This is a genomic window from Frankia sp. AiPa1, from assembly GCF_023243075.1.
Classification (GTDB): Bacteria; Actinomycetota; Actinomycetes; order Frankiales; family Frankiaceae; genus Frankia.
Map to the genome: position 1 here is coordinate 1 of NZ_JALKFZ020000191.1, position 43,151 is coordinate 43,151.

A 43,151-nucleotide genomic window follows, 5' to 3' on the forward strand; every position below is an offset into this window, starting at 1 on the left:
CCCCCCCCCCCCCCCCCCCCCCCCCCCCCCCCCCCCCCCCCCCCCCCCCCCCCCCCCCCCCCCCCCCCCCCCGGGCCGCTGTGCTCCTCGGATTCGATTCGGAAAGGGACTGAGGATTCGGTGCGCGGAGACGGTGTCGGGTTTCGGCCGGTTGAGGGTGCGCTGCTGCGCGCCAGTGTGGGCATCGATGCCGGTGCCGTTCCGCGTTGGCCGGACAGCGGCGATCAAGGCGATGCGGCGGCCTGGCGGATGTGGGTCAGCCGGATCTGGATGATCGACGGCGTGGCCGACGCGGTGGCGGCGGCAAGCCCGGCGCTGGCAGCCCGGGTGGCGGCGGTCCAGGCTGGCGAAGTTCGGAAGATCGCCCGGATGCGCCGGGTGGCCGTGTCGCTGGCGGGCTATATGGCGCGGTTGCAGGGGCGAGCGACGCCGTTCGGGTTGTTCGCCGGGATCGCGCCGCTGCATTTCGGCGCTCGCGCCGTGAGCGTCGGCGTCGGTCTGGATGTACGGCATCAGGCGGTGGTCCGTGCCGACGCGGCTTGGGTGGAGGCCGTGATCGCTCGGTTGGAGGCCTGCCCGAGCCTGTTTGATCGCCTCCTGGTGACGGCCAATGATCTCGCCGAAGTGCACGGTGGCCGTCTGGTCATGACCGGCTCAGTGCACACGAGCGGACCAGCGTCGGAAACGACGCCCACAGCATCATCCCGGCAGACCGCACCCATGGGGCGGACGGTGTCACTGCGAAATACCGCGCCGGTCCGATACGCGCTGCGGGCTGCCCGCTTCCCGCTCGCGGTCGGCCTCCTGGTCGACCAGCTCGCCGCGCGGTTCCCGCAGGTGGACGGTACGGCCGTCCGCGAACTGATCAGAAACCTGGTGGAGACAGGTGCGCTGATCACCAGCCTGCGTCCGCCGCTGACGGTCTTCGACGCTCTTGACCATCTGATGGCGGAGCTGGCCGCTTTGGACGCCGCAGAAGCGCCGGGCAGCGGGCCGATCGTCTCCGAGTTGGCCAAGGTCCAAGCCGCGCTGGCCGTCCAGTCCCAGCCGGAATCTGGTCAGGCGTCCTCATCGGCTCTCAGCGCGCGCATGCGCGCGCTGACTGACACGGGCGACACGCCGCCTATGGCGGTTGATCTCCGCTTGGGCGATGAGCTCGCCCTGCCCTCAACTGTTGCGGCGGAGGCTGCGGCAGCGGCGGGGGCGCTGGTGCGGCTCAGTCCGTACCCTGACGGTGCGCCGATGATGGGCGAGTATCATCGACGGTTCCTCGATCGATTCGGGCCGGGAGCAGTGGTCCCGGTCGCCCGGCTCGTCTCGAGCGTCGGCGGTCTGGGCTATCCCCAGTATGGACTCGGGGAGTCTCGGGGACGGCGGATCCCGCCTGGCGGACGGGACGAGCAACTCTTGGCGCTGGCGCAGCAGGCCGCCCTGGACGACGTCCACGAGGTCGTCCTGGACGATCCTCTGGTCAGCAGGTTGGGCTCGGCGGCGGGCAGTCAGGCTGATCGCCGCACCGGCAGCCCCAAGCCCCTGCGGATACCGCCGCATGTCGATCTGTGTGTCGAGGTGCTGGCGGAGTCGGAAGGGGCGCTGGACACCGGGGACTACCGGCTCGCGGTGTGCGGGATCGGGCAGTCTGCGATCGCGACCAGCGGCCGATTCCTCTCGCTGCTGTCGCGCGCCGAGCAACACCGGTTTGTCCGCTCTTACGCGGCGCTTCCGGTGGCGGTCGAGGGCGCGTTGGCGGCGCAGGTGTCGTTCGCGCCACTGCGGACCCGGGCGCGCAACGTCTTCGCCGTCCCGCAGGTCCTGCCTGCGGCCATCGGCCTCGGCGAGCACCGGAGACAGGCTCGGGACCAGGACCGGGCACCAGCCGATCTGGACCTGCGGGACCTGGCCGTGACTGCTGGCCTGGATCGGATGTACGTGGTGTCGCTGTCGTGCCGACGCGTCGTGGAGCCGGTGCTGGTGTGCGCCGCCGCACGGCATGCGGTGCCGCCGCTGGCAATGTTCCTCGTCGACGTTGCCCGCGCCATGTCGGCGACGGTGGCGCTGTTCGACTGGGGCGCCGCGGCCGGGCTGCCGTTCCTGCCGCGCCTGCGGTACCGGCGCGTGGTCCTCGCGCCGGCGCGGTGGCGCGTTCCGCGCGGCGCGCTGCCCGGCGCGGATGCGTCTCTGTCCAGCTGGATGGAAACGATCGCCGCGCTACGTGAGCGGCTGGGTCTACCGGAGCGGATCTCCGTCGGCGTCGCCGACCGGGAGTTCCGCCTGAGGCTGGATGATCCGATGCACGTCGAGCTATTCCGTGACCATCTGCGCCGTCTCCCCGCGCCGACACCCGAAACGAGATCGACGGTGACGCTGACCGAGGCGCCCTCGGAAGCCGACCTCGGCTGGTGCCAGGGCCGCGCACACGAGGTTCTGATCCCGATGGCGAGCACCGCTACCCCGGCTCCCGCACCTCGGATCCTGGCCCGTCCTGGTCCGTTGCCGCTGATCGACCCGTCGGACGAGGTGCTGCCGGGCGGAGAGATGTTGTTCGCCAAGGTGTTCGGCGACCCGGACGGGTTCACCACACTGCTGGTAGAGCGTCTCCCTGGCCTGCTAGTGGGCTGGGACACCGCGCCGTACTGCTGGTTCGTCCGCTACGACGGCCCGGCCCCTCACCTGCGCATCCGTCTACGCACCACCGACTATGGCCAGGCCGCCACCCGCGTCGGCGCATGGGTGGCTGGGCTACGCCGGCACGGCCTCGCCGACGCCCTCCTTCTCGACACCTACCAGCCCGAGCCCGCCCGATACGGCCGTGGACCGGTTCTGGCTGTTGCTGAACGATTGTTCGCCGCCGACTCCGCCGCCGCTCTCGCCGAGCTCACCGCGACTGCCACGGCCGACGATGCTGACCGTCAGGGGCTCACCGCAGCGAGCCTGGTCGACCTGGCCGCTGCCATCCTCGGCAGTCGCACCGCAGGGATGGACTGGCTCCTCGCACGGCGCCACAGCGTGGAAGCCGGACCGGTGGACCGGACAGCGCGACGCCGCGCTCTTCACTTCCACGTCGCCTACATCCACTCCGACGGCCCATCGACTTCGATGCCGTCCACAGCGCCGATCCCGATGGCCACGGCCAGCAACGCAAGGTTTCCCCGCGGCACGAACGCGGCGACAAAGCCGGAGGTCGCAGCAGCGTGGCAGGCACGTCGCGACGCTGCCGACGACTACGCCAGCCTCCTCCGCGGCGGGCGGGCGGGGATGACACCGGAGGAAGTAGTGGAGTCGCTGCTGCATCTGCACCACAACCGGGTCCACGGCCCGGACCCGCACGCCGAGGCCCACGTCTGGCGGCTCGCCCGCGCGATAGCCCTCGCCGAGGCCGCCGGAGCACCGCGATGATCCACGCGACCGCCACCCGTCCCAGGGGCGGTCCTGATGAGGCCGGCGACATCGGGCGGGCGGGCGCGCTCGCCGCCCGCATCGCGGCCGACGTCGCCGACCCGCCACCGCCCGGCCGCCACAACGGTCACGACGACGTCGCCCCGACGAGCTGGCGCTGGCACCGGCAGTCGTTGTCCAAAGGCGCACCCGGGATCGCGCTCCTGCACGCGTGGCACGCCGCGCCCGACGAAAGCGGCGCGCTGGTCCACCGATGGCTTCGCCACGCGACCACGGACGGGCTCAGCGTCGGGCCTGGCGCCGGACTGTGGTTCGGCGCCCCGGCCCTCGCCTACGCCATCGCGACCATCTCCCCCGAACGTTATCGGGACGCCCTGACCAACGTTGACGCAGCCGTCACCACGCTCACCCAGCGGCGGCTGACCACCGCCCGAGCACGGATCCAGGCAGCCAGGCGGCCCCGCCTCGCCGAGTTCGACCTCGTCCGCGGCCTGACCGGACTCGGCGCCTACCTGCTCCGCCGCGACCCCGACCACCCCCTCCTGCGTGATGTCCTGCGCTACTTGGTCGCGCTGACAAGGCCACTTCCCGCCGGCGACGCTGCCGGACCGGACGCCCCTGGTTGGTGGTCCAGCGACCCTCCGCCCAGCCATCCCGCCACCGGCGGCGGTCACGCCAACCTGGGCATGGCCCACGGCATTGCCGGCCCACTCGCGCTGCTGGCGCTCGCGCTCCGCGCTGGCATCATCGTCCCAGGTCACGCCAAGGCCATCGAACGGATCACCGGCTGGCTCGACGCCTGGCGCCAGGATGCTCCGACCGGTCTCTGGTGGCCCGAACACCTCACCGTCACCGACCTGCACACGGGCCGTCCCGCCCAGGCCGGCCCGGCCCGGCCATCGTGGTGTTACGGCACCCCCGGCCTCGCCCGAGCCCAGCAGCTGGCCGCCCTCGCCATCAGCGACCAGCCCCGCCAGGCCGCCGCGGAGCACGCCCTCACCGCCTGCCTGCGCGACCCCGCACAACTCGACCGGCTTACCGATCCGGCTCTCTGCCACGGCTGGGCCGGTGTCGTCCTCTCCACCTGGTGCGCGGCCGCCGACGCCGCCACCCCCGGACCCGCCCAGACACTCCCCAGCCTGACCCGCGCCTTCCTGGCGCACACGGACAGCATCAAGCCGACATCCGGCCTCGCCCACGCCCACCTCGACCGCCCGGACCGCCCCGAGCCGACGTCCGGCCTGGCGACGGCCAGGCACGCCGACAGTCGTCGCGGCCCAACATCCCCGCAGTCTGCGGCCGGGCTCATCGACGGCCGCGCCGGAGTCGCTCTCGTCGCGCACACCCTCGCCACCGCCGACACCCACCCCGCCTGGGCCTCCTGCCTGCTCCTGACCTGATCCAGCGTCTGAACGCCCAGCGATCCGCCCCCGGCCTACGACAGGACAACCCGCCATGACCACTCTCCCGACCAGCGACGGCTGGCGTCAGCTCAACCTCGTCTGCACGGACTGGCAGGCAGCCGAACAGATGGCCGTGGACCACCTGCGGCCCCTGCTCACCGATGCCGAGAACGCAGGCACCGTTCAGGCCTGGTGGTTCGTGCGCAAGGGCGACACCTGGCGACTACGGCTCCGCACCCCCGACGACACGGCCCTCAATGAGCTCGCCAACACCCTCCAGCGCCACGGCGCCCTCCACACCTGGACCGAGTCACGCTACGAACCCGAGACCCACGCCTTCGGCGGCCCGGACGGCATGGATCTCGCCCACGATCTGTTCGCCGCCGACAGCCGACACCTGCTCGACCACCTCGCCACCGCTCGCCCGCACCTGCGCCGCGAACTTCCCGTCATTCTCTCCACCCGACTGCTCCGAACCGCCGGCCTGGAGACCTACGAGCGGGGCGACTGCTGGAACCGCCTCGCCGACCACCGCACCCCACCTGCACCGGCCACCCCACCGGGACGGCAGACCCTCCTCGACATCCAAACCCTGATCACCGCTGACTCCGACACCTCCGGCAGCCCCCTCCACGCCGCTCCCGCCTGGCCCGGCGCCTTCGAACACGCCGGGCGTGGCCTGGCCGCCCTGACCGCCACCGGACAGCTGGCCCGTGGGCTTCGCGGCGTCCTCACCCACCATCTGATCTTCCTGTTCAACCGGCACGGCATCAGCGCCACCGACCAGCGCACTCTGGCCACCGCCGCCCGCACCACCATCTTCGGCCCCATCGACACACCTTGGCCCACCACAACCGGCCCCATCGCCCCGCCCACGATCACGTCCGACATTCCCGACACCAGCGTCCATTCCCACAGAGACATCCGATCAGGTGCCAACGCCAACGGCGACGGCGCTCAGGCTCCCGCAGCCGACGCCCCGGATTCACGCGAACAGCAGGCCACGCGGCTACGCCACGGCCTCGCCGACTACATCAAGGGATGGGGCACCTTCCGCACGCCCCGGATCGAGGCTGCGTTCCGCGCCGTGCCACGGCACCTATTCCTTCCCGGCATCGACCTTGACATCGTCTACGGCACCAAACCGATCGTCACCCGACGCGCCGCCGACGGCACCTCCCACTCCTCCGCGTCCAGCCCCAAACTCGTCGCCACCATGCTCGAACAACTTGATCCGCAACCAGGTCAACGCGTTCTCGAGATCGGCACCGCCACCGGCATCAACGCAGCCCTCCTCGCCGAACTTGTCGGCGACAACGGCGCTGTCACCACCATCGAACTCGACGACGACCTCGCCGCCAGCGCCACCCACCACCTGCACACCGCCGGTTACCAAACTCACGTCATCTGCGGCGATGGCGCACTGGGATACCCCGGGCACGCGCCCTACGACCGGCTGATCGTCACCGCCGAGGCAACCGACATCCCACCCGCCTGGTGGGACCAGCTCGGCCTCGGCGGCCGAGCCGTCATCCCTCTACGGCTACACGGCAGCGGCCTGACCCGCGCCCTCGCCTTCGACCACCACACCTCCGGTCAGATGACCAGCACCTCCGCCGTCGTCTGCGGATTCGTCCCCATGCGCGCCACCACCGGACACGACGAACATGCCAGCGGACACATCCGGCTCGCGGACGACGTCATCCTCAAAATCGATACCACCGAACCCCACGACCCCACCGCGCTCGCCCAGGTCCTGCGCCACTCGCCACGCCAGCGGTGGACCGGCATCCACGTCCGACACGACGAACCCGCCGAACACCTTGACCTCTGGCTCGCCACCAGCACAAACCGCCCCTTCGGACGCCTGTCCGTCGGCCCCACCGCCCGCAACTCCGGCCTCGCCGATCCCGCCCTGCGCTGGGCTGGCGCGGCCCTGTACGAAAACAGCACACTTGCCTACCTCACCGCCCGCGAACCCACCGACGATGCTCTCGAACTCGGCATCACTGCCCACGGCCCCGAAGCCGACAAACTTACAGCCCATCTCGCCGACCTCCTCGACGCCTGGGCACCCAACCGGCCCACGCGGCCCATCATCACCGCCTACCGCAGCTCCGATCCCGTGAACGCCGAAGGGGCCCGAGCCCACATTCAGCGCCCTCACACCCAATTCACCATCACTTGGTGATCCCCATGGTCCCCTCCCACCACAGCACTGCGGCACGCAGAATCACACCTGTCGACAATTCCTCCACGCCGCAGACTGGCCCAGGCACTCAAAAACCCGCGCCCGACACGCGGAGAAACGCCCTACTCGCCATTTTGCCGCGATATTTTCCCCTCGTGCCTCGGCCGAAGCCTGCATGTGGAAGTCTTACCGAACGCCTCGACCGGCTACGTCACAAGGCCGGCCTCGCCCGAAACGGCGAAAACCCGCTTCTACACGCAGCCGAGGCTCTCAACCTCGCCGCCCTCATCGCCAGCGACTGCGCCATGCCACAGCTCGCCCGCGACCTGTGCTGGCGCCAGATCTACCATTTCACCACCGGCCCAGGCCCCTACGACCGCACGACCACCACCCTCGCCCTCCAACCACTGATCAACCTTGCCCGACTCCACACTCGCGACGGTGATGCCACCACCACCTACCACCTGTACCAGGCCCTCCTCCATGCCACCCGCAGCCGAAGCGGGCTCGTCATCGACGGCCACACCGTGCCCCTCAGCGCCCTCGTCGCCGACAGCGATGACCACTCCGCGATCGTCCAATGGGTGTGGACCATCCTCCTCGGCAGCGGTCTACGCGCCCTTAGCCAGACCGGCCGCTGGGCAGACGTCTACCATCACGCTCTCCGCCACAACGGCGTCGGCCGACGCCTCCTCGACGGCCGTCAGATCGCCGTCCTCCACCACGCCACCACCGACCAACCCGCCAAAGCGACCACCCTCGTCGACCGCAGCGACACCTCCGAACCATGGGAGCTCGCAGTCGCGGCATGTCTACGGACCATTACCCGCACCCTGGCCGGCGACACTGATGACAATGAGCCCTCCGCGATGATTGATGCGTACCTCGCGGTTGAATCCGTCCATGCATCGGTGCCCCGGACTTTCCGCCTCCACCTGGGATTGATCGTCGCAGAGCTCCTCCGCATCACCGGGCAGTCCAGCCATGCCGCCATCGTCATCAGCGACCAACTCCTCGATGATGCCCTCCGGGACGCCTACCTCGCCCGCGACGTACTCGCCGCCCCAGCCGGCCTGACGCTCACCAGAAACCGCCAATCCCAGCTACACGCCACCATCCGCCGCTCGAACTTCGGCACACCGCTCACCCCCGGAAACCTCAAAATCCTCCTCAAGGCAACGCACCAGTGCGAGACAGCCCTGGCCACCCAGCTACACCGCCTACAACCCTCCGCCCTCCCACCAGGCGGCCGGCAACGAGGGGACAGCAGCGGGAGCGGGTCCGGTCAGGCGAGGCGGGTGACGGAGACGGTGACGCCCAGGGAGGTGGAGGCGCCGCCGGAGAAGACGCCGCGCATGGGAGGCACGTCGTTGTAGTCACGACCGCGGGCGACGACGACGTGCTGCTCGCCGGCAGGCACGGCGTTGGTCGGGTCGAAGCCCCACCACTCGCCGATCCAGCCCTCCACCCAGGCATGCGACTGGCCGGCGACCGTCTCGCCGACCTCGGCCGTCGCCGACGGGTGCTGATAGCCCGAGACATAGCGGGCGGGCATGCCGGCGGCACGCATCAGGACCAGTGCGAGATGCGCGAAGTCCTGGCAGACGCCCTCGCCCTTCTCCCAGGCCTCGACCGCGGCGGTGTGCACGCCGGTGGTGCCGGGGCAGTAGGTGAGCCGTTCGCGCACCCAGTCGCCGACCGCTGGGATGAAATCGGACGGGCTGTGGCGGGCGGCGAGCTCGCGGGCGGCGTCCACGAGCCGCGGATCGTCACCGGTCGACGCCGACGGGCGCAGGTACTCGACGAACTCGTCGGCGACGGGCTCGGAGGTGAGCCGCGCCCAGGTGGGGGTGTCGACGGGCCGAGCCGCAGCGGTCCCGGTCTGCACGATGGACTGGCCGGTGACGACGAGCTCGGTGTGCGGGGTGTGCAGGTCGAACGCGGTGACCTGGGTGCCCCAGTAGTCCCAGTAACGGTAGGTCTTCGCCACCGGTTCGGTGCGCACCGTCGCCTCGAGGGTGAGCTGCGCGTCGGCGGTCTGCGGGATGATCCGCACCTCGTTGTAGGACGAGTGCACGGGACTCGCGTACCGGTAGCCGGTGGAGTGCTCGATCCGAATCTGCCAGCTCACCGTGCGCTCCCCCGCCTGAACCGGGTCGGGCGGGTGGGGCCCACGGACCACGACGCGCTCACCGGCCGGCCGCGGCGGGACGCCGGGACCACGCGCCGCCGCCAGGCCCCCGCGCCTATCCCGCGCCGGGGTGGGCGGGCGATGCGGGTCGGGCTGGCCGGCCGCGTCAGGCGGTTCGGCCGCGTCGGCCGGTTCATGCCGGTACCTCCATCGCCCATGAGCGGGGCGCCTCTCGGGCGAAGTAGCGGGTGGTCGCCTCGCGGCTGACCGTCGAACACGTGCTCTGCAGGGATGTGAGCAGGTCGGGCATGTCAGCGACCAGATCGTCCACGCTGTGGAACTCGAGTTCGGTGCGGGCCCGGCCGACCAGGCGCCGGGCCGTGTCGTCGACGGTGGAGCGAGGGCTGCCGCGGCTCCGTCCGCCGTCGAGCTCGGCGAGGATCTGCTCGGCGAGCGCCAGCGACCAGTACACCGAGCGGGGAAACAGCCGGTCGAGCAGCAGGAACTCGGCGACCCGGGAGGCGTCGACGGCCCGGCGGTAGGTACGCAGGTAGGCCTCGTGCGCACCGCAGGAGCGCAGCAGGCTGATCCAGCTCTGCGAGTGCGGATGGTCGCTGATGCTCGACGAGAGCAGCCGCGAGGTCATGTCCACCCGCTCCAGGCTGCGGCCGAGCACCAGGAACCGCCAGCCGTCGTCGCGGGCGAGGGTGGCGTCGACGAGGCCGGCGAGCATCGCGGTGCGCTCCCGGACATAGCGGAAGTACACGTGCGGGCCCATCCGGCGGGCCAGCTCCTCGGTATGAGGCAGATCGTTCCAGGTGGCGTTGAGGCATTCCCAGACGTCGCTGGAGACGACCACCCGGGCGCCGCGGGCGTTCTCCCGCGCCGCGGAGATCGCCCCGGTGATGGAGAACGGGCGCGCCGGGTCGTAGGCGAGGATCTCGGTGACCTGCCGCGAGTCGACCGGCTGGCCGAACTCGGCCGGCCGCCCCATCGCGGCGAGCAGTTCCCGTCCGGCGCTGGCCTCGTCGAGCCACGGGTCCTCGAGTACCCGGTGCACGTGGACGTCGAGGATCCGGGCGGTCGACTCGGCGCGTTCGACATAGCGGCCGATCCAGAACAGCGACTCGGCGATCCGGCTCAGCATGCCGCGCGCTCACCTTCCCGGCCGGCGGGCGTGCGGCCGGCCTGGTTCTGTTGCTGCTGTTGCTGCTGGTCGGAGGAGACCGGGCCGAGATCGGGTCCGGACGCGGGGCGGGCGGCCGCGCCGAGCGCGCCGCCCGGGACACGCCCGGGCAGGTATGGTGGTTCGCCTCCCCCGGGTTCGGCGGCGAGCACCCAGGTGTCCTTCGACCCGCCGCCCTGACTGGAGTTCACCACCAGGCTGCCCCGCGGCAGCGCGACCCGGGTAAGCCCGCCGGGCAGGACCCAGATTCGGTTGCCGTCGTTGACGGCGAAGGGCCGCAGGTCGACATGGCGGGGGCCGAGCCGGTCGTCGGCGAGCGTCGGCGAGGTCGACAGGCGCACCACCCGCTGGGCGATCCATCCCCGCGGGTCCTCGCTCACCCGTTCCCGCAGCGCGGCGAGTTCGGCGTCGCTGGCCTGCGGGCCGATGACGATGCCCTTGCCGCCCGACCCGTCGACCGGCTTCACGACCAGGGAGTCCAGACGTTCGAGGACATACGCCCGCTGGTCGGGGTCCTCGAGCCGGTAGGTGTCGACGTTGGCGAGGATCGGCTCCTCACCCAGGTAGTAGCGGATCAGCTCGGGGACATAGGTGTACATGAGCTTGTCGTCGGCGACCCCGTTGCCGACGGCGTTGGCGATCGTCACATGCCCGGCGCGGGCGGCGTTGAGCAGGCCGGCGCAGCCCACCGTCGACTCGGGGCGAAAGTGCACCGGGTCCAGCCAGTCGTCGTCCACCCGCCGGTAGACGACGTGCACCGGATGCTCCCCCTCGGTGGTGCGCATCGTCACCTTGTTGTCGCGCACCGACAGGTCGCGGCCCTCGACGAGCTCCACCCCCATCTGCCGGGCGAGCAGCGCGTGCTCGAAGTAGGCCGAGTTGTAGACGCCGGGGGTGAGCACGACGACCGTCGGGTCGGCGACCTCCGGGGGCGCGGCGGCGCGCAGCGCGCGCAGCAGGTGGGTGGCGTAGTCGGCGACCGGGCGCACCCGGTGGGTGGCGAACAGCTCTGGGAACACCCGGGTCATCGCCCGCCGGTTCTCGATCACGTAGCTGACCCCGGACGGCACCCGGACGTTGTCCTCGAGCACCCGGAAGCCGCCGGCCTCGTCCCGGATCAGGTCGATGCCGGACACGTGCGCCCGCACCCCGTTCGACGGGTCGATGCCGTGCGCCGCCCGGTGGTAGTGCGCGCTGGTCAGCACGAGGCGCCGCGGCAGGACGCCGTCGGCGAGCACCTCGGCCGAGCCGTAGACATCGGCGAGGAACGCCTCCAGCGCCAGCATCCGCTGCACGACGCCGCGCTCGATCACGGACCACTCGTCACCGGCGAGCAGCCGCGGCACCAGGTCCAGCGGGAACGGCCGCTCCTCGCCGAACAGGTTGAAGGTGATGCCGGCGTCCCGAAAGGCCCGGTCCAGCGCCACCTTGCGGGCCGCGAGGTCCCCGCTGGACAGCGGCTGCAACGCGTCGTACAGCGCGGCGTACACCTCCCGAGGGGTGTTCGACGCGTCGAACACCTCGTCCCAGGCCGCCGTGGCCGCCGCTTCCGCCGGATAACCCTCGAACAGGTCCGCCACGGGGCAGAGCGTAAAGTGCCCGTGTTACCTCCGCATGACGTCACGGCATGACGTCCGGGCGCTCACGCTCCTCTGAAGGTGGCGGCGCCCGCCCACGGAGGTGACGGCACCGGCCCCACGGAGGTGGCAGCGCCGGCGGCCCGGCGGGTGCGACGAGGATGGACGACTCGCGGCGGGTGCGCCGATACCGCCCGCCCCGGGCGCGAGACGATGGACCCCCCGCCTGCGTGCACCGGAGCACGCGCGCTGACCGAAAGGCCGCACGATGTCGACGTTGCTGGTGACCGGAGCCGCTGGGTTCATCGGGTCGAACTTCGTCCGCTACTGGCGGGAGCGGCATCCCGCGGACGCCGTCGTCGCGTTCGACGCCCTGACCTACGCGGGCTGCCGGGAGAACCTCGCCGACGTGGCCGAACGGATCACGTTCGTGCACGGCGACATCCGCGACCGCGAGCTCGTCGAGTCCACGCTGCGGGAGCACTCCGTCGACGTGATCGTGAACTTCGCCGCCGAGTCGCACAACAGCCTCGCGATCCTGCGCCCCGGCGACTTCTTCTCGACCAACGTGATGGGCACCCAGGCGCTGTTGGAGGCCGCCCGGACCGTCGGGGTGGCCCGCTTCCACCAGATCTCCACCTGCGAGGTCTACGGCGACATGGACCTCAACGACCCCGGCGCGTTCACCGAGAACTCCCCCTACCTCCCCCGCACCCCGTACAACGCGGCGAAGGCCGGATCCGACCACGCGGTGCGCGCCTACGGCCTGACCTACGACCTGCCGGTGACGATCACGAACTGCTCGAACAACTACGGTCCGTACCAGTTCCCCGAGAAGGTCATCCCGCTGTTCGTCACCCGCGCGCTGCAGGGCGAGCAGCTCCCGCTCTACGCGTCCACGACGAACCGGCGCGAGTGGCTGCACGTGATGGACCACTGCCGCGCGATCGACGCCGTGCTCGAGCGTGGCCGGGTCGGCGAGACCTATCACGTCGGCTCGGGTGTCGAGGCCGACATCGAGACGATCGCCGACACCGTGCTCGCCGAGCTGGGCCTGCCCGCGTCCCTGAAGACGATCGTGCCCGACCGCCCGTCCCACGACCGTCGCTACCTGCTCGACTCCACCAAGCTGCGCACCGAGCTCGGCTGGTCGCCGCTGATCGGCTTCCCCGAGGGCATGCGCTCCACCATCGCCTGGTACAAGGAGAACGAATCCTGGTGGCGCCCCCTGCTCGGCCGCTCCCCCGTCACCGAGACCGCCTGGAAGAGCTGACCCGGGATCCTCCGTAAGACGTTCCAGCGTCCACCGGGCCAAGGGCCGGCACGGGTAAAATGCCGGCCATGTCGGGGGACAGCACTCCAGGATGTATTCCTGGCGCCATCGGCGCTGCAGACGTGGCATCAAGGGCTCACCGCCATTCCCGCCGATGATCATCGATCGTCGGCGGGTCGAGGCGGCGCTGCCGGGCTATGTACTGACGGACGAGTTGGGCTCGGGCGCATTCGGGCTGGTGCTGGCCGCGCGGCACCGGCGGATGGACCGGCCGGTCGCCATCAAGGTGATGAAGGCCGACGGCCCCGACGGGTTGCAGGTGGACTTCGCCACCGAGGCGCGGATCCTGGGTGGCCTGGATCATCCTCACATCGTCCGGGTCCACGACTATCTCGAGGCCGATGACCTCTGCCTGATCGTGATGGAGCTGCTGACCGGCGGCACCCTCACGCGGCGCCGCGCCGCGATGAACGGCGAGCAGGCCTGCGCGTCCGCGCTCGCGGTCGCCGCCGCACTGGCCCACGCTCACTCCCGCGGGATCCTGCACCGAGACATCAAACCCGACAACATCATCTTCACGTCCGATGGGACGCCGAAAGTCGGGGATTTCGGCATCGCCAAGCTGTTCGACGGATTTTCGGCCAGCGCCAGCCGGCTGATCGGCACCCCGCAGTACATGGCGCCCGAGCAGTTCGACCAGGCGGGTCGACTCGGCCCGGCCACCGATCTGTACTCCCTTGGCGTCGTGCTCTACCGGCTGCTGTCCGGACGCCTGCCGTTCGACCAGGCCCGGCCGTGGCAGCAACCGGCCCAGGTGGACGGGCCGCCGCCGCTGCGGGGAGTGCCGACCCCCATCGCCCAGGTGGTGCTGCGCGCACTGGCCCGGGAACCGGGCGATCGCCACCCGGATGCCACCGCGTTCGCGTCCGACCTCGCGCGGGCGGCAACCGACGCCTATCGACCGGGCTGGGTCGACCACACCGGCCTGACCCTCCACCTGCCCGACCCACTGCGCCGCGACATCGACCGAATCCCGTCGCAGCAACAGCCATCACCGGATCCGGATCCGGACGGCGAAGCGCCGCCACCTCCGGCTGGCTCCCCCGAACCGACCCGCATTGACGATGCCCGGCCCGCGGCGAGGCGAGTCCGGTTCCCGCGTGGCCGGACCCGCCGCTGGGCCGTGCCGCTCAGCGCCGCGGTGCTCGTGGTCGCGCTGACGGCGGTGTTCATCGGGTGGATCCGCGCCGACGACAGCCCCGACCCCGACCGGACTGCCCTGTCCCGGCAGCTGGTGAGCGCGGCAGGACGGGCGGCGTCCGCGGGTCAGCCGGACCTCGCCCGCCGGCTGACCGTCGCCGCCTACCGCACCGCGCCCACACCCGAGGCACGCGTGGCCGTCCTGCGCGGGTTCGGGTCCACCGATCATCCGCTGACGTCGTTCACCGGGCATCAGGCATCCGTCACCGACGTGACCTTCAACCCGAGCGGCACGCTGCTCGCCAGCAGCGACTCATCCGGTTCTGTTCGGTTATGGGATACCCATGACCGAGGCCAGGCCGAGGCGATCGCCGTCCTGTCCGGCCATCAGAAAGAGATCGGCAACGTGCGGTTCAGCCCGGACGGGGAACTCCTCGCAACCCGGAGCGACGATCACACGGCCAGGATCTGGGATGTGGCCGGCCAGCACACGACCACCGCGGCGCGGACCGTGTTCGAGCACACCGGTGCGGTCGGCGACGCCGTCTTCAGCCCGGACAGCAAACACCTCGCCACGACCGATAATGGCAATGGCAACATCCACATCTGGGACACCAACATCCGCGGCACCGTCAATCAAGGCAGTAAACTCGCCGAGGTTACAGCTACGCCGACCGGTCATGATTCCGGCAGTTGGATCGGCGCCGTCTACAACCGGACCGGAACGCGTCTCGCCACCAGTGGCATGGACGGGAAAATCGAGCTGTGGGACACCAGCCGCCTTCCGAGCACCTCCGCGCTCCTGGGGACATACCCAAGCAAGACAGGCGGTACTCTCGCCACCGGGTTCAGCCGGGACGGGACTGTCCTCGCGACCCGTGACATGGACGGCACCGCTCTCCTGTTTGATGTACGCCGCAGAGCGCCACTGTCGACGCCCACCGTGCTGCGGGGACACGAGGGCGAGGTCTGGGCGACAGTCATCAGCCCGGACGGCAGGTTTGTCGCGACCGGCGGACGGGATGGCACCACACATCTATGGGCCACCTCCGCCGCCTTCGACGGCAAAAGCACCACCAACACGCTGGCGACATTCGATGGACGCCACGGCGAAATCAGCAGTATCGATTTCAGCCCGGACGGAAGGCTTCTGGCGACCGGCACCAACGAAGGCACGGTCGTGATCTGGGACACGGCTGACCGCAGCACAGTCACCGCACCGCTGCTGACCCTCACGAAGCTGAACGGCTGGCTGGGAAAAGCTGTCTTCAGCCCGGATGGCCGTCTGCTTGCCGCCGGCACCCACGACTGGGAGGGGACTGCACCCGGCAGCGATGTGGCCCGGGTCATGCTGTGGAACCTGGATGCCGATCGGATGGCGCGTGACGCCTGTGCTCACGGAGATCGCCTCACCGAAGCGGAATGGCACGATGCGGTCCCAGCTACTCCGTACCTGCCGCCGTGCCAGGGCACCACGTAAGGATCACTGAGATCCCGCCGTCGGCCACTCGGCGCACATAATCCGCCGCTCCCGCCTGACATCATGGTGTATGCCGAGTTCCGACCACGAGATGCCGCTTGACCTGTTGCGGCTCGATCCATCGTTCCCCGACTGGGTCTGCACGGAGATTCTTGGCGACAAGGACGTGCCGTCGGCGCACCGCGCCGAGTTATACGATCCGAACGTCCGTCCTGCAACGCTTCAGGCCGACGCTGTGGTGCTGTTCTATGAACCGAGTGGGCAATTGCTGCGAGGCACCGTCTATGAGGTCCAGCGCGGCCGCGACCAGCGTAAACTGGCGTCCTGGAAGCTCTACGTCGGCCACTTCGAATCCACCCGAAGGGTGCCGTTCTCGCTGGTGGTCTTCGTTCCGGACCCGGCGGTGGCCCGCTGGTACCAGACCCGTATCGCGGGAGACACCCACAGCGGCGCACGGGTCGTCCCCCGGATGTTCACCTCTGCGGACGTTCCACTGGTACCAGACGTCCAGCTGGCGGCGGCCAGGCCGGCAGCCGTGCTGTTCGCCGCGGAGTACCGCCTGGGTGACGCCGACTTCGGTGTGATGCACCCGGCGCTACTCACGGCGCTGGACGCACTGGATCCAGCCGATAAGATCATTTACGATGACCGGATCGTGGGCCGGATGTCCCCAGCGGCCCGGCGCGCCTGGGAGGAGCACCTGATGTCGACTGCAGTCGGACGGCGTTACTACACCGAGCGCTACAACGAGGCCGATGCCCGCGGAGAGGCCCGCGGAGAGGCCCGCGGGGAGGCGCGCGGGGAGGCGAAGGCCGTGCTGGTCGTCCTTGACGCACGCGGCGTGGCGGTGCCTGACGCCGAGCGCCAGCGGATCCGGGAGTGCCTGGACACCGACCAGCTCGAACAGTGGCTGCTTCGCGCAGCTACCGCCACATCCATCGAGGATGTGCTCGGCGGGTGACAGCCGACCCGCGGTGACAGCCGACCCGCGGGGTGTTGGCCTCAGCCGCTGGTGACGGAGGCGTAGAGGGTGGAGGTGCGTTCGGCGACAGCAGCCCAGCCAAACTCGCCGACGGCGCGATCGCGGCCGGCGCGCCCCATCGCCGCGGCCCTCCCCGGGTCGGCGAGGACAGTGTTGATCGCTTCGGCGAGTGCCAGCGGGTCGTCCGGGGGGACGAGCAGGCCCGTCACGCCGTCGTTGACGACCTCTGGGATGCCGCCGACCCGGGAGGCGACGACGGCGGTGCCGCAGGCCATCGCCTCGAGGTTGACGATGCCCAGCGGCTCGTACACCGACGGGCAGACGAAGACGGTGGCGTGGCTCAGCAGTTGGATGACCTCGGGCTTGGGCAACATTCCGGACAGCCACACCACTGCGTCGCGCTCGGCGCGCAGGCCGTCGACCAGGGCCGTCGTCTCCGCCAGCAGCTCGGGGGTGTCCGGGGCACCGGCGCACAGGACGAGCTGCGCCCGGCGGTCGAGTGCCGAGGCCGCCCGCAGCAGCACCGGCAGGCCCTTCTGCCGGGTGATCCGCCCCACGAAGATCACCGTAGGCCGGTCCGGCTCGATGCCGTACTTCTCGAGCACGTCGGTGGCCTCGTCAGGCTGGTACTCGTCGGTGTCGATGCCGTTGCGGATGACGTGCACCCGCGCCGGGTCGACCGCCGGGTAGGCAGCCAGGATGTCGGCGCGCATCCCGTTACTGACCGCGACGACCGCCGCCGCGGACTCGATCGCCACCCGCTCGCACCACGACGACAGCCGGTAGCCACCCCCGAGCTGCTCGGCCTTCCACGGCCGGCGAGGCTCGAGCGAGTGCGAGGTCATCACATGGGGCACCCCGCCGAGCAGCGAGGCCAGATGGCCGCCGAGGTTCGCATACCAGGTGTGCGAGTGGATCACGTCAGCCCCGGCGGCGGCCGTCGCCATCGACAGGTCCATCGAGACGGTGCGCAGCGCGTCGTTCGCCCCGTCGAGCGCCGCCCACGGCCGGTGCGCGCGCACCCCCGCGACGCCCGCCCCACCCACGACCTCGACGATCCCCGCCGCGCTGGCCCCCGCCCCGATGGTCCCGGCGTCCAACGCCGCCACCACCGACGGAGCCGATGCCGCGGCCAGGTCAGCCGCCGCCAGGTCAGGCGCCGCCAGATCCGGGTCTGCGGGAGCGCGGCCCTCCCGGTGGACGGTCAGGTCCACCAGCCTGGCGAGCTCTCGGGCGAGGTACTCGACGTGCACCCCCGCACCGCCGTACACGTCCGGGGGGAACTCGCGGGTGAGCAGGGCGACACGCATGGACTGGCTCTCTCCTTGAGCGAAATTCGAGTGCAACGACGAGGGGACGGGCAGACGGTACGACCGCTCCGAGGCCGAAGGGCACCGGGGCCGAAGGGCGCCGCACCAGAACTGCACCGCCGCGCCGGGGCGGAACAGCGCCGCCAGGCAGGGCGATTCCGCCACGACTGACGGCTGCCTTCACCCTGCGCAACCGCCCCGGATCGCGTGGTCCCCTTCCGATCGCAGGCAAGATCCAACGAGGTCGTTAAGGGGCCATTTGTGTCCGATTTGCCCCCCACGACGACCTGGATAGCATGCTAGCCGCCGATGCCGCCCCATCAGGCAAGTCGGTGCCGATCTTCGGGCTCACAATGCGTGAAGCCCGGGCGGAGGCCAAGCCCGGGCGGAGGCCAGGCCGGTGGGGTATGGGCGGGCGGTGGTGGCGGTCAGTCGGACACGGTCTGGCCCTTGCCGACGACGGTGACGCCGTTCGGACTGACCGTGAAGCCGCGGACGCGGTCGCGCTCCTTGTCGACTCCGACCTGCGCGCCCGACAGGACCTGCACGTTCTTGTCCAGGATGGTGTCACGCACCACCGCCCCTCGGCCGACGACCGCGTGGTCGAGCAGCACGGCCCGGTCGATCTCCGACCAGGAGTGCACCCGGACGCCCGGGGAGAGCACCGACGAGCGGACCGAACCGCCGGAAACGATCACCCCGTTGCTGACGACGCTGTTCACCGCACTGCCGGTGCGCAACGGATCGTCGTGGACGAACTTCGCCGGAGGCAGTGGCGGAACACTGGTGTGGATCGGCCACTGCCGGTTGTACAGATTGAACACCGGGTCGAGCGCGCACAGGTCCATGTGCGCGTCGAAGTAGGAGTCCAGCGTGCCGACGTCCCGCCAGTAGCCGCGGTCCCGCCCGGTGGTGCCGGGCACGTCGTTGGCAGCGAAGTCGTACACGGCGGCGGTGCGCTGCGCGACGAGCATCGGGATGATGTCGCCACCCATGTCATGTCGGCTGTCCTCGTCGGCGGCGTCCTTGCGCAGGGCGTCGATGAGCACGTCCGTCGAGAACACGTAGTTGCCCATGGATGCCAGCACCTCGTCCGGGCTGTCGGGCAGGCCGGGCGGGTCGACGGGCTTCTCCAGGAACGCCTCGATGATGCGCCCGTCCCGTCCAGGCTGGATGACGCCGAAGCCACCGGCCTCGGCGCGCGGCACCCGTAGTCCGGCGACGGTGACTCCGGCGCCGGATTCGAGGTGCTGGGCGACCATCTGCCGCGGGTCCATCCGGTAAACATGGTCCGCGCCGAAGACGACCACGATGTCCGGGTCGTCGTCGTGGACGAGGTTCAGCGACTGGTGGATGGCGTCGGCGCTGCCGGCGAACCAGCGCGGGCCGAGCCGCTGCTGTGCCGGCACCGGGGTGATGTAGTTGCCCAGCAGATTACTCATCCGCCAGGTCGTGGTGATGTGCCGGTCGAGGCTGTGGCTCTTGTACTGGGTGAGCACGGCGATCCGCAGATAGCCGGCGTTGACCAGGTTGGACAGGACAAAGTCGATCAACCGGTACAGGCCGCCGAAGGGAACGGCGGGTTTGGCCCGGTCGGCCGTCAGCGGCGCCAGCCGCTTGCCGGCTCCCCCGGCCAGTACCAGGCCGAGGACCCGAGGGCTCGGCACGGAGGGCTCCCGTCTTACGGCACGATGGGACGACGACCCGCGGGATCTACCCCCCTTGCCAGCAGCAAATCGCCGATGCCGGCCTGGTTCCTGCGGGATTTCCCAGTCCACCGCAGGTCGCCACTTGCGACCTTACAAGTCGCCCGCGCCCGCTTCGTCCGGGGGCCTACCCCTTGTCCCCTCTGGGCTACACCACCTGACGCACCGCCGCGCCCACGGCCACGGATGGCGGCCAGGGCAGAGCTCGACGAAGGGGGCTCGTCGCTCGTGACAAGGCTGGCCTGTGGGCCGCCTGGCACGCCTGGCACGCCTGGCACGCCGAGGCGATCCCGTTGGCGGAGCAGCGATACAAGGACTATCAGGTGGAACGGGGCGAAGAGGAGGACGGTCGGCGGTGAGCGGATACGCGCGATGGTCGGGCGTTCGGGCGGAGCAGGTCGCCAAGGCCGGTGGGGAAGGAGGAGGCCGTCGCCGCCGGTGAACAGGAGCTGCTGACGGTGGCCGTGGGGCATCGGCTGGCCGAACCGGGCTCGAACGCGCCTCGCGAGCGGCGGCCTACGTCGAGCTCTCGAAGGCGGTGAACAGAGCGGCGTAGCGTCCACCCTGCGCGAGCAGCTCGTCGTGGGTGCCGATGTCGGTCACGCCGCCGGTGTCGACGACGACGACCCGGTCCGCGCTGCGTGCCGTTGACATCCGGTGGGCGATGACGAGCACGGCCCGGTCGGCCGTCGCCGCGATCACCGCGGCCTCCACGAGCCGCTCCGTTCCGGGGTCGAGACCGGACGTGGCCTCGTCGAGCACGACGACGTCCGCGTCGAGCAGGCACACCCGGGCGAGCGCGACGAGCTGCCGCTCCCCCGCCGACAACAGCGACCCGCCCTCGCCGACCTGGGTGACGAGGCCGTCAGGAAGACTGCCGAGCCAGTCGCCCGCGCCGACCGCGGCCAGCGCCCCGGCCAGCTCCTCGTCGGTGGCATCGGGTCGCACCGCCCGGAGGTTGTGGGCGAGCGTGCCGGTGGTCAACTGACCGTCCTGGGCGACCATCACGATCCGTGAGCGCAGCGCGCGGCGGGTCACGTCCCGCAGGTTCGCGCCGGCATAGCTGACCTGGCCGGCGGTGGGGTCGAACAGCCGTGCCATCAGTTTGGCGAGCGTGGACTTGCCGGCGCCGGTCGGCCCGACCAGGGCCACCCGTTCGCCGGGCACGATCGTCAGCCGCACCGCACCCAGGACGTCGGGCTGGCCGTCGGCATAGCGGAAACCGACATCCCGCGCGTCGAGCGGGCCGACCTCCGGCAGCTCGCGGGTGCCCTCCGGCAGGTCCACCGGCTCGTCGAGCAGGCTGTAGACCTTGCGCAGCGCCGCTGCTGCCGATTCGAGCAGCGTGACCACGAAACTCAGCGACTGCACCGGCTCGAAGGCGAGCAGCAGGTACAGCACGAAGGCGCTGAGGGTGCCCACGCTCACCGCGTCCCGCGCGGCCAGCGTGCCGCCGGCGGCCAGCACCGCCGCGATGCTGCCGACGGTCGCGAGCTCCATGGCGGTGAGGTAGAAGGACTGGATCCGCACCGCGGTGACGTTCGCCTTCAGCTGCTGACGGTTGAACCGCAGCAACGACGCGGTCGTACCTGCTTCCTGGCGGTAGGCCCGGACCACCCGCAGGCCGGCAAGCCGCTCGGTCAGCTCGGTCACCGTGTCCGCGACGCGGTCACGCACCCGAGCGAAGGCCGAGCGAGAGGCACGGCGAAACCACACCGTCGCCGCGACCAGTGCCAGTGCCGGCAGCACGCAGACGAGCGCGAGCTGCCACGACAGCACGACGAGCAGCGCGACCAGGAACACGAGGGTGAGTACCGCCTGCATGAACGGCACGACGCCGAGTTGGACGGCGTCCTGCAGCGCGTCGACGTCGGCGGTCATCCGGGACACCAGTACCCCGGCCGGGGTCCGGTCGAAGTAGCGAACCGACATCGACATCACGTGGTCGACGGTGCGGCCGCGCAGCTCGCGGACGAACCACTCACCGATCCGCCCCACCAGCTCGACCTGCAGCCGGGCAAAAGCCAGGCCCGCCATCGCCAGGCCCAGATAGAGCAGGCCGGCACGGGTGATCACACCGGTGTCGGGCCGGCCGGCCACCAGGCCTCTGTCGAGGGCGTAACGCAGGATCCACGGGCCGGCCAGCCCCGTGGCCGTGGTCATGACGAGCAGCAGCGCCGCCAGCGCGACCAACGGCCAGCGTGGCCGCAGCAGCGTCAGCGTCCGGGCCAGCAGACCGCCGCGGCCCAGCCGGGACGGCCCACGGGCCGCCGCCGGGCCGCCGCCGAAGGCGAGGTCGGTGACGGCCTCGCCCTTCGGGCTCGCGTCCTCGAGGGTCGCGGCATTCGAGGCCGCGCCCTGCGGGGTCGCGCCCTGCGGGGTCGCGCCCTGCGGGGTCGCGGCGGTCGGGGGGGTCACGACGTTGCCAGGACGTCGGGGCGGGCCGGAGCCGCCGGACCGGGACAGGGACCTGGGACCGGGACCATCCAGGCCGCTGGGATGGGCGGCCAGTACCTGGCGGTAGCAGGGCGAACTCGCGAGCAGGTCCTGATGAGTGCCGGTGGCCGCGACCCGGCCGCCCTCGAGCAGGACGACCCGGTCGGCGAGGGCGATGACGGCGGGCCGATGCGCGATCAGGATCGTCGTGCGGCCCCGGATCAGGGTCGCCAGCGACGCGACGATCTCGGCCTCCTTGGCCGGGTCCACCGCGCTGGTCGGCGAGTCCAGCAGCAGCACCGGCGGGTCCGCGATCAGCGCGCGGGCCAGCGACAGCCGCTGTCGCTGGCCGCCGGAAAGGCTCAGGCCCCCGCCGCCGACCGGCGCCTCGAAGCCGCCGGGCCGTCCCGCCACCACGTCCTGCGCCCCGGCGAGCCGGACCGCCGTCCGCAACCGTTCGTCGTCGGCCGTGGGCGCGCCAAACCGGAGATTATCCCGGATCGATCCCCTGAACAGGAACGCGTCCTCGAACCCGACGCCGAGCCGAGCGCGCAGCTCGGACAGCGGCCAGTCCCGGACGTCTCGGCCCCCTAGGCTCACCCGGCCGGCGCCGACATCGTAGAAGCGGGGCATCAGCGCGGCGAGCGTGGTCTTGCCGCTGCCGGTCGCACCAACCACGGCGACGCATTCGCCGGCCCGCACCACGAGGTCGAGCTGGCGCAGTACGTCACGACCCGGCACGTAACCGAACGTCACTGACTCGAACCGCACCTCAAGCCCCTCGCCGAGCCGGGCGGGCGCCCCGCTGGCTGTACCCGCCACGCCAGCCGTGCGAGCCGTGTCAGCCCTGTCAGCCCTGTCAGCCGTGCTGGCCGTGCTGGCCGTGCTGGCCGTGCTGGCCGCAACCACCGTCGCCGTCGCCGTCGCCGTCGGTTCGGGCTGCTCGTCGAGGAGCGCGGCGACCAGCCTCGCCGACACCGCCGCTCGTTTCAGCTGGGACGCGGTCATGCCGGCGATCCGCAACGGACCGACCATGATCAGCCCAAAGTAGTTGAACTGGACCAGCTCACCGACCGTCAGATCCCCGTCGGCGACGCGTAGCCCGCCGATCCACAGCACGCCGACCAGGCCGAAGGCCGGCAGCAGTTCGACGAGCGGCTGGTAGGTCGCGCGGACCGAGTTCAGCCGCAACGCCGCCCGCTGGACCTGGCCAGCCTGCCCGCGGACGCGGCGCCGCTCATCGTCCTCGGTACCGAGGCCCTTCGTGGTGCGCACGCCGGCGATGGTCTCCTCGACGGTGCCGGCCAGCCCGCCGAGCTCGGACTGCAGCGCCAGGGCCCGCGGGCCCAGCTGCCGGGTGAACCGGACGGCGACCACGAACACCACCACGGCCGGTGCCAGGGCGACGACCGCCAGCACCGCGTCGATCCCTGCCAGCAGGGTGGCCGATCCGACCAGCATCGCCACGTTGGACACCATGATCGGAATATTGATCACGGGCTGCTGGATCTGCTGCAGGTCGGTCGTCGCCCGGGCGAGCAGGACACCGCTGGGGTTGCGGTCGTGGAAGGCCGCTGGCAGCCGCACCACTCGCGCCAGCAGCTGGTCCCGCAGGTCGGCCTCCACCACGAAAGCGAGACACTGCCCGCAGTAGCGCCGCAGCCCGGCGAACCCGGCGCCGAACACCGCCAGCCCCGCGAACAGCGCGACCCCGAGCCACAGCTGGTGCGAGTCCCCGCCCAGCACTCCGGCGTCGAGCGTGTGCGCGACCACCAGCGGCGCGGCGAGTCTCGTCCCCGTCCAGAGCAGGCCCGCGCCGATCCCGGCGCCCAGCAGCCGCGGTTGACGGCCTACTGCCGCCGTTACCAGTGCGAGTCCCGGTCCGCCTCTCACCTCGGGCCCCGCGGTGGGGGCGGGTGCCGTCGCCGCCTGGTCGAGGGCGCAGGCGGACACGGGACCGAGGTGACCTCACCGTCGTCACGTCGGCACTGGACCAGGGAATGCCGGATCACGCCCCGATGCCGACCGCGGTAGAGGTCATCAGTCTCATCGCGCGAGACCACCGACCGCCGCGTCGGCGGCCAGCGCCGCCGGCACCGGTGCGATGTCGCTGCGCCGGGCCGCCTCGCCGCGGTCGCGCCGGGCCACCTCCTCGCGCACCAGCGGGATCAGGTGCCGGCCGTAGTCGATCGCGTCGTCATACGGGTCGTAACCCCGGATCAGCAAGGTCGTGACACCGATGTCGACGTAGTCGAGCAGCGCCTCGGCGACCGTCTCCGGCGTACCGACCAGCGCCGTGGAGTTCCCGCCACCGCCGATCGCGGCGGCCAGCGGCGTCCACAGCGCGCGGTCATGCAGCTCGCCCTTGGCCGCGGCGGCCAGCAGCCGCTGCGAGCCGACGTTCGGCGGCGTGTGCCTGTCGCCGCCGATGAAACCGCGGAACTCCTTGAAGTACTCGGCGGCCTTACCCACGTTCTCCGTGGTCGACGCCAGGATGCGGTGTGCCCGCTCCCAGGCCAGTTCCTCGGTGGGGCCGAGGATCGGCCGGAACGACACGCTGATGCGTGGCGACGTGGTCCGGCCGGCGGCGGCCGCCGCGGCGTTGACCGCCGCGATCTGCTGGGCGGTCTCGGCAAGCGGCTCGCCCCAGAGCGCGAACACGTCGGCGTGCTTGCCGCCGACCCGGTAGGCCGCCTCCGACGAACCGCCGAAGTAGATCGGCAGGTGCGGCTGCTGCACCGGCGGCACCGCGGACAGGTGATCCTCGAGCTGGTAGTACCGGCCGTGGTGGGAGAACGGCTCGGTGGCGGTCCACGTCTGGCGGACCACCTCCAGGTACTCGTCCGTCCGGTCGTAGCGCTCGTCCTTGTCGAGGTAGTCGCCGTCGCGCCGCTGCTCGGCGTCGTTGCCCCCGGTGATGATGTGGATCGCCACCCGGCCGGCGGAGAAATGGTCGAGGGAGGCGAAGTAGCGTGCCGCCACGGTGGGGAACACCACCCCGGGCCGGTGCGCGACCAGGTAGGCGAGGCGCTCCGTGTGTGCCGCCGCGTAGGCGGCGACCTGGATGTTGTCGACCGATCCGCTGCTGTACCCGATGAGCACCCGGTCGAAGCCGGCGTCCTCGTGGGCGATGGCGAAGCGCCGGGTGAAGTCGCGGTCCACGACCGGCCCGGCTGTGAACGTGCTCGCCTCCGAACCGGGGCGGGTGGCGATCAGACCGACGAACTCAACCGGCATGGCGGTGCCTCTTTCCGGGCGGGGATATCTGGTGGCAGCAGTCGAACGAAAAGGGCGAGCGGGCGGGGAGGCGCCTCCGGCTCGACCAAGTCGATAGAAAAAGTGAACTTGAGCCCGCAGATCACCCAGGCCGAATCCCCGGCGCCGCGGCACGACGCGTGTGCTCGGCAAGGGGAACCCGGCCTACGCCGCACGACCACGCGGCGGCGCGGCCCCGGGGCGGGCCTGGGCCTTCGGCGCCTAGACCGCCGGCAGCCTGCCGTTACAGAGCGCGTTCGACAGCTGTCGCAGACTGAGGTCGAACCGCCGCGCTGCACGCCGAGCCGAGGTCATACCTCGCAGATTGACCGAAGCGGGCGAACCTGTCAACAGCCGACCAACCTGCGACTACGCCATCACATAAAGCCAGCGTATCGCTCGTGTTCCCGCACTGCGGCGGCGACGGCTCCCACCGGCAGACGCGACTGAGCCGCCCGCCTCAGGCCGCCATCCGCAGCAACTTCAGGGTGATGTCGTGCAGGCGGCGAGCGTCCTCGAGGTCACGCGATCCCGGATCCAGCGGGACGCGCTCACCTTCGAGCACCGCGGTCAGTCGTTCCCGCCCGGCAGGCGCGACCACGGACGCATGGGCGGCGGGCGGCTCGAGGAAGGGAAAAATCTGCGCGACGGCTGTCGCCACCGACTTCCCGGTCACGCGCAGCTGGTCGACCTGCGCGGCGGTCACCGGGGAATGATCATACTCCCCGGCGAAACTTGTGACGACCACCCCTGGGTGATTCACGACGTACCGGATGCCTTCGTCGGCGTACCGGTCGACGAAACTGACACCGAGCAGGTCGTTGAGCCGGCCGGCATGCCCCATCGCCCCGACACCGTGATAGCCCCGCTCCAGCTGCAGATCATCCCAGCGCACCGGGCCGGTCTGCCAGGCGGCGCCGAAGTTCAGCACGACCGGGTGCTCGGCCCGGCTCAGCGGTCCGACCAGCCCATGACTGAGCAGGAATCTGCTGAGATAGAACAGCCCGAAGTTGCTCTCGAAGCCGTCGACGGTCTGCACCCGGGCCGACCGGTGGTACCTCGCGCCGAGCACCAGCACGTCGAGCACCGGATATCGCTGCGCGATCCACTCGGCCAGGCGACGGTTCTCCGCGACCTCGCTCAGGTCGGCGCTCAGGAAATGAGCCCGCTCGCCGATGCCCGCGAAAGCTCGGCCCTTCCGCTCGCTGCGCCCGATGACGAGCACCTCATAACCCCGGCGCAGGTACTCCTCGGCGAGCCCGCGGCCGATGCCGTCGGTACCACCCGTGATCACTGCGACCGCCACCACCGCTTCTCCATTTCCACCTGGGACCCGTTCCACCAGGCGGACACGGCTCCACGCATCGGATACTTTGAACTATCAAAGTATCCGATGCGGGACGAAAGAAGAAGTCAGCGCGGGGCCGCTTCGTCCGTGGCGCCGAGCCCGAGTTGCTCGGCCAGCCCGGCGAGCATGTGCTCATGGATGCGCAACAGCACGTCGGCGGCCTGGTCAAGCCGGTCGTCGGGCACATCGGCGAACACCGCCCGCAGAAGCACGTGCCGTGCTGCGCGCACCCTCTCGACCGTCGCGCGTCCCTGCGGTGTGATGGCGATCAGGCTCGCGCGGCGGTCTCCTAGCACGGGGATCGTCTGGACGAGGTGGTTCTCGCGCAGCCGGCGCAGCTGCAGCGAGACCGTGGAGACATCGACCTGCATGCACTCGGCGATCACAGAGATCCGCAACGGCTCCACAAGACCGAAGAACTCCAGCAGCCGCAACTCACTCGGCGCCAGCTCGCAGCCCGAGCTCTGGGCGATCTCCCTACGGATGTGCCGGCTCTCGCTCCACCGCACCAGCGCCGAAACCCCCACCTCCAGCCGCTCCAGCGCCGTCACACCTGGTCGCGCGGATCCCGACGGCACGGTCATCGGCAGCTCGGTGCCCGACGGCACCGCTTCCGACGGCGCTGCTTCCGACGGCGTGGCGTTCGGCGACGCAGAGGCGGATGTGCCGGCCCGAGACGGCTGCGCGGAACCCATCACGCCAGGCTAGTCCCGTTGTCCGCACATGCAGCCGCCAGCCGACCCGCATCCGTCACCGAGAGCACCCAAAAGCACTCCCGGTACCCAGGTCGGCACACCGGACACCAGCCCACTGCGCAAAGCGGGCGGCGCTCGCGGCTCAGACGCGGTAGAGCTTGGCGCCGTTCTCGCCCATGACCTTGCGCTGGGTCTCGGGGCGCAGGGTGGCGATCGTCTCGGCGACGATCTCGAGCGGGTTCGGGTGCAGGCTGGTCGGGTGCGGGAAGTCCGTCTCGAACATGATGTTGTCCTCGCCGATCTGGTCGATGAGGTGCTGCAGGTCGCCTCGGCCGGTCTCGAACCAGAAGGTCGCGTACCAGTTGTCCCGGAAGTACTCGGACGGGAGCTTGTTCAGCTTGTCGGTCCAGGCGGGCGCGTTCTCCTTCAGCTCGTAGTCCATCGCCTCGAGCATGAACGGAATCCAGCCGATGCCGCTCTCGACCGAGACCATCTTGAGGTTGGGGTGCCGGTCGAATATCCCGGAATACGCGCTGTTGAGCAGAAGCCGCGAGTTGTTCTGGAACAGGGAGGCGCCGCCGATCGCGGGCTTGACGTAGTCGTCCTGGCTCGGCCAGAAGGTCGTGCCGAAGTAGACGAGTGACGTCTGGCTGGCGCCGATGTGGAAGTGGACGGGCAGGTTGAGCCCGGCGCAGACCGCCCAGAACGGGTCCCAGGCCGGGTCGCCAAGGTCGGGCGAGCCGGAGTCCTGCGGGTCGGCGGTCATGTTGACCCCGCGCGCGCCCATGGCGGCGCAGCGCTCGGCCTCGCGGACGCAGGACGCGATGTCCCATGCCGGCATGATCGGCATGGGCAGCAGCCGGTTGCCCGACTGCTCCTGCACCTCGGCCATCGCGTCGTTGTAGAGCTCGATGCACAGGCGCAGGATCACCTCGTCCTTGACCGAGTTCCGCAGGTTCTGCCCGCCGATGCCGATCTCGTTCGGGTAGAGGACCTGGGTGTAGATGCCCAGCTCGTCCATCAGGCGCAGGCGCTCCACCGGGTTCCACGCGGCGGGATGCACGTCGTTGATCGTCCACGACCCGCCCTGGGAGGCCCTGAACGGATGCTTCTTGCCGTCGTGATCGATGGTGCCACCGGAGCCCGCCTTGCCGAACGTCCGGCCGTCGACCACCCACATGTCCACGCCGTCGATGTGCTCGACGTGGGGCACCCGGTCCTCATAGCCCTTCGGGGCCCGCTCGGTGAACAGGTCATGGCGCTCGGTCATGTGCGCGTCCGCGTCGAGCACGCGCAGGTTTTCAGCCAGCTTGACCATCCGTAGCCTCCTTGCGTCCACCCCGATCACTTGCCAGATCAGAGTGAACGTACACTCACATGTGACCGCTGGCAATTTTTTATTTTTTATTTGACCGGGTTGACAGGCCGTGGCCACGATGGCGCGATGGGTACTTCATCCGTGCCGCAGCGGACGAAGACGAGCGCGGTCGTCGTCGAGTACGTGCAGCGGGAGATCTTCGAGGGACGCCTGCGCTGCGGGGACCGGATCTACGTCGAGCGCCTCGCCGCCGCGCTCGACGTGAGCCCAACCCCGGTCCGGGAGGCCCTGGTGCTGCTCGAACGGGACGGCCTGGTGTCCGCGCAGGTGCACCGGGCGACCTTCGTGCAGCACTTCGACGCGCGGACGCTGCGCGCGGACTTCCACGTCCTCGGCCTGCTCGGCGGGGTGGCCGCTGCCCGCGTCGCGCTGGACCGCGACCCGCGGGTGCTCGAGGCGCTGACGAGCCTGCTCGCCGAGCTCGCAAGCAGCGGCGATCTGGTGGCGCGCCGCCAGGACGTGGCCGGCGAGATCCTCCGGCTGCAGAACCGGGCCGGTGCGACTCCACGGCTGCGCGCCGAACTGCACGGCTACGGCGGGTTTCTCGGCTGGGCCGCGGCCCAGTGCGACCGCCGCGGCCACGCCGAGATCGTCGAGGCACACCGCCGGGTCATCGAGGCGATCGTCGCCGGTGACCCCCGGCTGGCCTCCCGGACACGGCTCGCGGACGCCACCGCCGTCGCGGAACAGGTCGTCGGCGAGCTGACCCGGCGCGGCGTGCTGCGCGCCGACGGTACGAACTCGGCGGTCAGCCCGGAACCGAACGCGGGAGCCAGCGCCATGCCCGCGGAGCTCCTCGACGGCGAGATCCAGGCCACTCCGCGCCGCCGTCCCGCCTCCCAGGACCAGTTGATCGACTGACGGCGCCCACGACTGACGGCACGCTCACGGAGGCGGCCCTCGCGCGGGCGCGTCAGCGCTAGGATGCGAGTGAGCGTTTACCCATCCACGGACGCGATCGACCGACCTGTGTCAGGAGCGCATCATGCCGAGGCCGAACTGGCAGCTGCTTCCGGATCCCGAGCCGCAGGAGCGCAGCTACTCGATCGTCTCGGTGGATGACCATCTCACCGAGCCCGCGGACCTGTTCGTCCGGCGCTTCCCGGCGCACCTGCGCGACCAGGCTCCCCATCTGATCACCACACCGGATGGCCTGGAGGCCTGGCTCTACCGCGACCGGCTCTACCGCGACAACGGGATGAGCGTGGTGGCCGGGCGCCCGAAGGCCGAGTGGACCCTCGACCCGCTGAACTTCGCCGAGATGCGCCGCTCCGCCTGGGACGTCCACGCCCGGGTGCGGGACATGGACGTCGACGGCATCTGGGCGTCGCTGTGCTTCCCGTCCGGGGCCTGGGGCTTCACCGGGCGCGCGCTGTCGATGAACGCCAACGAGGAGGTCGGCCTCGCCGCCATCCGGGCGTGGAACAGCTGGATGCTCGAGGAATGGCATGGCGCCTACCCGCAGCGGTTCATCCCGATGCAGCTGCCCTGGCTGCGGGACCCGAAGATCGCCGCCGAGGAGGTCCGGCGCAACGCCGAGCGCGGGTTCACCTCGGTCTCGTTCCTGGAGTCGCCGCACCTGCTCAAGCTGCCGCCGATCACCAACATCGGGCACTGGGAGCCGTTCTTCAAGGCGTGCGAGGAGACCGACACCGTCCTCTCGCTGCACTGCGGCGCGAGTGGCTTCGTCCTGCAGGGTTCGCCCGGCGGCGGGCTGAACGTGCAGACCTCGCTGTTCCCGGCCGGCGCCTACTGTGCCGCCATCGACTGGGTGTGGGCGGGCATCCCGTCGCTGTACCCGGATCTCAGGATCGCGCTGAGTGAGGGTGGGATCGGCTGGGTCCCGATGGCGATCAACCGCCTCGACTACGTGCTCGAGCACTCCGGCGGCGGCGGGACGCCGTGGACGTACGACCTGACGCCGAGCGAGGTGCTGCGCCGCAACTTCTACTTCTGCATGCTCGACGATCCCGGCACGCTCGACCAGCGCCATCTGATCGGTATCGATCACATCCTGTTCGAGACGGACTTCCCGCACGCCGACTCGACCTGGCCGGGCTCCCAGGACCTGCTGCGCAAGCGCTTCGCCGACCTCCCGCGGCACGAGGCCGTGATGATCGCCGGCGGCAACGCCGCCCGGCTGTTCCGCCAACCGCTACCCTCTGCCAGTGACTGGCCCGCGATCACCGCGTAAGACCGGTCCGGCCGACGGGTCTTTCCGCCTTCGGTGCGGCACATCGGATTCTCGCTCCGACCGGCCGGCTCACGTCCGAGGATCGTTGCGGCGCGCCAGGACGTCCTCGTCCGAGCAGAATCCGGTGCGCTTTCGTTTCAGGCACAGCAGACCCAGCAACGAGCCGGTATCGTCGACGACCGCGAGGCGGCGGCGGCCCGACCTGATCATCTGTTCGAGGATGACGTCCGCGGCGGCGTCCGGCGACACGACGCGACCCGAAAGCCGGCCCAGCGGCGCGGCCAGCAGCTCGTCCGGCACGTCCTGGCCAACGTCATCCCGGTCGATCAACGAGATCAGACGGCGACCGGCAGTGATCGGCACGGCGTGCACATGGTCGTCGGCGAACATCCGGCGGACCTCACCGACCGTCGTGGTCGCCGAGCACAGCTTCGGATGCCGCACCATCGCCCGCGCGACGGTCCAGTCCGCCACCGAGCTCTCCACTCGAGGTGTCACTCGAGGTGTCAGGCCGCGAACGAGGCCCAGGCGGTGATCGCCTTGCCTCCGGTCTGACGGGTGGCGACAACCTGGATGGCGATGACCTTCTCACCGTTTTCCACGGTCAGGTCACTGACCGTTCCGGTGACCGTGAGAACGTCGCCCGGCCACACCTGCTCCTCGAAACGCACCCCGAACCGGCGCACGTTGTCCGGCCCGAACAGGTCGGTCAGATAGGTCGCGACATAGCCCGCCTGCAGCATCCCGACGCTGAAGACGGTGGGGAAGCCGGCCGACCTCGCGAACTCCTCGTCGTGGTGAATCGGATTGAAGTCGCCGCTGGCACCCTGGTAGCGGACGATGTCGGTCCGGCTGATCGGGCCGAACGCGCGTTCCGGCAGGGTGTCGCCACTGGCGTAGGTCATGACGGTGCCCTCCCGGTCTGGATCACGGTCTGGCGACCCTGGGCCACGAGTGCGCCCTCGCCGTTGGCGAAGTCGTCGACGAAGACGATCACGGTCATCGTGCCACCACGCCTACCCTGCTTCTCGGTGACCGACTCGACCCGAGAGGTGACGGTGAGTTCCTCGCCCGCACGCGGAGGCGGACCGAAGAAGATGTACTCCTGCTGGCCATGCAGGATGCGCCGGACGTCAAGCTCCAGGCCGTCGGGCAGTTTCGGCCCCGAACCGTCCGCGGGCGACCAGAAGATCTGGGTCCGCAGGAAGGTCGGCGGGATGGGCGGTGCCGGGTCGTCGACATAGGCGGGCGACGCGCTTCCGGTCGCGGCGGCGAACTCGCGGATCTTGCCACGTTCGAGCGGCATCGTGTAGCCGCCCGACCCTTCATCGCTGCCCACTGACCCGCCTTCCGATCCATCCCCCGCGGCCGCCACCCTCGCACACCTGTGCGGGCGCGGCGTACCCGGGCAGCGGAAAAGGGATCTGGACCGCCCGCACGCCGCGTCCAACGTGGTCCACCCGCATGTCGAGCGCCGCCCGGCGCGACCCGGCCCGCGTGTACGACAGTGTCCACCCGGTACGCCTCGAAAGTCGACTTCGTGGTGGTTGGCGAGCCAGCCCTCGATGTGGCGCGCGGCGCCGAGACCAGCGCTATTTCTCCGGCGGCGCGGAAGGTCGCGCGACCGGCACCACGTCCATGAGTTGTTCCAGGCCGGCATAGTCGGCGGGGTTGGTGGTGAACAGGGGCAGGCCCTCCGCGATCGCCGTGGAGGCGATCATCAGATCAGCGACGCGGCGGCGCGGTTTGCGTCCAGCGGCCACGACAGCGGCGGACACCCGGCCGTAGAGCCGCGCCGCCTCGGCGTCGAACGGGATGGGATCGAACTCGTTCTCGGCCCGCTGGAGCGTCTCTGTCCGCCGGGCCCGTTCCTCGTGTTCGTCGTACCGATCCTGCTCGTCATTGCGGCGGACCTCGTGCGGGCCGGCGGAGAGCTCGGCGAGCGTCACCGCGCTGATCGCCATCTCGTCCGGGAGATCCTCCGGGGGAATCCAGTGCCGAAGGATGACGATGTTGGTGTCGAGCAGACCTCGCCGGACCGGCTCGCCGCTCATATGCGCTCGTCCTGCCACTGGTCGACCGCCGCATTCTGATCGGCACGAAACGCGTCCAGATCAGAGTGGGGGGCGTTGCGCGACATCGCGGCGAACTCCTCCCGGGAGATGAACCGACGCCTGCGTCGGATGGGGACGAGCTGACCGATCTCGCGACCATCCCGGGTGACCGTAAAGGACTGCCCGCTTTCGACAGCGTCCATGATCTCCCGCGATCTCGACCGCAGATCCCGCTGGGTGATCTCGGGAGTGCTCACGCCGTCACCGTAGCACCGTGTGCTACAGGGTGCTACGCCCATGCGCGTCCTTCTCTGGATGAGACTGTCGTGGGCGGTAGGCCGGCTGTGGGCCAGGCCGGGGTTGCGGCGGGCGATGGAGGAGTGTGGATGGGGATCTATACGGAGCAGGTGGTACCGCGGATCATTGACGTCGCGCTCGGGCGAGTGGTGGAGCCGGCGCGGGCCCGGGTGACCGCCGGGCTGAGCGGGACCGTGCTGGAGATCGGTTTCGGCTCGGGTCGCAACCTGTCGCACCTGCCGGCGCAGGTCAGCCGGGTCCTGGTGGTCGAGCCCGCGGCGACCGGCCTACGGCTGGCGCGGCGGCGGATCGCCGCTGCCACCGTGCCCGTCGACGTCGTCGGGCGGGACGGACAGCGGTTGGCGCTCGCCGACGCCTCGGTCGACCACGTGCTGGTGACCTGGACGTTGTGCACCATCCCCGACGTGGACCAGGCGCTGCGGGAGGCCCTTCGCGTCCTGCGCCCCGGTGGGACACTGCATTTCACCGAGCATGGTCGCTCCCCACGGGAGCGGGTCGCCCGCCGGCAGGACCAGCTCACCCCGGCCTGGGGCCGGCTGTTCGGCGGCTGCCACCTCAACCGGCCCATCGACGAGCTGGTCACGAAGGCCGGCCTGGCGCTGCGAAGCCTCGACCACTACCGGGTGGGCCCCGAGTTCATCGGCTACGGCTACGAGGGAGTCGCGGCAAAACCCGAATGACCCGACCGCGAGGGCCGCGCCGTCGCCTCGGCGCATGAGCCGTTCCCGCGAGCGGCCGGGCGCCGTCAGCCCGCGGTGCGGATGAGCTTCCGGTTGACGAACTCATCGATGCCGAACCGGCCCAGCTCACGGCCGAAACCGGAGCGTTTCACCCCGCCGAACGGCAGCTCGGCTCCTTCCAGCCCGACGCCGTTGACGAACACCATCCCGGCGTCGAGCCGGTCGGCGACGCGGGCGGCCTGGTCAGGGTCGGTGGTGAAGACGTAGGAGCCGAGGCCGAATGGGGTGTCGTTGGCCAACCGCACCGCCTCGTCCTCGGAGCTCGCCGCGAAGACGATGCCGACGGGGCCGAACAGTTCCTGGCCGTAGGCATCGTCGCCGGGCCTGACCCCGGTCAGTACGCCGGGCGGGAAGAACGCCCCGCGGCGTTCGCCGGCGCCGGCGTACCGGGCGCCCTGCGCGACCGCCCGTGCGACCTGGCTCTCCAGGTTCCGCGCCGCGGCGGCCGACGACAGCGGAGCGATGCCGTCGGCCGCGGCGATGATCCGCGCGGTGAACCTCGTGACGAAGTCGTCGTAGAGGCCGTCCGCGACGATGAACCGCTTGGCGGCGTTGCAGGCCTGCCCGGTGTTCTCCAGGCGGGCCTCGACCGCCGCCGCGACGGTGACGTCGAGGTCGTCGGTGCTCAGCACGAGGAACGGATCCGAGCCGCCCAGCTCCAGGACGACCTTCTTCAGGTGCCGCCCGGCGATCTCGGCCACCGCGGTGCCAGCCCGCTCCGAGCCCGTCAGCGAGACGCCCCGCACCCGCGGGTCGGCGATCACCTCGGCGATCTGGTCGTTGGTCGCGTAGAGGTTGACGTAGGCACCCTCGGGCAGGCCGGAGTCGAGGAAGATCTGCTGTAGGGCCTCGGCCGACTCCGGGCACTGCGGCGCGTGTTTGAGCACAATGGTGTTGCCGAGCACCAGGTTCGGCCCGGCGAACCGTGCGACCTGGTAGTACGGGTAGTTCCACGGCATGATCCCGAGCAGCACCCCGACCGGGCCGCGGCGGACGACGGCGTTGCCGTCCCCGGCCAGCAGCGGCACCGGCTCGTCGGCGAGCAGCGCCTGCGCGTTGTCGGCGTAGTAGCCGTAGATGTCGACGCAGAAGTCGACCTCGGCCACCGCCTGGTCGTAGGGCTTGCCCATCTCGCGCTGGATGATCCGGGCCAGCTCCGCACGGCGCTCGCCGTGCCGCTCGGCGACGCGACGCACCAACGCGGCGCGGTCGGCGACGGTCCGCGTGCGAGACCAGTCGGGGTAGGCCCCCGCCGCGGCGGCGACCGCCGCCGCGGCCTGCTCGTCGCTGGCGGTCGGGTACTCCCGGACCACCTCCCCCGTGGCCGGGTCGATAACGGCGTACTCACTCACCAGTACGGTCCTTCCATTCCAGCTGGTAGCCGACACGCGCTGGGCCGCCGACGCGTACCGGTCGCGCGGGACGAATCCCGCGGCGCCCCGCACCCGGCGGCTCCCGTCAGGCCCGCCCCTGCCGGGCCGGCCGCTCCCGGACCGATGGTGGTACGAGCGGGCGCCCACCGCGAGTCCAGATCCCCGTCCCCGTCACCGTCACCGGTCCACGTCCACACCCTCGCCCTCGTTTGCCTGTTTGTCGTTCCCCGGCGGGTGTACCGGCGGGGGCTGCGGGGTGTCAGGTCTGTGGCAGACCGTCGATCAGCCGGCACGATGACGCTGGCTATGATTGCATCGTCATCGGACATTCCCGGTCTTTTCCGGTTCGGAGGATTGCATGGCGCCGACGTCACGTTTTCAGCGAGTAGCGGCCCTGCAGCGCCGTTTCGTGGATCGTGAACCGGTGCTCGCGGCATTCAACGCCGAACTCGCGAGAGCCGGCCGGGAGCCGCGGATTTTCAACGTGACCGGTGTGGGTGGTATCGGAAAATCGAGGCTGCTCCACGAACTGAGGAGCCGCGCTGCCGTTGACCACCGGACCGCGTCGCTTGACCTTCAGGTGCAGGCAATGCGCCAGCAGGAAGACGCCCTCGCGGTTCTGCGTACCGCACTCGGCGCGCAGGGGGTTCATTTCGACCGGTTCGACATCGCCTACGCCGTCCTTTGGCAGCGGCTCCATCCGCACCTGCGGCTCAACCGGTCGGAGCTGGCCTTCGTCGAGGACAGTTCGATCCTCACCGATATCGCGGACACAGTGGCCGGGCTGCCGATGTTCGGTACCGCACGCGGGCTGATCAAACTGTTGGAGCGGGGCACCTCGGACGTGCGCCGCCGGATGAGGGTTCGGCGCGACCCCACCCTGGCCGCTCTTGACGATCTCCCGAACAGTGAACTCACCGATGCCGTGACGTTCCTGTTCGCCGAGGATCTGCGGGCCGCGAGCCAGGACAGACCCTACGTGATCATCGTGGACAGCCATGAGGCGCTCGTGCCGAGCCCGGTGCGGACCGGGCGCACGCAGCTCGCGGACGTCTGGCTGCGTGACCTCGTGGCGCAGCTTGACCGTGGCCTGGTGGTCATCGCGAGCCGGGAGCCACTGCGCTGGGAACTGACCGATCCCGAATGGAACGGCCTGATCCAGGTCAGCGACATCGGTGGGCTGCCGATGGAGGCCAGACTTGAACTGCTCGATATCGGGGGCATCAGCGACCCGATCCAGAGCAGGACCATCGCGGACGCCAGCGCCGGACTTCCCTTCTACCTGAACCTCGCTGTCGACACCCATCAGCAGACCGGTGGCCGGGTCAGCGGAGCTCTCGTCTCCCAACAGGAGATCCTCGCCCGGTTCCTGCAGAACGTGGCATCGGAGGAAATCCGATCCATGGAGGTCCTGAGCCCGGCCCGGATCTTCGACTACGACACCTTTCGGCTGCTCACCACCGCCTACCATCTACCTGACCACCGGATCGCCTGGGAGTCCCTGACCGCCTACTCCTTCGTCTACCCGGCAGGCCCCGCGCTCCGGTTCCATCAACTGATGGCATCCGCGCTGCGGGAACGTCTGTCCGCGGCGGCCACCGCGGACATTCACGGACTGCTGCGCGGCCTGTGGGAGAACCGGGCCGATCAGGCATCCGGGCGGGACAGCGGCGCGCATGCCGCCCGCGCGTTGCGTGAGGCGGCCTATCACGCGCTGCGCAGTGCCGCGGTCGATGGCGCTGGCCTGCTCGACTACACCGACCGGGCGGTCCGCCGCGGCGGTCACGGGGCCGCCCGCGGTATCACCGAGGATCTACGCGTCCGGCTCCGTGACGATCCGGGTGGAGACGATCTGCCCGACGCGCTGCTGTGCCTGGAAGCCGAGGCCGCGGTGCGTCTCGGCGATGCGGCCGCCGCCACGGCTCTGATCCCCGATCCGCTGTCCGCCCGGCCGATCCGCACCATGGTCGGCGCGCGGATCGCCGTGGCCGCGGGGCACGGTCAGCGGATCGCGGGCGCCACCGGCACCGCGCTCGACATCTACACCCGCGTCTGGGAGCAGGGTCCCGGTGCCTGCCGGCGGACCGCCGGCCTGTGGGCGGCGGACCTTCACATGGCCCAGGGCCGGTTCCGTTCCGCCGAGTCCCTGGCCGCCGAACTCGATCACGAGGTGCCGTCGCATGAGACGGAGATGCGGGGCGACGTCGCACGCCTGCGGCACCTCGCCCACCGGTTCGCGTTCGATTTCGAGGCCGCCGCCCGTTACCTCGACGAAGCCGCCGCCCACTACACCGCGGCGGACAGCGTTCTCGGTCTGGCCAACATCCAGACCAACCGCGCCGAACTCCTCGCGCACACCCACCCCGCCGAAGCCGTGATCGAGGCGGGGCAGGCCATCGAGATCCAGCGGGAGATCGGCGCCCGTCACGAACTCGGCAAGGCCTACACCGCGCTCGCCATCGGACAGCTACGCTGCGGCCAGCTCGACGAAGCCGAAACCTCTCTGCGCTCGGCCTGCGACACGCTCGACGCGGTCGGCTACCGCTCCGGCCGGGCCCGCGCCGAGTTCTACCGGGCGGTCCTGCATGCGCGGCGCGGCAGAATCGAAGAAACCCTGATCTCGCTGCGGTGGTCCGTCCGTGAGCTGGAAGCCGCCGAGGTCTACCCGACAATGATCCTGTGCGCCGACCACACGCTCGCGGTCCTCGGCGTCACCGATGACGAGATAGCCGGCTCGGCCACGCGAGCGCGCGCGACACTCCAGCCCTTCGGCACTCTGGCCGATCTCGATGCCCGCGTCGCGCGGTTCATCGGCGATCTCCTCGACGGGCACACCTGGCGCCACGAGGACCTGTACCGGCAGGCGGTAGAACACCCGGAATCCGCGTCAGGCTTCTACAACCACAACATCCGCCTCAGCACACCCACCGGCAATGTGATCGTCCGCATTCCCATTCCGGACGCCGACACCATGGACCTGAAGATCTGGCCGGAGAACGGCATCCTCCGCGCCCTGCGCGGCAGCGTCGCCCGCGCGCCGCGCCTTCTCTACGCACACCCGCTGCCCGGGTACCAGGTCGTGGAGTTCTTCCCCGGTCAGCTCCTCGACACCGTCGCCCCCCGCGGGGTCCGCGTCTCCACCCACATCATCGACGATGTCGTCGAACTGTTCGGCCAGCTTGGTCTCATCCCCCTCGAACACCTGCCGCAACTACCCGCTGGCTGGCCCGACGACCAGGACACCGCCGTTTTCGCACGACACCTGTCCGCCGTCACGGCTGGCGTGTATGCGCGTTTCTCGCCCGACTACGGCGACCTGTACGCACAGTTCGGCATACCCCACAACCCCCTCGCCGCGGTTGAGGACCGATGGTCCACCCTCCACCGCAGACCTTTTCGGCTCCTCCACACCGACATCCACCGAAAAAACATGATCACGTTCGAGGGGCGCACCTATTTTCTGGACTGGGAGCTCGCTCTCTGGGGTGACCCCGTCTACGATCTCGCAGTCCATCTTCACAAGATGAGCTACCAACCCGACGAACATGCCACCCTCATCACGGGATGGAGCACCACCCTGCGCGGCCCCGCCATCGAGGGATGGCAACCCGATCTCGAGACCTACCTCGCCCACGAACGCATCAAATCGGCCATCGTCGACACCGTCCGCTACACAAAGCTCATCACCCGGGGAAACCTCACCGCCGAAGAACGCGAAGCGCTGATCGGCAAGCTCCTCGGCAAGCTCGCCGCCGCGCACACCGCGTTCGGCAGCCGTCTCACCGTCGACCACCCCACCACCGCGAACCTCATACAACAGTGGGCACGAAGGCGAGCGTAGAAACCCCACCGGCCCCCGCGGTCAGCCAGACCCCGACCCCTGGGGGAACCGCATCTCCACGGCGGCCGCTGAGTGGGCTGCTACCGGAACGGGTCCGACACCACACCAGGTAGCCGTCGGGCCACCCTCCGCGGCGGCGAGGGGCCCGCGTCAGCGAGAACAGGGTTCGCGACAGGGCGCGGGCCGGCCGTGACGTCGCGCTGACACTGCTGGATGACGTGCCCGGCGCCGCGGTTGACGGGAGCCGAAACGCGGGTGTTACCGCGCGGTGCTCCGGCGCGTCGACGGTGTGGGGATGCCGTCGACCCAGCCACCCCGACGCACAAGGGACCTCGTACGCCGGGTCCGGGACCTGCTGCGTGCGCAGATCATGGCCGGTGATGTCCCGCAGGGCGTCCTGCCAGCGGAGGACGCGCTGTGCGCGCAGTTCGCCGCGTCCAGGGCGAACCTGCGGGCAGCCCTGGACCAGCTGCGGGCCGAGGGGCTCGTCGAGCGGGTGCGGGGACGAGGGACGTTCGTCTCCGCCGCCCGGGGTTGGACGTCGCTGCGGGCGGCGCACGGCGTCGAGCCGTTGGCCGGGGAGCTGGGCATGACGGCCGAGGTACTCGACTGGACCTGTGTTCCGGCCGCACCACCGGTCGCCCGGCGGCTGGCGATCGAGCCGGGGCGACCGGTGCTGCGCATCGACTACCTGGGGCGCCAGGACGCGCTGCCGGTGGCGCTCGTCACCAACTACGTGCGTCAGCCCGACGCCTCGGCGCTGCGGCCCGAGGATCTGCGCCTCGACTTCTACCGGCTCCTGCGGGCCGGCGGCATCGAGCTCGGGCAGAGCAGCTTCCTGATCGAGGGCACGCTCGCCGACGAGCACGACGCGGTCACCCTGGCACTGCCGATCGCCGCCCCCCTCACTCTGCTCGTGCAGGTCATCCACCGCCCGGACGGCGAGCCGGTCGATGTGGCTTTCGCCCGGATCTGCGCGGACCGGCTCGCGCTGTTCTCCCGGGCCTACCAGCAGCCGAAGGCCGAGCCGGGGCCCGACGACGAGCAAGCACCCGCCCCCGACCAGTCGCACCAGTCGCACCAGTCGCACCAGTCGCACCAGTCGCACCAGTCGCACCAGTCGCACCAGCGTGGCACACGGCCCGGGGCCGACGGGCGGGCCGCGGGCCGGCAGAGCGCGGCGCTGACCGGGCCGGCGGCGGCGTTGCCGACGGAAAGTGCCGTGTTCCCAGGGCTGATCGACGGCCATTGCCGGCGCAACGGTGGCGTAACCGAGCGAACCGGCGGCCGTCATCGCGGTGCCGGCAGCATGCCGGCCATGACAACAGCCACCCCGGCGACGCGCCGGGACCGCCGCCACCAGCCCGCGCGCTGGCTGCGGGACATGCTCCGCGCGGAGGTGATCGACGGTGGCTTCCGGGGTGGCCATCTGCCCAGCGAGGCCGACCTGATGCGGACGTTCGCGTCCTCCCGGGCGACCGTGCGCGAGGCGCTGGACCTGCTGCGCCACGAGGGGCTCGTCGAACGCATCCAGGGCACCGGAACGCTGGCCGTCGCGCAGCGCTTCGCCGCCAGGCTCGTCGAGATCCACGGCACCGGGTTCCCCGACAACAACCAGCGCCCGGCCGTCGGGCTGTCCAACCGGATCCTCGCCCTCGCCGTGATCCCGATGCCGCCGGTGGTCGCCGGCCATCTTGGCCGGCCAGCCGGCGAGGACTGCCTGCTCTACGAGTACATCGGCTACCTCTACGGCCAGTCGCTCGGCGTGTTCACCAACTACCTGCGGTTCCCGCAGGCGGCCGCCGTCGCGGACGCCCCGTTCGATCGTGACTGGTATGCCCTGCTCGACACCGCCGGGATCACGGTCGGGAGCTCGGACCTGCTGATCGAGACGCTGCGGGCGGACGCCGACATCGCCGAGCTGCTCGAGATGGCGGTGGGCGGCCCGTTGCTCGGCATGCAGCAGGTGATCCGGGACGAGCACGGTGCGCCGTTCGACTTCGCCATCCTGCGCGCCCGAGGCGACCAGATGTCGCTGCGGTCGCGGGAGGTCCACCCCCGGTTCACCGCCTGCCCGGGGGAGGACCATTGATCCGCTTTCTGGCCAGACGACTTGGCTATGGCGTCCCGGTGCTGCTCGGCGTCGCCGTCGTCGTCTTCGCCACCGTGAAGCTCATCCCCGGCGATCCGGTGGCCCTGCTCGCCGGGGTGAACGCCACCGAGCAGCAGAAGGACGCGGTCCGCGCGAGCCTCGGCCTCGACCGCGGGGTCGCCGTCCAGTTCTGGAGCTGGCTGACCCACGCGCTGCGCGGCGACCTCGGGGACAGCATCGCCCAGCACCGGCCGGTCGCCGGCCTGGTGATCGACGCGTTCGGCAACTCGCTGATCCTCGCGGGCTACGCGCTGGTGCTCGCCCTCGTCCTCGGGACGGTGCTCGGGGGCGCGGCGGCGCTGTGGCCGCGTCGCCTCGCCGGGCGGGTGTGCTCGGCGATCAGCTCGATCTCGGTCTCGGCGCCGCAGTACTCGGTCGCCCTGCTCCTGATCATCTACGTCTCCCTGGACACCGGCTGGTTCCCGGTGTCCGGGATGCACGCCACCACCGGCGGCGGGCTCGGCGACCTGCTCTGGCACGGCTTCCTGCCGGCGCTGACGTCGGCCCTCGTGCCCGCCGGCATGATCGGCCGGGTGCTGCGGGCCTCGCTCCAGGACACGTTGCGGGCCGACTTCGTCGAGGCGCTGCGCGCCCGCGGTCTGCCCGAACGGCGCGTACTGCGGCACGCCGCGCACAACACCCTGCCGTCGCTGCTCACGGTCGCCGGGCTGCAGGTGGGCTACCTGCTCGGCGGGGTCGTCTTCGTCGAGACGATCTTCAGTTGGCCGGGCCTCGGCTCGCTGCTGTTCTCCTCGATCAGCAGCCGGGACCTGCCGGTGACCCAGGCCGGCGTGCTCATCAGCGCGGCGACGTTCGTCCTCGTGAACATCGCTGTCGACACCGCGCACGCCCTCATCGACTCCCGGGTGCGGACCTCATGACCCTCCAGCAGATCCCCGGGCCGGAACTGGCCGCCCCGCCCGTGGACGGCGACCAGACCGGCCGCGCCCGCGGACATGACCGGATGCGGGTACGGGTGCGGGGCGTCCCGTGGGGAGTGTGGATCTTCGGCGGGCTGGCCGTGGCGCTCGTGCTGCTCGGCGCCGTCGGACCGTACCTGGTCGGGGATGTCACGACGAACGTGATGTCCCGGCGGATGCTCTCGCCCGGTAGCGGCGGACATCTACTCGGCACCGACGGGCAGGGCCGCGACGTGCTGGCCCGGGTGGTCGCCGGGGCACGGCCGAGCATGATCTCAGCGCTGCTGCCGGTCGCCGTCGCCGGGATCGTCGGCGGGGGGCTGGGCATCGGCGCCGGGCTCGCCCCACGCCGGGTGCACGCCCTGGTGATGCGGACCCTCGACGTCCTCTACGCCTTCCCGGCGGTGCTGCTGGCCATCGCGATCGCCGCCGCGCTCGGGCCGGGCACGACCACCACGGTGATCTCGCTGTCGGTGGTGCTGGTCCCGCCGCTCGCCCGGATCACCGAGGCCGAGACGATCCGGCTGACCGGCATGGACTTCATGGCCGCCGCCCGGGCCAGCGGCGCCGGGCCGGTCGCCATCGCCGGCCGGCAGGTGCTGCCGAACGTCG

The 43,151-nt window shown here is 70.6% G+C and carries 31 protein-coding genes; 14 read left to right on the forward strand and 17 right to left on the reverse strand.

From position 1 onward, the window contains the following. Positions 1 to 120 precede the first annotated feature (120 nt). From MXD95_RS26700 to MXD95_RS26715, 4 genes are all read left to right on the forward strand, one after another. The gene (locus MXD95_RS26700) at positions 121 to 3,396 is read left to right on the forward strand and encodes a lantibiotic dehydratase (RefSeq protein WP_250643499.1); all 3,276 of its coding nucleotides are present in this window, start codon (positions 121 to 123) and stop codon (positions 3,394 to 3,396) included. Further along, entirely contained in the window at positions 3,393 to 4,796 is a 1,404-nt protein-coding gene (locus MXD95_RS26705) for a lanthionine synthetase C family protein (protein ID WP_250643500.1), read from the forward strand. The genes MXD95_RS26700 and MXD95_RS26705 overlap by 4 nt, the downstream gene beginning before the upstream one ends. 55 nt (positions 4,797 to 4,851) lie before the next feature. Beyond that, entirely contained in the window at positions 4,852 to 6,990 is a 2,139-nt protein-coding gene (fxlM, locus tag MXD95_RS26710; RefSeq protein WP_250643501.1) for a methyltransferase, FxLD system, read from the forward strand. A gap of 155 nt (positions 6,991 to 7,145) precedes the next feature. Further along, positions 7,146 to 8,366: a hypothetical protein gene (locus MXD95_RS26715; RefSeq protein ID WP_250643502.1), complete on the forward strand. Its 1,221-nt coding sequence runs from the start codon at positions 7,146 to 7,148 to the stop codon at positions 8,364 to 8,366. Here the strand turns inward: MXD95_RS26715 and MXD95_RS26720 are convergent. The 3 genes from MXD95_RS26720 to MXD95_RS26730 form a co-directional block, all read right to left on the reverse strand. After that, on the reverse strand, positions 8,276 to 9,121 hold the full coding sequence (locus MXD95_RS26720; RefSeq protein WP_250643503.1) for a transglutaminase family protein: 846 nt from the start codon (positions 9,119 to 9,121) through the stop codon (positions 8,276 to 8,278). The two genes, MXD95_RS26715 and MXD95_RS26720, sit on opposite strands and share 91 nt — an antisense overlap. Positions 9,122 to 9,314: 193 nt before the next feature. Beyond that, positions 9,315 to 10,268 (reverse strand): alpha-E domain-containing protein, encoded by a 954-nt coding sequence (locus MXD95_RS26725; protein WP_250643504.1) that lies wholly within the window; start codon positions 10,266 to 10,268, stop codon positions 9,315 to 9,317. Further along, positions 10,262 to 11,887 (reverse strand): circularly permuted type 2 ATP-grasp protein, encoded by a 1,626-nt coding sequence (locus tag MXD95_RS26730; RefSeq protein WP_250643505.1) that lies wholly within the window; start codon positions 11,885 to 11,887, stop codon positions 10,262 to 10,264. The genes MXD95_RS26725 and MXD95_RS26730 overlap by 7 nt, the downstream gene beginning before the upstream one ends. A 265-nt stretch (positions 11,888 to 12,152) precedes the next feature. Here MXD95_RS26730 and rfbB point away from each other — a divergent pair, with 265 nt between their 5' ends. The 3 genes from rfbB to MXD95_RS26745 all read left to right on the forward strand — a co-directional run bounded on the left by rfbB (position 12,153) and on the right by MXD95_RS26745 (position 16,798). Continuing rightward, a complete protein-coding gene (gene rfbB, locus MXD95_RS26735; RefSeq protein ID WP_250643506.1) occupies positions 12,153 to 13,157 on the forward strand; it encodes a dTDP-glucose 4,6-dehydratase in 1,005 nt (334 codons plus the stop codon). Between the two features lie 154 nt (positions 13,158 to 13,311). Then, on the forward strand, positions 13,312 to 15,837 hold the full coding sequence (locus MXD95_RS26740) for a WD40 repeat domain-containing serine/threonine protein kinase (RefSeq protein ID WP_250643507.1): 2,526 nt from the start codon (positions 13,312 to 13,314) through the stop codon (positions 15,835 to 15,837). 70 nt (positions 15,838 to 15,907) lie between these two features. Next, positions 15,908 to 16,798, forward strand: a complete 891-nt coding sequence (locus MXD95_RS26745; protein ID WP_250643508.1) for a hypothetical protein — start codon at positions 15,908 to 15,910, stop codon at positions 16,796 to 16,798. A 41-nt stretch (positions 16,799 to 16,839) separates the two neighbouring features. Here MXD95_RS26745 and glgA read toward each other — a convergent pair whose 3' ends face one another. From glgA to MXD95_RS26780, 7 genes are all read right to left on the reverse strand, one after another. Further along, complete coding sequence (gene glgA, locus MXD95_RS26750) at positions 16,840 to 18,129, reverse strand: glycogen synthase (protein WP_250643509.1); 1,290 nt, start codon at positions 18,127 to 18,129, stop codon at positions 16,840 to 16,842. Between the two features lie 428 nt (positions 18,130 to 18,557). Next, positions 18,558 to 19,796, reverse strand: a complete 1,239-nt coding sequence (gene glgC / locus MXD95_RS26755) for a glucose-1-phosphate adenylyltransferase (RefSeq protein WP_250643510.1) — start codon at positions 19,794 to 19,796, stop codon at positions 18,558 to 18,560. Positions 19,797 to 20,351: 555 nt separating this feature from the next. Continuing rightward, positions 20,352 to 24,164 (reverse strand): ABC transporter ATP-binding protein, encoded by a 3,813-nt coding sequence (locus MXD95_RS26760; protein ID WP_250643511.1) that lies wholly within the window; start codon positions 24,162 to 24,164, stop codon positions 20,352 to 20,354. Positions 24,165 to 24,317: 153 nt separating this feature from the next. After that, complete coding sequence (locus MXD95_RS26765; RefSeq protein ID WP_250643512.1) at positions 24,318 to 25,508, reverse strand: LLM class flavin-dependent oxidoreductase; 1,191 nt, start codon at positions 25,506 to 25,508, stop codon at positions 24,318 to 24,320. Between the two features lie 478 nt (positions 25,509 to 25,986). Further along, positions 25,987 to 26,832, reverse strand: coding sequence for an SDR family NAD(P)-dependent oxidoreductase (locus MXD95_RS26770; protein ID WP_250643513.1), 846 nt, complete (start codon positions 26,830 to 26,832; stop codon positions 25,987 to 25,989). Positions 26,833 to 26,939: 107 nt separating this feature from the next. Then, entirely contained in the window at positions 26,940 to 27,458 is a 519-nt protein-coding gene (locus MXD95_RS26775) for a MarR family winged helix-turn-helix transcriptional regulator (protein WP_250643514.1), read from the reverse strand. A 253-nt stretch (positions 27,459 to 27,711) separates the two neighbouring features. Then, positions 27,712 to 28,887: an amidohydrolase family protein gene (locus MXD95_RS26780; RefSeq protein WP_250643515.1), complete on the reverse strand. Its 1,176-nt coding sequence runs from the start codon at positions 28,885 to 28,887 to the stop codon at positions 27,712 to 27,714. A 126-nt stretch (positions 28,888 to 29,013) separates the two neighbouring features. Here MXD95_RS26780 and MXD95_RS26785 point away from each other — a divergent pair, with 126 nt between their 5' ends. Together MXD95_RS26785 and MXD95_RS26790 are read left to right on the forward strand one after the other, a co-directional pair. After that, on the forward strand, positions 29,014 to 29,808 hold the full coding sequence (locus tag MXD95_RS26785) for a GntR family transcriptional regulator (RefSeq protein ID WP_250643516.1): 795 nt from the start codon (positions 29,014 to 29,016) through the stop codon (positions 29,806 to 29,808). A gap of 124 nt (positions 29,809 to 29,932) precedes the next feature. Further along, positions 29,933 to 31,141 (forward strand): amidohydrolase family protein, encoded by a 1,209-nt coding sequence (locus tag MXD95_RS26790; RefSeq protein ID WP_250643517.1) that lies wholly within the window; start codon positions 29,933 to 29,935, stop codon positions 31,139 to 31,141. 69 nt (positions 31,142 to 31,210) lie between these two features. Here MXD95_RS26790 and MXD95_RS26795 read toward each other — a convergent pair whose 3' ends face one another. The 5 genes from MXD95_RS26795 to MXD95_RS26815 all read right to left on the reverse strand — a co-directional run bounded on the left by MXD95_RS26795 (position 31,211) and on the right by MXD95_RS26815 (position 33,452). Further along, positions 31,211 to 31,615, reverse strand: coding sequence for a CBS domain-containing protein (locus MXD95_RS26795; protein ID WP_250643518.1), 405 nt, complete (start codon positions 31,613 to 31,615; stop codon positions 31,211 to 31,213). A 32-nt stretch (positions 31,616 to 31,647) separates the two neighbouring features. Beyond that, positions 31,648 to 32,046 carry a MaoC/PaaZ C-terminal domain-containing protein gene (locus MXD95_RS26800; protein ID WP_250643519.1) on the reverse strand — a complete coding sequence of 133 codons (399 nt, stop codon included), beginning with the start codon at positions 32,044 to 32,046 and terminating at the stop codon, positions 31,648 to 31,650. Continuing rightward, positions 32,043 to 32,480: an FAS1-like dehydratase domain-containing protein gene (locus tag MXD95_RS26805; RefSeq protein ID WP_250643520.1), complete on the reverse strand. Its 438-nt coding sequence runs from the start codon at positions 32,478 to 32,480 to the stop codon at positions 32,043 to 32,045. Before MXD95_RS26805 ends, MXD95_RS26800 begins: the two co-directional genes overlap by 4 nt. Positions 32,481 to 32,733: 253 nt before the next feature. Beyond that, entirely contained in the window at positions 32,734 to 33,195 is a 462-nt protein-coding gene (locus MXD95_RS26810; RefSeq protein ID WP_250643521.1) for a type II toxin-antitoxin system VapC family toxin, read from the reverse strand. Next, positions 33,192 to 33,452, reverse strand: coding sequence for a type II toxin-antitoxin system Phd/YefM family antitoxin (locus tag MXD95_RS26815; protein WP_250643522.1), 261 nt, complete (start codon positions 33,450 to 33,452; stop codon positions 33,192 to 33,194). The genes MXD95_RS26810 and MXD95_RS26815 overlap by 4 nt, the downstream gene beginning before the upstream one ends. A 129-nt stretch (positions 33,453 to 33,581) precedes the next feature. On the opposite strand from MXD95_RS26815, the gene MXD95_RS26820 reads away from it, so the two are divergent. Beyond that, positions 33,582 to 34,193, forward strand: coding sequence for a class I SAM-dependent methyltransferase (locus MXD95_RS26820; protein ID WP_250643523.1), 612 nt, complete (start codon positions 33,582 to 33,584; stop codon positions 34,191 to 34,193). A 65-nt stretch (positions 34,194 to 34,258) separates the two neighbouring features. On the opposite strand, the gene MXD95_RS26825 is transcribed toward MXD95_RS26820, so the two are convergent. After that, entirely contained in the window at positions 34,259 to 35,605 is a 1,347-nt protein-coding gene (locus MXD95_RS26825) for an NAD-dependent succinate-semialdehyde dehydrogenase (protein WP_250643524.1), read from the reverse strand. A 391-nt stretch (positions 35,606 to 35,996) separates the two neighbouring features. Continuing rightward, complete coding sequence (locus MXD95_RS26830; RefSeq protein ID WP_250643525.1) at positions 35,997 to 36,182, reverse strand: hypothetical protein; 186 nt, start codon at positions 36,180 to 36,182, stop codon at positions 35,997 to 35,999. A gap of 33 nt (positions 36,183 to 36,215) precedes the next feature. On the opposite strand from MXD95_RS26830, the gene MXD95_RS26835 reads away from it, so the two are divergent. The 4 genes from MXD95_RS26835 to MXD95_RS26850 all read left to right on the forward strand — a co-directional run. Next, positions 36,216 to 39,467 carry an aminoglycoside phosphotransferase family protein gene (locus MXD95_RS26835; RefSeq protein WP_250643526.1) on the forward strand — a complete coding sequence of 1,084 codons (3,252 nt, stop codon included), beginning with the start codon at positions 36,216 to 36,218 and terminating at the stop codon, positions 39,465 to 39,467. Positions 39,468 to 39,762: 295 nt separating this feature from the next. Next, positions 39,763 to 41,559 (forward strand): GntR family transcriptional regulator, encoded by a 1,797-nt coding sequence (locus MXD95_RS26840; RefSeq protein WP_250643527.1) that lies wholly within the window; start codon positions 39,763 to 39,765, stop codon positions 41,557 to 41,559. Continuing rightward, complete coding sequence (locus MXD95_RS26845) at positions 41,556 to 42,500, forward strand: ABC transporter permease (RefSeq protein WP_250643528.1); 945 nt, start codon at positions 41,556 to 41,558, stop codon at positions 42,498 to 42,500. The genes MXD95_RS26840 and MXD95_RS26845 overlap by 4 nt, the downstream gene beginning before the upstream one ends. Further along, positions 42,497 to 43,151 (forward strand): ABC transporter permease (locus MXD95_RS26850; RefSeq protein ID WP_250643529.1); only part of this gene is annotated, 655 nt, incomplete at its 3' end. The genes MXD95_RS26845 and MXD95_RS26850, both read left to right, overlap by 4 nt.

What these genes read in the sequence shown, in the direction of transcription:
- MXD95_RS26740 (WP_250643507.1), top strand. Translation starts at nt 13,312, where the DNA reads ATGATCATCGATCGTCGGCGGGTCGAGGCGGCGCTGCCGGGCTATGTA.
- MXD95_RS26820 (WP_250643523.1), top strand. Translation starts at nt 33,582, where the DNA reads ATGGGGATCTATACGGAGCAGGTGGTACCGCGGATCATTGACGTCGCG.
- fxlM (WP_250643501.1), top strand. Translation starts at nt 4,852, where the DNA reads ATGACCACTCTCCCGACCAGCGACGGCTGGCGTCAGCTCAACCTCGTC.
- MXD95_RS26790 (WP_250643517.1), top strand. Translation starts at nt 29,933, where the DNA reads ATGCCGAGGCCGAACTGGCAGCTGCTTCCGGATCCCGAGCCGCAGGAG.
- MXD95_RS26725 (WP_250643504.1), bottom strand. Translation starts at nt 10,268, where the DNA reads ATGCTGAGCCGGATCGCCGAGTCGCTGTTCTGGATCGGCCGCTATGTC.
- rfbB (WP_250643506.1), top strand. Translation starts at nt 12,153, where the DNA reads ATGTCGACGTTGCTGGTGACCGGAGCCGCTGGGTTCATCGGGTCGAAC.
- MXD95_RS26745 (WP_250643508.1), top strand. Translation starts at nt 15,908, where the DNA reads ATGCCGAGTTCCGACCACGAGATGCCGCTTGACCTGTTGCGGCTCGAT.
- MXD95_RS26835 (WP_250643526.1), top strand. Translation starts at nt 36,216, where the DNA reads ATGCGCCAGCAGGAAGACGCCCTCGCGGTTCTGCGTACCGCACTCGGC.
- MXD95_RS26765 (WP_250643512.1), bottom strand. Translation starts at nt 25,508, where the DNA reads ATGCCGGTTGAGTTCGTCGGTCTGATCGCCACCCGCCCCGGTTCGGAG.
- MXD95_RS26800 (WP_250643519.1), bottom strand. Translation starts at nt 32,046, where the DNA reads ATGACCTACGCCAGTGGCGACACCCTGCCGGAACGCGCGTTCGGCCCG.
- glgA (WP_250643509.1), bottom strand. Translation starts at nt 18,129, where the DNA reads ATGCGTGTCGCCCTGCTCACCCGCGAGTTCCCCCCGGACGTGTACGGC.
- MXD95_RS26810 (WP_250643521.1), bottom strand. Translation starts at nt 33,195, where the DNA reads ATGAGCGGCGAGCCGGTCCGGCGAGGTCTGCTCGACACCAACATCGTC.
- MXD95_RS26785 (WP_250643516.1), top strand. Translation starts at nt 29,014, where the DNA reads ATGGGTACTTCATCCGTGCCGCAGCGGACGAAGACGAGCGCGGTCGTC.
- MXD95_RS26775 (WP_250643514.1), bottom strand. Translation starts at nt 27,458, where the DNA reads ATGACCGTGCCGTCGGGATCCGCGCGACCAGGTGTGACGGCGCTGGAG.
- MXD95_RS26780 (WP_250643515.1), bottom strand. Translation starts at nt 28,887, where the DNA reads ATGGTCAAGCTGGCTGAAAACCTGCGCGTGCTCGACGCGGACGCGCAC.
- MXD95_RS26705 (WP_250643500.1), top strand. Translation starts at nt 3,393, where the DNA reads ATGATCCACGCGACCGCCACCCGTCCCAGGGGCGGTCCTGATGAGGCC.
- MXD95_RS26840 (WP_250643527.1), top strand. Translation starts at nt 39,763, where the DNA reads ATGCCGTCGACCCAGCCACCCCGACGCACAAGGGACCTCGTACGCCGG.